This is a genomic window from Pseudomonas sp. NFIX10, assembly GCF_900111955.1.
In the GTDB taxonomy this organism is placed as follows: Bacteria; Pseudomonadota; Gammaproteobacteria; order Pseudomonadales; family Pseudomonadaceae; genus Aquipseudomonas; species Aquipseudomonas fluorescens_AA.
This window is the reverse complement of record NZ_FOKH01000022.1, coordinates 56,511-111,678: the sequence shown is the minus strand read 5'-3', so window position 1 is coordinate 111,678 and position 55,168 is coordinate 56,511. Positions and strand designations below refer to the sequence as shown.

Here is a 55,168-nt window from a genome sequence, read left to right as displayed (position 1 = left end):
GCGTGTAGTCGCGCTGACTACGCCTTTTTGCTGATTTCATTACGCCCTCCTGAAAACGGATCAGAAGGTGTAAACCTTATTCAGGACGGGACACATCTATCTAATAGGGGAAAGACTTAAGTCTGGAGATCGTTCAGGTGATTTAGTAGACGCGATCACGAAACTTGTAACTCCTAGCCTAACCATAGAAAAACGCAGCTCAAACCAAAAAATTAGCAGCACGCGACACAGCCGTCCAACTCTCGAAAACTTAATATATACCAAACTTTCAAGCACCTCACTTGCGGACCCTAGCATTTTACGAATTGACACAATCACCGATACTGATTTTTTAATTAGCCTTATAAATAGTTTGAATGCAGCCGTACAAAGAGGGATGGACATTGCCAGACGCATTGGATGGAATGGTGAAAAAAACCTTTGGAAGTTAGGCGCACTTCATCGTGTGGAATATAGCGTTAGGAAATCCGGTGAGCATGATAGAGATGAAGACGAATTCCATGAAGGCATAGCCCCTTCGGTGAAACTACTTCACGCCACGGTAAAACAACTATCTACGTTGGACACCCTCAAAACCTCTAATTTCGTTCAGCAATGGAAATTAGCAAGCAACCCTATACACATGAGACTTTGGGCCTCTCTCTCCCAAGATGACAAAATTATTCCCAGCCGCGATATCGAGGAAGTTCTTCTTACGCTTAGAGAAGAATATTTTTGGGATTTACACAATTATCCAGAAATAGCTAAGCTTCGCGCCGTGCGATTTAACGAACTATCAAATGAAGCACAAAAATTAATTATACGAAGAATAAAAAAAGGACCTCCAGCAAGCAAATGGGGAACAAGCACCTCGATCGACGAGATGAAGCTCATCCGAAAATATTGGTCTGCTCGTGAATTACGGCGAATTGAACTTGCAGGTGGTAGATTACCGGCAAATACACAAAACTGGCTTAATGATACCCTAGAAAATTTTCAAGACCTCAAGGAAATGAATAATATTGATGAAGGATTTTTGGGTTCATCAGAAGCATACTGGGTCAAACCTAACCCAGACAACAAATTCGATTTAATGGACGGGGATAACCGTCTACAGGAGCTCGAAAAAGCACTGTCATCTTCGTATGGAGGATGGAACGATGATCCGGCAGGACGTGCGCTTGATTGGATCCGCGCAGAACAAAATGTATTGAAATTACTTCACGATCTGAGCTCAACAAACGAACGTATTAATGAGTTTCCGCTAGTTCTGACTCGTTTTAGCTGGACACACGGCTCAGACTCAATGCACGAGGTTGATAAACCTTCTACAAATTTAAAGAAACAGGGAAATCAAGTCTTAACAATTTTTCTTAAACTGACTGAAAACACCTCCTTCCAAGCAATAGAAAGTATATCGCACTGGCTCTCCACCTGGCGAAAAATAGTCGTCAAATCACCAAATTTTATGCTAATTTGGCGTAAGTTTTTCCCTATTGCTATTAGCGTAACAAATTCTGCGAATGGGGAGACGGATGAAATCCAGCTTAACTTGACAGCTCAATCAAATACGGATCAAGAACCTAAAGATCTCGACACTTTAAATACTGCAGCCGGAAGGTTTGTTAGTGTGTTTCTTGAGGCTTGCCCCAAAATCACGAAAACCTCTAAGACCCCCTTCAAAAGCAATAAGATATTAAGCGAACTACAAGAAAGCTTAATTACTGCAACTGGCAGATCTGGATTAATAATAAAACATCGACTTATTGAGAATTTGGGTTATTTTCTTAGAGCAGAGGAAGATTGGACCCGCAAGCATTTAGTATCCGCTCTAGAAAGCAACGACTCCAGCACTATTACGTTATGGCGGGCTATTGCTCGTCGAACTCAATCGCATGATGTTCTTAAAATAATAGGACCACAAATTCTCAGTAGAATAATCGACCAACGTCTTGGTCGAAAGTCTAGACAGTCTCTTTTATCAAGCATCATTCTTGAAACCTTATGGTCGTTTCTCAAAGCACGTAAAGCAGCCGTTTCACACCCAACAACTCAGCAGCTTATACGCTCTGTTGAAGATGAGGTTAGGGTTAGCGCGGCGCAAATAGTGCGAAGATTTTTGGTGGAAATCGGAAAGTCCTCTTCGGCGCAGGAATCGTTTACCCCGGACTCTACATTCCGAGATGCTGTTTCTCCCTTCCTATCCAAAGTTTGGCCTCAAGAACGTACACTAACCACTCCAGGAATAAGCTCGGCGTTTGCCCAACTACCATCCTCAGCTGGCGCTGCATTTTCTGAAGCGGTTGATGCCGTCGAGAGATTTCTAGTCCCGTTTAACTGCTGGTCGCTATTAGATTTTGGATTTAGAGACAGACCGGATGGATATCCGCAATTGCATTTAGATAGAAGTCGAATTAAAGCATCAGCAGCATTAAGACTTTTCGATGCAACTATAGGAAATACTGAAGGATCCGTCATTCCCGCAGAGCTGTCCGAAGCATTAGAACAGATACGTCATGCGGCACCTGAATTACACAACTCACAGGCCTTTCGTCGTCTCGCCACCTTAGCCAGAAGGCGCTAACATGCACTGCCGCTTGATACTTGTATTCTTCTTCACGTTTTTAAGCTGGGGACATTTGTGTTACCTATTCACTGCGAATGCTATCACCTACATCTGTCATCTTAAGTTATCGGAAAATCCTGAGGAATAAGCCCCCGCCTTTACTTACAGGTCACAACCCACAGTTGATCCAGCCTCGTTGTACGGCGTCCACTTCAGGTATAGATTGAGGGCACGTTAGGATGCCCTGCGCACAACCGACTGATACCTAAAAAGGCTCAGGCTTTAGCCCCAAGCATGCATATAAAGGCTCCAGCTTCAAGAAAGTAAAGCATGGGTGAAGCCGGCCACGCCAAACTATAATCTAGGACAAAATTCTTCTTGATAACGTCGCACAAGCGTTGGTTCCACTCCAATTTTTTTAAGCACATAGCCTATAATAGTCAATTCCATATATTGCGACAGCAATATTAGATCTTCCATCGACATCTTCTTTATTAATACTTTTGGCCGGCCAACATGTGCAATCTCGTTACGCAAATCCGATATAGCCCCTCCAACGTCGGACCGTCCAAATTTGCTAAATATTGTTTTAACTCCCACCATGATGTTATGAGAACCATACTCACCCAAAGGATACTCATATTTCTCTTTCACCTTATCATCATAGCTAATCGCTTCAAACTGAGTTGCGTAAAGAACCAGCTCCCCATGCAATGAGTGGACGTACCTGAATCCTGTCTCTGTCTGAATGCCGGATACAATCGTCGAAAAACGATCAGGAAATTCCAACCAGTTCCCGATCAATAATTCCAGATCCACTTTTTTATCTGTAATAGGCAGATGAAAATGAGAGGCCTGTTGCGAGCTAAGCATCAGAGTTTTAGCGCTTATGGTACTAGATGGAAAAAAATCGAGACTTCGGTTTTTTTCGTCCACGCCTAGTCTATCGACACTAATACTTTCCGGATGGACGGGACTATAGATCAGTATCGCAAACAAATCCGCCAAAGCAGCGATATACTCAAATATCTTATTATAATCAGCACCACCACTGACATGCACCGAGAGCCGATATTCAATATCCTTCTTTAGCATAAATATCGCACTTGGATTTTCCAGCTTCACTTTAGCAAAAGCAGCTTTAAGATCTTCAAGCGCTTTCTTATCCCAACTATAAATCTGCTTAGTTATATCATTATGCAGAGAACCAAAACTGGCGCTATTGGTAACCCTAACTTCGCCAAATGCGGTTTTTATAATCTTCAATGGCGCTTCTGAATATTTAACAAGATCTTTAAAACCTTTTGGAAAAAAGAACTCCTGTAAATTCGTCAGCGAAAAATCAAAGCTATAAAAAAGCTCGACTTCACTGACAAAATCATTAAGGAACAAACATGCAAACCCGATCTTTCCTGTTCGCATGGTTAACCCTCCCTTAAAACTTATTGAAGACTGCGCTACAGAGAACTCACCAATTAGGCTGCATTTCTCACCAGTTTCAAGGATGCCATGTACTACATTAGAGTCTGCCGGAAGCTCCTTTGACGCGATCCAAAACTCAAGCACTACACCATCTTCAGGACTATAAAATACCTTACCGCTAAATCTATTATCAAAGTTATTATCAGTAAAAAATTCACCAATCCACTGCTTTGCCTCAAACAATTTACGCATACAAATTCCTTTTTTTACCACATTAGGTTAGCAAATCGGCATGCCGTTTGCGCAGTGAGGCAGTTAATATTGTCCCCCAGCCTCATAATGTTTAAATCGCAAAACCTCCTCTCCAATCCATTGATTCAACTGCGTCATTCGTGTCTGAACTGGCCCCAGCTCGTTGGCCGCATAGATCTGCGCCGCCTCCCTGATCGATCCAAACCCACCTGCGTTCTGCGGCACAATCCCCATCAACTGTGGCGGAATGCGCAGGCTCGCCAGCACATCATCGCGGGTCTGATTCTTGATCGAATTGAATTCATCCTTCGCCGCCACCTCACTGACCGAAATCAACTGAATCCCGTCCTTTTTCCCCGTCGGCGAATACACAAACAAATTGCGAAAATTCCCCGGCCCCTTGGACTCCTTTAGCGCCTTACGCAGAGCGTCGATGTCCGCCTCAGTCTGCGCCGCGTCGGTCATATACAAAATGAACCCCGCATGACTCCCGTTCTCGTAATACTTGCGCCGGAACAGCGTCGCTGACTCGTTCAACAACGCCGACTGCAACGCACTGATCCACTCCGGCAGTCCATAAATCTCCTGATGCAAATCCGCCTCGCGCAAATGAAAAATACTCCCTGGCTCAAACGCGTGCTCGTTTTTCCAACCTTGCACTTGGTAGAACTGGCCCTCCGGCCCTACCCGCATGTACTTCGCCAGCGACGGTACCAGTTGCCTAGTGCTGCCCAACACCGAACGGCGCTTCTCCAGGTACCCATTCCCCAGGCACAGAAAATCCAGAGCGAACTGCTCAAAAGCCGCCCGGGACAACATCGGATGCGGGATAAAGGTCTTGCTCAACAGGTTGCGCTTGAACATCAACCCCGAATGCAGATGCACGCTCGCCCCCACCGACCGTGCAAGGCCGTTGAGCGACAGCGGCGGCTCATACCACCGCCCGTTGAACCAACACTCCAGGTAATCGAACACCTCTCGCCCACCCAGCACCGGCGTCGGCTCTCCGAAGCTAAACACTTGGGTACCCGCACTGGCGGCATCGAGGGCGGCGGGCAAAAGTTCCTGGCTGGCAAATTGTTCGGTCATCAGTAAATCTCCATCCGCCCGGTATTGGCAGCGGTCTGCCCTTCGAGCGGTTCGTTCTGCAATGCGTGGAAGAGCGCCCAGGCCAGGTCGGCATGGCCGGTGTTGTCGTTGCGGCCGGCGGTGTAGGTGAACTGGCGACCGCCTGCGGTGATGGTTTTGCGAATCGCCATGAGCGACTGGGCCATGTCGGTCCAGCCGGCGTCGAACTCCAGTCGCCCCTTGTGGATCACGTCGTAGGCCTTGAGCACCAGGCGGGTTTTCACCTCGGGCGAGTAGCTGAAGGTGGTCACCGCCGGGAAGAACTGGCGTACCAGCTGGGCCACGCCACTGCCGAGGCCGGTGACGTCGATGCCGATGTAGGTCACCCAGTAGCGGTCGCACACGCCCTTGATGGCAGCAGCCTGGGCGGCGAAGTCCATGCCGCGAAACTGGTGGCGCTCGAGCACGCGGAATTTGCCTCCCGGCACCAGTGGCGGCGCGGCCACCACCAGGCCGGAACAATCGCCCGTCTCGGCCGGGTCATAGCCGACCCACACCTGACGGTCGCCGAACGGGCGCATGGCAAACGGCTTGTAGTCCTCGGCCCATTCCACCCAGCTATCGACCATGCAGGACTGCAATACCGACAGCGGGAAGATGCTCGCGCCGTCATCGACGAACTCGCACATCAGCAGGTTGGCGAACGCCTCGGGGCTGTACTCCCGACGCAGCTCTTCGATGTCGAATAGATCGCAGCCGCCCCGCTCCGCGTCGAGGATGGTGACGATCTGGCGCCACAGCCGGTCCTCACAGAACCGCCCCTGCTGGAGCGCGCCGTGGGTCACATCAACCTTGGTGTGCTGCGCGGCCGGCTTGCCCTTGTTGAAGCGCTCACCCGTCCAGAAGGTGTACGCCTCGTGGGCCATACTCGAAGGGGTCGAGAAATAGGTTTTGCGCCACTTCTTGTGCATCGCCATGCCCGAGGCGACCTTGTTCAACTCCTCGAACTTGAACGTCCAGAAGAATTCGTCGAAGTAGAAATTGCCGTGGTAGCCCTGGGCGGTACGGGCGTTGGTCCCTAGGAAAAACAGCTCGGCGCCGTTGGGCAATACAATCGGGTCACCGGTCAGCTCGACGCCGATGACTTCCCGGGCGAAGGCCTGGATGTAGCCACGGAACAGGTAGGCCTGGTTCTTCGAAGCCGACAGAAAAATCTGGTTGCGGCCGGTGTCCAGGGCGTCGATGAACGCCTCGCGGGCAAAGTAGTACGTGGCGCCGATCTGGCGGCTCTTGAGGATGACGCGGGTGCGTTGGTTGCCGGCCCGGTACCAGTCTTTCTGGTAGTCGAAACAGCCGTCGATGAACGCCTCGCGCAGCAGCTCGATCTGGTCTTCGCTGATGTCGTTCTTCGGGGCTTTTTTCTTCGGTCCCTCGTTGCGCTTGGCGAGGTTCGGGTTGAGGTCGGTTTCGGTACCACCTTCCTGGTAACGCTGAATGCGGGCCTGGCGTTCAAGCTGGCGGTGCAGCAGGTCGATCTCCTTGAAATCGCCGCCGGTCTTGTTGTCCTTGAGGATCAACTGCACCAGACGTGCTTCCAGGGCTCCGCCAATACGTTCGACGTTGTCTGCCCGGTCCCACTTGTCGCGGGCCTTCCAGCTGTGTAGCGTTTTCTCCTTCTCGCCCGTCGCCTCGGCGATCTCACAGACGCGCCAGCCCATCCAGTACAGAAACTTGGATTGGCGTCGGGGATCGATGGGCAGCAAGGCGGTCGTCATGCCGAGATGCTGCCGCCCGCAGCGACGACTCAATAGAGCCGCCCCTTGTACCCTCCCCGCCTACAGGCCCGCCCCGTTGCCGCCGCTCGCGCCCATGCCGACCATGCCCCTCATTGCAACGCACTGAGAATCCCCGGCATGAAGAAGTACCGCAGCAACTGGTTCCGTGTCGCTATCGAAGGCGCCACCTCGGACAAGCGCACCATCAAACGCAGTTGGCTGGAACAGGCCGCCAAGAACTTCAACCCGTCCACCTACGGTGCCCGTATCTGGCTGGAGCATTTCCGTAGCTTGCTACCTGACAGCCCCTTCAAGGCCTACGGCGACGTACTGGCGGTTAAAGCCGAAGAGGTGGACGTCAACGGTCAAAAGAAATTGGCGCTGTTCGCGAAGGTAGAACCTACCAACGACCTGATTGCCATGAACAAGGCCAAGCAGAAGATCTACACCTCCGTCGAGATCGACGAGAGCTTTGCCGACACGGGCGAGGCCTACATCGTCGGCCTCGCCGTGACCGACTCACCCGCCAGCCTGGGCACCGACGTCCTGGCGTTCTCAGCGCAGAAACCCGAATCCAGCCCCTTCCAGGATCGTCACTATTCGGAAACTTCTATGTTCACCGAAGCGGTCGAAACCGAGCTGAAATTTGAAGAATTCGAAGAGAAGCCGAGCATCGGCGCCCAGCTCTTCACTAAGGTGCAAACCCTCTTGACCGGTAAACAGGCCAAAGATGACAGGGAGTTCATCCAGATCGGTGAAGCGGTCGAAGCCATCGCCGAACACGTCAAGGATTTGCCCGACCAACTGGCCGCCGAGAAGCAATTCTCCAAGGGGCTACAAACCCGACTCGATCAAGTCAGCACCGAACTGACCGAGCTGAAAAACCAGCTCTCCACCACCCAGGATCCCAACCAGAAAATGCGCCCCCAGGTATCCGGCGGCGGTAACCAGGTCATGACCGACTGCTGACTCATCAAGGACGATCAACATGCGTAACGACACCCGAGTACTGTTCAACGCCTACCTGCAGCAACTGGCGCAACTGCATGGAGTGGCTGACGTCACCACCAAATTCACCGCAGACCCCAGCGTTGCGCAAACACTGGAAACCCGCATCCAGGAGTCCAGCGCCTTTCTCAGCGCCATCAACATTTACGGCGTATCGGAACAGTCAGGGGAGAAGATCGGGATCAGCATCGACGGCACCATTGCCAGCACCACCGACACCACTGTCAAAGACCGTGAACCACGCGATCCGAGCGGCCTGGACGACCGCGGGTACAACTGCACCCAAACCAACTTCGACACCGGTATTCGCTACCAGAAGCTGGACCAGTGGGCCAAGTTCAAAGACTTCCAAGCGCGCATTCGCGACGCCATCATCAAGGCCCAGGCCCTCAACCGAATCATGATCGGTTGGAACGGCATCAGCCGCGCCGCGACATCCGATCCAACCATCAACAAACTTCTGCAAGACGTGAACATCGGCTGGCTGCAAAAGATGCGCGAGGAAAACCCTGCCCGGGTCATGACCGAAGTGAAAGATGGCAGCGGTAAAATCGAAATCGGTGCCAACAAGGACTTCGCAAACATCGACGCCTTGGTCGTCAGCATGGTCAACGAGTTCATCGAACCCTGGTATCAGGAAGATACCGAGCTGGTGGTGATTTGTGGTCGCCAACTGCTGGCCGACAAATACTTCCCCATCATCAACACCGTGCAGGCACCGACTGAAGTGTTGGCCGCCGACATCGTCACCAGTCAAAAGCGCCTCGGCAACCTGCCGGCCGTGCGCGTGCCGCACTTCCCGGCCAGCGGCCTGATGGTCACCCGCCTCGACAATCTATCGCTGTACTGGCAGGAAGGCACCCGCCGCCGCACCGTCGTCGACAACGCCAAGCGCGACCGCATCGAAAACTTCGAGTCGGTCAACGAAAGCTACGTCATCGAAGACCTGGGCTGCGCCGCCCTGGCCGAAAACATAACCCTGAGCTGAGGCGGCCATCATGACCAACCCCTGCCGTCACCACTTTGAACGTGTAACGGCTGCCGTCGAAGCGGCGGCTACAGACCCCACCCAGACTATGGCCGGCGCCACGGCCTACGAGCACCAGCTCAACCAACTGCTGCAAGACCGCCTGCGCCTGAAACAGGTCCAGTCCAACCAGGGCAAGGCCGAACTCAAACGCCAGCTACTGCCAAGCTACGAATCCTACGTGCAAGGTGTGCTGGAAGGTGGCAAAGGCGCCCAGGACGAAGTGATGACCACCGTCATGGTCTGGCGCTTCGATGCCAGCGACTTCACCGGTGGCCTCGACATTGCGACCTACGTGCTGAAGCACAGAATGGTCATGCCCGACCGCTTCGCCCGCACCTTGGGTTGCCTGGTCGCTGAAGAGGTCGCCACAGCGGCCTTCAAGGCTCAGAAAATCGGCGAACCGTTCGACCTGGCCATCCTGCATCGCACCGCCGAACTCACCGACGCCGAAGACATGCCCGACCAGGCCCGCGCCAAGCTGTTTCTCGCCATGGGCCGCGCCACGCTGGAAGGCATCACCGAAGAGGCCCCAGGCCAACCCGGCCAGCTCCAGGCCGGATTGGATCTGCTGAAAAAAGCCATCGCCCTGCATGACGCCTGCGGTGGCAAGAAAGATTTGGAGCGGGCCGAACGCCTGCTCAACAAACGTGCCGGCCCTGCCGGCTAACCGAGCGTCCCCACGCACCCCGCCGGCTCGGGGCAGATCGGCCAGACAGCTCCTCCTGAACGTGAAGCCCTGACCACCGGCGACCTATCTTTGAGTGCTGTTCCATGAGCGGATTCATAGCCGGCGGCACCGTCGCCAGCGGCCATATCAACACCGATGCCTTCTGGCCCGCGATCGACTTGGATCAGTTGCGTGCCACGCTGCGGATCGAAGCAAGCGTCACCGCGCCGCGCCTGGAAACCGCCGCGGTTGTAGCCGCCATCAGCGTCAACCGCGAGCTAAGCGAATGGCGAGCCACCCAACAAGCTGCCGGCTATACGAAACTTGTCGACATGCCCGGCGAGCGAATCAACGACATATTGGTGCTGGTACACCTCTACCGCCGCGCCATCGAGGCTGCTACAGGCGCTGAAGTTTGCGAACGCTACCGCTCCTATGACTCTACAAATAGCGGCCACCAGAACGCAGAAGAACTTACGCCAAACATCGACGACTACCGCCGCGACTTGCGTTGGGCAGTGCGTGACTTTCTCGGCGTCAATCGCACCACCGTAGAGTTGATCTAATGAGCATCACCGTCCGCACCCACCAAAACGACACCGTCGATGCCCTTTGCTGGCGTTACTACGGCCGCACAGCTGGCGTGACCGAGGCGGTACTCCAAGCTAACCCCGGCCTGGCCGACTACGGGCCGATGCTGCCCCAAGGCCTTGCCGTGCAAATGCCCGAAGCCCAGACGGCCGCACCACTGCGGCAGATGGTGAATCTATGGGACTAATGCCCTCTACAAGACCTAGACCTCATGAACAAACCTGAAAGCCTGCGCACTCACCTGCTCGCCACCATTGGCGAACTCAAGCACAACCCCGACCGACTGCTGATTTTCATCGACAACGGCAAGGTCCGCTGCACCGCGGCTGCCAGCCTGTCCTTCGAGTACAGCTTTGACCTACAGGTGATCCTCACCGACTTCGCCGGCCATCCCGACAGTGTGATGTTGCCGGTGCTGTGCTGGTTGAAAGTGAATCAAGCGGATCTGCTTGAAAACTTGAATAAGTCCGCCGAAGGCATCCAGTTCGAAGCCGACATTCTGGACAACAGCAAGGTGGACCTCAGCCTGACCTTGCCTCTGACCGAGCGAGTGATTGTGGGGAAGGACGCCGACGGCAAGACCGCTATCCGCCACCTCGGTGAACCTCAGCCCACTGCCGCGTTTCTCGACCCTGTGTGGATACCCGGTGCTCAGAGTTCCGGCAATGAATGGGTTGTATCAAAGTGAGCGCTAATCTGGAAACGCTGGAAGATTGGGCCGCAGGTCTGCTGGGTCAGCTCGAGCCAGCAGCACGCAACAAACTTGCCCGCAGCATCGGCCAGATGCTACGACGCAGCCAACAGCAGCGAATCATCGCCCAGCGAAACCCAGACGAAAGCAAGTATGCGCCCCGTAAGCAACGCAACCTACGTGGAAAACAAGGACGAGTAAGACGGAAGGTGCTGATGTTTCAGAAGCTGCGCACGACAAGCTTCCTGAAATCACAGAGCGACAGCAATGTTATCAGTGTTGGGTTTATGGGACACATAGCTTGGATTGCCAAGGTGCATCAATATGGGCTGAAGGACCGAGCGGAACACGACGCGCCGGTCATAAAATATGAAACACGGGGGTTGCTAGGGTTTACTCGAACGGAGCTGGATCTGATCCGTGATAGCTTGCTAGTACATTTCAATTCTTGAAGTTGTCGCGTACTACCTTAGATAGCGCGCCAGCTTGCCCGACCGACCGACCGTAGCTAAGCTAGTACTCTTCAAGGCCAGGTGCGCAAAAGACTACAGCCATTCGTTTAAACATGGCAAACTCCGCTTATCAAAATAAGCAATCTCGACTGAGCATTTAAAATGAACGTATGGACAGATCATAAAACTTGGAAGACGGAGTGGGAACTAGTTGAGAAAATTGACTCTGGCGGTCAAGGCTCCGTGAGTAAGGTACGAAGAAAAAGCTCAGAAGAAATAGCTTGTTTAAAAGTACTCAACAAACCAAAGGACATGGAAAGAAGAGCGCGATTCTCTCGTGAGGCGACGGCATATGATACATGCTTGCACCCTCTTACGCCGCGTCTTTTACAAAGTAACGCACACGAGCATAAAAACTTAGAATACACACTATATATAATTACAGAGTTCATCCCTGGGCCAACCATGACGGACTGGATAGAGAGCACAGGCCCGAAAACACTAGAAGAATCCGCAATAATTTTGTCAAATCTAATTGATACGGCAGAACATTTCCATACGCAAGGCTGGGTGCATCGAGACATAAAACCTGACAATATCATTCTACGCAACTCCAAAATCTCCGAGCCTTTCATACTTGACTTCGGACTAGCCTACAAAGATGAAACCTTACAAAACTTTGAAACTGAGCATGGACAAGAACTCGGCAACCGTTTTCTTCGACTCCCTGAACTATCTGTAGGAAGTCCAACAAAACAAGACACACGAACCGATCTAGCTTTTCTAGGAGGAATTTTCTTTTATTTATTGACAGCGCAACATCCAGCTACATTACTCAACACGGACTTTCAAATGCCGCATCAACGCCCCGGAGTGGCTGAGATACTTAAAAAAACTGCCGGGAATGCAGCCATGAGACTACTAACTTTTTTCGATCATACTTTTGCTCAGATGATTAGTGATCGCTTCGCATCTGCGGGCGACATGCGAAACTCACTAAGTCGCCTAATGGAGAAAAGAGCGGACCTCAATACCCCTGACGATGACTGGGAAGCCATAGAGGAAATACTCGGGAGGCAGGCTAATAAGGACAAACTGCGAGATAAAAGGCTTTACGACCAGGCTATTAGCCAAATCCGCAACATTCACACAAGCCTACTCGAAAAGTTAACCCCTCATTATAAAATCTGGTATACAGGCCATGTCAACTTCGAACATGGAATGCGCTTACAATTAGGCTTCTGCGATATCACCACCCAAGAAAAAAGATTTGCCCCAGTTTTTTTAGTTAAAGTCGTTGGCGAAGAACTAGTAATATACGTAAACAATGAATCCTTCTACCGCACCAGCGTAACATCACCTGCATACTCCAATGAGTTCCTAGATAGAATCCGCACCTTATTTATACGAGGCGTTCGATCTCTAGCTGAAGGCACCGCTCTGCCTGGGGTAGCACAAGAACTATTTAAGCACCAACCACACAATTCTCTATCTAGCGCAACAAGTGCTGCGAAAACCGAAAAAAAACTCATATTCATCGTTATATACGACAACAAAAACATCACTCTCAGCAACTTAGATTACGCACTCGGAGCATATCTGAGACTGGAGGAAACAAAAGATTTAATAGCCGAGCACTTCATCTCCGCACTTCTCCCAATATCTCAAGACGATGCAAAAGGCCTTATTGAACAAGATAATCGTCTTGAAGATGCTTGGCTCAAAATTCTTTCCCCTTCAGGCACTATACTTGCTAATGAAAAAGTATACGCCAATGCAAACGAGGGCCTTAAACAAATAAAAAATATAATCGCCAATCAAAAAAACCAAACACATAACTCGACGAGCTAGTTTGTAAGGCACCGGCTTACACCTCATCAAAGCTGCGACCTCGTAAACTTGGCGCCACCATTGGCGCCATGAACGATCTAGCCACCCTCACCCGCCTAATCGAAAACCTCATCCGCTACGGCACCATAGCCGCCGTCCAGATGAAGCCCCCACGCGTGCGAGTAAAAACTGGAAGCCTCACCACTACCTGGCTACCTTGGATCGCCCTACGAGCCGGCGCCGACCGCGAGTGGAACCCTCCGACAGAAAACGAACAGATCCTGCTCTTCAGCCCCTCCGGTCAACTCGCCAACGGCGTCGTCCTAACCGGCCTATTCAGCGACCACCTCCCAGCCAACGGCGACCGCGAAGGCCTGCACCGTTACACCTACCGCGACGGCACGGTGATTGAGTACGACAGCATCGCCCACCACCTCAACGCCACCCTCACCGATGGCGGCAGCACCACTCTGATCAGCCCCGGCGGCATCAACCTGATCGGCGACATCACGCACAAGGGCAATTACACCCAAACCGGCAACCAGAAAGTCACCGGAAAGATCACAGTCTCGAAGGACGTGATTGCAGCCGGCATCAGCCTGGTAAACCACCCGCACAGCGGCGTCACGCCTGGCAGTGGCATGACGGGGAAGCCCGTATGAACCGATACACCGGCGCGCCCCTCACCGCTGAAGAAAACATCGCTCAATCAATAAGCGACATCCTCAGCACCCGCCTCGGCACCCGTGTGATGCGCCGCGAATACGGCAGCCTCCTACCCGACCTGGTGGACCATCCATTCAACGACACCACCCGCTTGCAGGTATACGCCGCCACGGTTATCGCACTGATGCGCTGGGAGCCGCGCATCAGCCTCAGCCGCGTGCAGTTTCTAGGCACCACGTTGCAAGGCCAGGCGTCACTGGACATCGAAGGCAGTATTGTCGATAGCAATCAGCCGCTGAGTTTGAGCGTGCCCCTGCACTTAGGGGGTAGCGCATGAGTTCGTTTGTTGCCATCGACCTGAGCCAGCTTCCGGCGCCGCAGGTGGTCGAACAGGTCGATTACGAGCAGATCCTCGCCGAGCGCAAGGCCTATGCCATCAGCCTATGGCCCGTCGAAGAGCGCGCCGAGATTGCTGCGCGCCTCAACCTGGAATCGGAGCCGTTGACCAAACTGCTCCAGGAGAATGCCTACCGCGAAATGGTCTGGCGTCAACGGGTCAATGAAGCCTCTACGGCAAATATGCTCGCCCTCGCCAGAGGCACCGACCTGGACAACCTGGCCGCCAACTACAACGTCAGGCGCTTGGTCATTCAGGCCGCCAAGCCGTCTGCCATACCACCGATTCCGTTGCAGATGGAGAGTGACGACAGCCTGCGGGAACGGGCGCAGATGGCGTGGGAAGGATTAAGCACCGCGGGCCCGCGCAACAGCTACATCTTTCATGCCCGGTCGGCTCACGGGCAGGTCGCTGATGCCACTGCCGAGAGCCCATTGCCGGCTGAGGCGGTGGTGACGGTGCAATCGATACTTGGCGATGGCAGCGCCCCACCTGCCCTGCTCGCCGCCGTCAAAACCTACCTTAGTGACGACGACCGACGCCCTGTAGGCGACCGATTGACCGTGCAAAGCGCCAAGATCATCCAGTACCAGGTCAAGGCCAGACTGTTCCCATCATCCTTCGGACCTGAAAACGAGCTGAGTATGACGGCAGCAAACGCGAAGCTATTCAGCTTCGTGCACCAGCGACGTCGCTTGGGCCTGGAAGTGTCTGAATCGGTCATTCACGCCTCGCTGCATGTCGAGGGCGTGCGCAAAGTCGTGCTGCAGGATTGGGTCGATATCGTCGCAACGCCCTACGAGGCGCCGTATTGCACGAGCATTGAGCTGGCATGGGGTGTTGAATGATGGCCGACACGCCGCTGCTCCCGAGCAATTCGACATCGCTGGAGAGGCAAGCAGCGCAGGCACTGGCCCAGATCCAGCGCGTCCCTAATCCACTGCGCGCCCTGTACAACCCCGACCTGTGCCCATTGCCGCTACTGCCCTATCTGGCCTGGGCCTTCTCAGTCGACCGCTGGGACAGTCAGTGGAGCGAAGCGGCCAAACGTGCCGCCATCCGTAGCGCGTACTACATCCACTCGCGCAAAGGCACCCTCGGCTCGCTGCGCCGTGTCGTCGAGCCGTTGGGGTATTTGATCGACATCGTCGAGTGGTGGCAGACCGAACCGGAAGGCCCTCGGGCAACCTTCACGCTGAAAATAGGCGTGCTCGAAAGCGGTATCACCGAAGCAATGTACCAAGAGCTGGTATGGCTCATCGATGACGCCAAGCCTCTGACCCGGCACCTGATCGGCCTCGACATCATTCTGCAAACCCAACTGGACGCCTTCGTCGGCGTCGCCCTTTACGACGGCGATGAGATTGACGTGTATCCCTGGAGCAATCCCGACATCAACGTGGACATCCAGGCCTACAGCAACTTGAGCATTTACACCCTCGATGAATTGGACGTGTATCCCAATGGTGAATGAGAAAACGCTTTTCGGCGGTATGTTGACCGAGCTTGGCGCGGCCAAGAAAACCAATTGCGAAGCCCTTGGAATTCCTTGGGAGCCAAAGTACATGCTGATCGGTGATGCCAATGGCACCGACCCGGTGCCGAGCCCGACGCAAACACAATTGATCAACCAGGTCTATCGCGCCCAACTTAATCAACTGCGTGTTTCCCCAACGGACCCAAACATTTTGATCGCTGAGGTGGTGCTGCCGCCTGATGTCGGCGGCTGGTGGGTGCGCGAGTTGGCGCTTGAAGACAAAGACGGCGTGTTTTGCGCCGTTGGAAATGCAGCGCCCAGCTATAAACCTCTGCTGACACAAGGCACCGGTCGTAACCAGGTGGTGCGGATGCACATCATCACCACTGGGACCGCGAATATTCAGTTGAAGATCGATCCCTCGGTAGTGCTTGCGACTCGCGAGTATGTGGATAACAAGATCCAAGAAGAGCTACACAAGCTCGATCATAAGCAGTCAGCTCGCCTAGCCACCACGACCAATATCAAGCTGACGGGCCTTCAAAAAGTTGATGGTGTGACAGTGATTGCAGGCGACCGCGTGTTGGTAAAAGACCAAAAGTCGGCCAAGGAAAACGGCCTCTACATAGCCTCTACAGGGGCTTGGCGACGAGCCCCGGATGCCGACAGCGGCGCCAAGGTCACCTCGTCACTCGTTGTGTCCATCGAGCAAGGCACTGTCCAAGCCAACACGATCTGGCAGTTGATTACAGACGACGTCATTGAGTTGAACACCACACCACTGACATTTCGGCAAGTGACGCAAAACGATGCGCCCAGACGATTGGCTACCCAGTCAGAAGTAGATGCCGGGAAGCTTGATACCGTTGCGGTATCGCCGAAAACGATGCGATGGGGTTTTGACGCAGCATTTCATAGAAACGGCTACATCATTTTCCCTTCTTGGCTCGGCAGACTCATCATTCAATGGACCAACGGCGTCATCACAGAGGGAGTACCTAACCTTCCTGTAACCTTGCCAATAGCCTTTCCTGAAACATTCTATGGGGCCTCAGTAATAACTTCCTCGAAGGTTGGGGTCATCGTTAATCACCACAATAACTCTCTCAAGGGTTTGGACTTACAGGCACGCTCCATTAGCAGCTCGGGCGTTGCTGCACCGGATGTGAAGGTTGGGTTTGAATTAATCTGCATCGGAAGATGAACATGCGCAAATACAGTAAAAGTACTGGAACCAGCTACATCGTCGGCCTTCACTCAGACATCCCATCGGACGCAGTGGAGATCTCAGACGAATGCTATGAGCGGGTGATCGGTAATCCCACCCCAGGCAAAGTGCGTAGCCATGACGCCACAGGTTTGCCGATTCTCATCGATCCACCTCCGTTGACGCAGGAGCATTTGGCAGTCATTGAGCGTCTTTGGCGAGACTCTCAATTCAACAGCCTGCGCTGGCTGCGCGAACGCCACCGTGACGAGGTGGATTCTGCCAGGCCAACAACCCTCACCGACGAGCAATCAACAGAGCTGCTGAACTACGTCCAGGCCTTGCGAGACTGGCCCGTAGCACCCGGTTTTCCCAGCTCGGAACATCGCCCTTCGCCACCGACATGGGTGGCTGCGCAGAGCCAATAAACATCAATCTGTTTTATGTTCACACGATGATAGGTATCGAGCCCTACAGCTACATACTCGGAAACACCACATCCCCGTCCCAAGGCTACGTTACCTTGCGCCTTTGCCTACAACTAAGACAGAATCCGCCCGCTTGTGTGCCCTGGTCCGTACCGGTAGCTTGGTTTCCGTCACTGCTCATCAGTGATCGGGTTTAGCGACCCGAATCGGTACGGTTGCATCAGCGCTCCTGATCTCATTGCAGATATTCCAATCTGCGATTGTTGAAATGGTGGCTGTGCGCGGGAGACCTTTGGGTCTGCCGGGCTCCTGTGCCCCCGGTTCGCTAACCTGCGTACAGCCGCCACCCTAACTTGCTTAGCGACAAGTCATGGTGGCCCAATCAGGTCAGGAGATTCACCATGTTCAAGGTCACACCCAATCCCCCGGAATCAGATCCCACCTCTTCCTACTCAAGCCTCGATCCGGAAAAATTCCACGAAGCCACTGAGCGGGCGCTTAATTATTATTTGAAGCCGGAACAGGCCAAACCCAAGAAAGAACCAGCAGCGGATCAGCTCTTCACTGTCGTCGAAAGCATCGATACTGAAAGCCTACTCGCCAACCTCAGCGAAAACCTGGCGTCAGCCAATGCCATGATCAGCGATCTGGCATTCGATCTTGAAGGTTCTCGCCGACATGTTGCGATGGGTATCCAGCAAGTCATCGAGGTGAGTGAACTGCTGGCCAATCGTGCGCTGGATATCGTCGATCCGCGTTAGCAATGGGGTCGTGACCGAAAGGGCTAGCCGAGGCTTGTAGTCCCCCTGCCTACAAGGCCATTGGCTCGCCCAATCGGTGCAAGCGCGGCAGCCTGTGCAGTGTCATTTCAAACACTGCACAGGCACCCCATGACCGATTATCTCCATGGCGTGCGGGTCATCGAACTCAACGACGGCACCCGCCCCATTCGCTCCATCCCCACCGCGGTCATCGGCATGGTCTGCACGGCCGACGACGCCGATGCAGGCGTCTTCCCCTTCGACACGCCGGTCCTGCTAACCAACGTTCAAACCGCCATCGGCAAAGCCGGTACCACGGGCACCCTGGCGTCTAGCCTACAGGCCATCGCCGACCAGACCAGGCCCTACACCATTGTCGTGCGCGTGAAGGAAGGCGCCACCGAGGAAGAGACCACCAGCGCCCTGATCGGCACCACCACCGCCGAAGGCAAATACACCGGCCTGAAAGCCCTGCTCACCACCAAGGCCCGCGTCGGCATGGTGCCGCGCATCCTGGGTGTGCCAGGCCTGGACAGCCTGCCGGTGGCCACCGCCCTGGTGTCTATCGCTCAGCAGGTACGCGGCTTCGCCTACGTCAGCGCCTGGGGCTGCAAAACCAAGGAAGAGGTGGTCGCTTACCGGGCCAATTTCGGCGCCCGTGAAGCGATGGTCATCTGGCCCGAATTCCAGAATTGGAACACCGTCAACAACGCCACGGTGACCGCCTCGGCCGTGGCCCGCGCTTTGGGTTTGCGTGCCAAGATCGATCAGGAAGTGGGTTGGCACAAGACCCTGTCCAACGTTGCCGTCAACGGCGTGACCGGCATCAGCGCCGACGTGTTCTGGGATCTGCAAAACCCGGCCACCGACGCCAACTACCTCAACAGCCATGAAGTCACCACGCTCATCAACGAGGGCGGCTTTCGCTTTTGGGGCAGCCGCACCACCAGCAATGACCCTCTGTTCGCCTTCGAGAACTACACCCGCACGGCACAGATCCTCGCCGACACCATGGCCGAGGCGCACATGTGGGCGGTTGATAAGCCGCTGCATGCGTCCCTGGTGCGCGACCTCATCGAAGAGGTCAATGCCAAGTTCCGCGAGCTGATCGGCACGGGCTATTTGATCGGTGGCAAGTGCTGGTTTCCAGACGACGCCAACGGCAAGAACACCCTCAAGGCCGGCCAGCTGTTCCTCGATTATGACTACACCCCTGTCCCACCGCTGGAAGACCTCACGCTGCGCCAGCGCATCACCGACCGCTATCTGATGGACTTCGCCAACAAGATCAATAGCTGAACCGCGCAACGGAGAGCCCTGCCATGGCCATGCCCCGCAAACTCAAGAACCTCAATCTGTTCAACGACGCCAACAGCTACTTGGGCGTGGTCAAGACCGTCACCCTGCCCCCGCTCGGCCGCAAGATGGAAGGCTATCGCGGCGGCGGTATGAACGGCCCGGTCAAGTCTGATCTCGGCTTCTCGGACGACGGTATTCAGTTCGAATGGAAGACCGGCGGCCTGGATCTGATCGCCCTCAAACAATTCGGTGCCGTCAACGCTTCGGGCATTGCCTTGCGCTTCAGCGGCGCTTTTCAGCAGGACGACACCGAGGCCGTCAGCGCCGTGGAGATCGTGATGCGCGGCCGCCATGAGTCGATTGAGATGGGTGAAGCGCAACCCGGTGAAGACACCGAACACAGCATCACCACCACCTGCAGCTATTACAAGTTGATCGTCGACAACGAAGAGATCATCGAAATCGACCTGCTCAATTTCATAGAAATCGTGGACGGCGTCGACCTGTTGGAAAAACAGCGCCGAGCCCTCGGCATCTGACCTGCCCCTAAACCTTGGAGACTTGCATGAAGACTGAAGAAACGCTCACAGCCTTGCCGCCAGAGGATGACAACAGCGTCACCCTGGATACACCGATCATCCGGGGAAAGACCCTGATCGACAGCATCACCTTGCGTAAACCACAGGCCGGTGAGCTGCGCGGTGTGCACCTGGTCGAGTTGTTGAACATGGACGTGGCGACCTTGATCAAGATCCTGCCGCGTATCAGCAACCCAAGCATCACCGCGCCGGAAGCCGCTGGCATGGACCCCGCCGACCTGCTCGTCTGTGGCAGCAAGATCTCTGGTTTTTTGTTGCAGAAGTCGGTGAAGGCGGATGCCTCCCTCGCTGCGTAGAAGATGCCATGGCCGACTTGGCCGTGGTTTTCCACTGGGCACCGACGGACATGGACCCGTTGGGCCTGCAAGAACTGATGGCGTGGCGCGAGCGCGCCCGGGCGCGGAGTATCACCGATGGGCAATGACTTAAAACTGCGCGTGCTGCTGGGCGCTATCGACAAAGCCAGCGGCCCCTTGAAGGTGATCGACAAACGCAGCACCGCCACCGCTCGCGCATTGAAAGAAACCCGTGACCGCCTCAAGGCGCTCAATGCCCAACAGCAAGACATCAGCGCCTGGCGTGCTCAGCGTTCGGCGTCACTGCGCACCGAAGAGGCGCTTAACGCGGCACGGGAAAAGGTCCGCGCCCTCAACCAACAGTTCGCAGCGACCGGAGCGCCGACGCGAGCCATGACTAAGCACTTTCAGGCCGCCGTCAGGGCCGCCCAGGCGCTTAAGCAACAACATCGCAAGCAAGGTGAACAGCTCCAGGCGCTGCGTGCTCGACTGGCCGGCGCGGGTATCAGCACCCGACACCTGGCCCGCGACGAACGCCAGCTACGCCAACAGATCGGAGCCACCAATGCCAGCCTAAGCACACAATACAAACGACTGGCCGCATTGAATGAACAACAACGGCGCCTGAGCACTGCGCGGGCTTCATTGGATGCTTCACGACGCAGCGCCGGCGAGCTGACCGCCAAAGGTGCTGTCGCAACTGCCGGTGGCGGTTCGGTGTTGTACGCAGGGGCACGGATGTTATCGCCGGGCGTGGACTTCGACGCCAGCATGAGCCAGGTGCAGGCGATTGCTCGTCTGGATGAGCATGCCGATGCGCTCAAGGCTTTGCGCACTCAAGCTCGCGAGCTGGGCGGCGCCACCCAATTCACCGCAGGACAGGCTGCCGATGCCCAAGGCTACCTAGGGATGGCAGGCTTCGAACCCAACGCCATCCGGGCCGCGATGCCTGGCATGCTCAACCTAGCGGCGGCAGGTGGTACTGAGTTGGCTCAGACCGCTGACATCGCGTCGAACATCCTGTCGGGGCTGGGCCTGACAGCCGATGAAATGGATCGCCTCGGCGATGTGCTGGTGGGAACGTTCACCCGCTCCAATACCACTCTGCAAATGCTGGGCGACACCATGAAGTACGCCGCGCCCATGGCGAAAACGTATGGCGTTGAATTGGAAGTGGCCGCCGCGATGGCCGGCAAACTCGGCGATGCAGGCCTACAGGGCAGCATGGGCGGCACCGCACTCAGCTCGATCATGAACCGCTTGGCCGCCCCACCCAAAGGCGCGGAAAAAGCCTTGCAGCAACTGAGCATCACCACAGCCGATGCTGCCGGAAACCTGCGCCCCCTGCCCGACCTTTTGAAGGAGATTTACAGCAAAACCCATCGCCTGGGCACCGCCGAGAAAGGTGGGCTGTTCAAAGCGATTGCCGGGGAAGAAGCGGTCAAGGGCATGGCCCAACTGGTCGAACAGGCAGGCACTGGACAGCTGCAGGTGCTCATCGCCAACCTGCGCCAAAGCCAGGGCGAAGCGGCGCGCACGGCGAAGGTTATGGCAGATAACCTCAAGGGTGATCTGACCAGCCTCAGCAGCGCCTGGCAGGACCTAGGTATTGAATTGCAGGATCAGCAGAACGAACCGCTTAGAGAGCTGGTTCAGTCCATCACCGCGCTTGTCAGGAGCATCAAATCCTGGGCTCGGGAGAATCCCAAACTCGCGGCTGGGCTCGTTAAAACCGTTGCGATTATCGCCGCGCTGGCCGTCGCTGTCGGCGGGCTGCTACTGGCGTTAGCGAGCGTTCTGTTACCGTTCGCAGCGCTGCGTTTCGTCCTGGTTCAGTTGGGTTTTCGTCTGCCGGGTTTGATTGGCTTGCTGTCGACTTTGGGCCGTACCGTGCTGCCATTCGTGGCGAGGGCGTTGCTCATTGTCGGGCGTGCCTTGATGCTTAATCCAATTGGGCTGGCAATCACCGCCATCGCCGGCGCGGCGTATCTGCTGTATGAACACTGGGACGCGGTGACGGGGTATTTAGCCAGCGCTTGGCGCGAAATCCAGACCGGTTTCGACAATGGGCTGGGCGGCATTTTGAAAGTGCTTGCGGATTTCAGCCCGGTCGGCTTGATCTACCAAGCGTTCGCCGCTGTCATGAAGTACCTGGGCACCGACTTGCCCAACCGCTTTACCGCCTTCGGCGGGTTGATGGTCGACGGCCTGGTCAACGGACTGACCGCGGGCATGAGCCGCCTGAAAGAGGTGGTTGACCGCCTCGGCACCCGAACCATCGACGCCTTCAAAGAAACCCTGGGCATCCATAGTCCCTCACGGGTATTTGCCGAGTTGGGCGGGTTCACGGTGGAGGGGCTTGTCCAAGGCTTAACGTTGCACGCCGATGGGCCCCTAGGCGCTATAACCTCCCTGGGCGAACAGCTCATCGCTGCCGGAGGACGGTTGTCGTCGATTGATTCACTGACGGTCGATACTCGCGCTCCGATCAGCCCACGACCTTCCCAACACATTGATAGCCACGACACCTATGCCATTCACATCCACACCACCCCAGGCATGGACGCCAACGCAATCGCCCGCACTGTACGTGCCGAAATAGCACGGCATCAAAACGAGAAGGCCGCTCGACGCCGCAGCCGCCTTTCGGACCTGGAGTAGCCGACCATGATGCTTGCCTTGGGCATGTTCGTCTTCAGCCTCTCCACTGCCGCCTACCAGGAACTGCAACGCCAAACCGAATGGCGCCACGTGAGCAACCCACGCATCGGCGCCGCCCCGGCGAGGCAATTTGTCGGGCGCGGTGAGGACATTATCACCCTGCCTGGCATCATCCTGCCGGAACTGGCCGGCAGTGCCTTGAGCCTCGACGCCCTGCGCCTGATGGCGAATACCGGGAAGGCCTGGCCGATGGTCGAGGGCAGCGGACGGATCTATGGGTTGTGGATTATCGACAGCCTGAGCGAAACCAAAACGCTGTTCTTTCGCGACGGCACACCACGTCGGATTGAGTTCAGCCTCAGCCTCAAGCGCATCGATGACGACCGCATCGACCTGCTCGGCGCGGCGACCAGTGTCGGCGTGAGCATCATGAGGGCGTTGCTGTGATCGATACTGCTCTCGCCCATGTCACCGGATATCTGAATCGCCAAGATACCGCCCATCCAGTGCCGGCGTTCCGCATCACGGTCGATGGCAAGGACATCGCCCAGTTGATCAGTCCGAGGCTAATGCACCTGGAACTGATCGACAATCGCGGCATCGAGGCCGACCAGTTGAGCATCACCCTCAGCGACCACGACGGACTGTTAACCATCCCGCCTAAAGGCGCGGTCATCCGGCTGTGGCTGGGTTGGAGTGACACCGGCCTGGTGGACAAAGGCAGCTACACCGTCGATGAAACCGAGCACAGCGGCGCACCGGACGTACTTAATATTCGCGCTCGCTCGGCGGATCTTCGCAAGGGTTTGAAAACCAAACGCGAGCGCAGCTGGAGCAACACGACACTTGGCGAGGTCCTGGGCGACATCGCTTTGGGCAACGGCCTCACCGTCACTGTTGCCGGTGCCTTGGCCGAGTTGCCCATCCTGCAGCTGGACCAGGCGAGCGAATCGGATGCCAACCTAATCAGCCGCCTTGGGGAAGAGTTCGACGCCGTGGTCACCGTCAAAGCCGGACACCTGTTGTGCCTGCCGGCCGGCGGTGGCAAGACCGCCAGCGGCGCAGATTTGCCCCACATCACTCTCAACCGGGCCGATGGCGACCAACACCGTTATCTACAAGCTGACCGTGACAGTTACGACGGGGTACGTGCGTATTTCTATGAGGTAAACAGCGCGAAGAAACAGGAAGCCATTGCCGGTGGTGGCGACATTCTTAAAGACCTTCGCCACACCTACAGCGACCGCCAGTCTGCCTTGCGCGCCGCTCGCTCTGAATTCAACCGGTTGCAGCGCGGTAGCGCGACCCTCAGCTACACCTTGGCCCGGGGACGTCCTGACCTGATTCCAGAACTGACCTACACGCTCCAGGGCGTGAAGCCAGAGATAGACGCCATCATTTGGTACGGCGGCAACGTGCTGCATAGCCTGAGTGCGGACAATGGCTACACCGTCAGTTTGGAGTTGGAGAGCAAGCTGCCCGAGGACACCGTTGAGGCTCTGGTTGAAGAGACCAGAGGTGACTTCACCGGCGTCATTGCCTACTACCGCGATAGGAAGTCTGGGAAGGAAAAGGCCGTGACGGTTGGAAACCAGAGCCAGCCCAAGCGGCTGCACTGGTTGTACGCCACGGAGCAATCGGCGAAGCGGGCTATTGATCGGGAGTGGAAGCGAATGAAGACAGAACGGCAATAACCCATATTGCGAAGACGTTAAGGACAATGCTCAAGGACGACCTCATGCAAGACATACGTTGCGGCCACTGCTGCCGCAAACTCGCCGCTGCCAGCGGCTTCCAGGAATTACAGATCAAGTGCCCGCGTTGCCGGACACTCAACCACCTGAAGGCCCAGAGCCTCCCCCAAGCGTGCCGCGAGCATCCAGAACAACGAGTTCATGAATGCAGCAACCCACCCTTGGCAGCCTGTTCGCAGGCATAGGAGGCTTTGATGTCGGATTTGAAAACGCGGGATACCGCAGCGCCTGGCAAGTTGAACTCAACCCCATCAACCGGGCTGTGCTTGCCGATCGATTTCCCCATGCACGCCAGTTCGAAGACGTGCGCCAGTGCGGCGCCCATAACCTCTCCCCTGTCGACGTCCTCACCGCTGGCTTTCCCTGCCAGGACATCAGCATCGCCGGATGTCGGGAGAGCAACCAAGACACCCGAGGCCTGCGCGGCGAACGCAGCGGCCTGTTCTGGGAAGTCATACGTATCCTCAAAGAGATACAACCTGGCTGGGTGGTCCTTGAGAACGTCGTTAACCTGCTCGCTGTCAACGATAGCCATGACTTTGAGACAGTCATCCGGGCCCTTGCGGACTGCGGGTATGTGGGATTTTGGCGAGTGCTTAATGCTCAATATTTCGGAGTCCCCCAGCAACGTCGTCGAATATTCCTGGTCGCAGGTTATCGACGCATGCCCCCCTTCGAGTTCCTGGCTGACGCCGCGCCAGTGGACGCAATACCTCCAGCGTCTCGCTCGATCCGCTGGCCACGCCCCGCGGATGCCTGGGCTGCCAATACTCTATTGGCAAACAAGGCCGGATCCCAAATCGCTTTGGGCTGTACCACTTTCGTCGCTCACGCGAACGGATGGGATCAGATGGCTGAGCGGCAGCGAGCGGCTGAAGATGATGGGTTTTGCCTCGGACTGGATGCGGCCAACCTTGCGGAGGCTTTCAGTGCCGGAAATGCCGTTGTTACGCAGGTGGCGGAGTGGGTTGGACGGGGGTTGTTAGGGAGACAGAGCGTATAGCCAATCGATACACACGTGTAGACAATAGCTATACAACGGTGTAGCATTCATTTGGAGCCGAATCACGGCTTCAATTTGAATGTTAGATCTTTCGAACGAGAGATCATATTAAGCGCAGTACTGAGACGTATCCAAGGCGGAAATCACATGTCCGTAAATATTGAAAGTGTTGAAAGGTCAAAACCCGTTCCCATCAACATGAGAGCGGACGAAAAAAAACGGAACCTGATCGATCTGGCAGCTGCTATGTCCGGTCGTGATCGAACCAGCTTTATCCTGGAAGCTGCTTGTCAGAAAGCAGAGGAAGTCATTCTGGATAAGCGTCTGTTCCTTCTCGACGACGTTGCATTTGACGCATTTGAACAGGCAATGGAAGCCAACCCGATTCGAGGTAACGAGTGCCTACATCAACTTCTCGAAAGGCCCAAACGGTGGAGCTGAGAGCTCCCGAAAAGCTGAACGACGAACACATCCTGGATGAATTCGATTCTGGCGTGGCGTCGATCAACGATTACCTTCAAAGGCAAGCCCGCAAAGCTCAGGCGGCAAAACAGGCCGTGGTCTATGTGGTCTGCCGCAAGGATACGCCTGTCGTGATGGGGTACTACACCCTATCCAGCGGATCGATCGCCCGGGAAAACGTTGTCCCAAAGAGCCATCAACGCAATTCGCCAAGCGTGCATCCCGTAACACTGTTGGGTCGGATGGGGATTACGTTAGCGGCTCAAGGCCAAGGCTTTGCGATTGACCTGCTGCAGGATGCGATCGAGCGGGCGATCACGGCGTCCGCCACCATTGGTTCTACCGCCATGATCGTGCATCCGCTTAATGAGCGGCTATCAGACTTCTATGCCAAATATGCTGGGTTTATACCGTGCCCTGGGCTTTCGCCTATCACGTTAATGCTGCCGCTCCGGTAATACGTTGCTCCCACACTGATGAACTTCATGGATACCTAAGACTAGGGTGTGGTCATTGCGACCACAGCCCCCTTTGCAGGCTCTACCTGAAACTTCTTAACTCTTTGCACAGCTTAACCGGCGGCCGCCTCATGGCAGCCAGGACGAGTGCTGCTGGTGCTTTGATACTGGGTCGTCACTCCGACGATTGGGGCATTTACTCTAGCCTCTAAGCCATAAATGCCAGCACGGGAATAATTTCCTGTACACGGCCCGTCAGCACGAGGAAGCGCCGCCAACCCCCATAGGACGGCGCCTTGCTGCCATCTTTGAAAGCCCTCACCCGACGATCCGATGACAGCCCCAACAGCGTCGCCAACTTGGCATCGGTGTTATAGGCCAAAAAAAGTGCCTGAAAATGCCGGAAATATGCGCCGATCAGATCCCGGTACGGTGGCTCCCACCCCTCCTGCTCGGTCAGCAGATGGGTACTCGAGTACTGGCTTTCGTGCACCTCGGTTTGCCCTAGCAGTCTCGGTGCCTTCAGGTTGGCTTGGAGCTGCGCCACGCCCCCCTTCGTTGCCGCCTCGAACACGAAAGCCTGCTGTCCGGTAATGCTCGGTAGATCAATGTTCATAAAACCAATTCTTTAAGCGCCTGTGAAGCGCCAGGGCCCTTGCGGCTCCCTTGCTTACCGTGGCGACAGCTCGATACGTCGAACGTCTGAAACACGGGTATTGACCAAACTCAACGTACCGGTGGCTACCCTACTGAGACCTACATAACGGTGTTAAAACACGGTGATTCCGCTATTTCCGTCCAGTAACCGTCCAAAAATCCTTCGTCAATAAGAAACCAGAGATTCCTCGAAATACTCAAAAAAACGCTTATGTAGGCTGGGCTTTTCGTTTTTTGCAGCTAGAGTAGGAATGGCGAAAGGCCACTGCTTTCGCACCGCCAAAACTCAGGGATGCGAGGTACATGTGAAAGAACTCAATTTTAAAATTTCGTACAGTGGCGCGAGCGCCGATCAAGGACTGCTCGATATTTATGACGCCAGCGTTTCAACCCTCGGACTAGCACGTGCCCTCTCTGTGACTACCCATGCCTTTTTAAATGAAGGACAAATTCGAAAAAGAGCGGAACGGGTAAAAGGCGCCAAAGTTTTTTTACACCCTCCAAAGAACGGGAGCTTTGAAGAGCTGGTTACGATTGTCTTCACTGACCCGGTGGTACAGTTCATTGGTGCCAGTGTGATTGTCCCAGCTTTTTGGGACTTCCTAAAATGGACATGGGCTGAAGCTATAGGTGGAGAATACGAACCAGAGACACCGTTTGTGAAACGTCTAGAGGACCGTGTCGAACCACTCATAGGGGAGATAGGAGTTGCTTTGGAATCCCCAATGGCCTCTTTACACCGCCCGATTCAGAATGCTGTTGACATGGAAATATCGATCTCACGCCCTAGAGTTGGAGAAATTATCAGATTAGACCACACTACTATGGCCTACGTTTCTATACGTGATGAGGGTGAGGCTGAAGAAGGAATTGTGGGCAACGTTACCAAATACAATATATTAAGCGGTTACGGCCGGATATTCGTAGACGACCTAAATAGAACTATTCCATTCGACCTAGATGATGATGTCAGCCCTGTGGAAAAAGAATTTCTTACTAAATCCAGCCATGACCGAAATAGAGGGCTGGATGGAAAAATCTCATTAAATGCCTCTAGAATTCTGACAGGGAGAGGAGAGCTGAAACGCTTCAAAGTCTATGGAGTCGAATGGATAGGTAACGTATAGTTATATCGCGCTGGTCAACGACGGCCAGCGCTCTTTCTTGGAGCTTTCATGAACAAGCTAAACGCCCCTCCGGCGCCGGGCAACCTCCTAGAAGGGCTGAGCAAATTTGGTAGTTCCATTGTCGGTCTTTCTGCATTCGCCTATATAGCTGGCTTCGTTAAGCTGATTGCCATGTATGATGCCATCAATGCTACTTGGGTCATTGACTTTTTGGTGACGCAAGACATTATACGTGCTGGACTGGAACCAATGGCAATGGTCGGCGTGGCCGCAGCAGCCAGCGCTTATATCTTCTCCTCTAGAACGATGGTAGCCATCAAACTAATTACATTCATACTAATAATCACAAGCTTAGTTTATTTTAAATTCATCCCTCAAGATGGCTGGAATGAACACTGGTACAACAGCTATAGATTTTCGAAATTTCTTTCATACATCCTCTATCTGGCTTCCGGGATTTTAATAGCGCACGCCGCCTTCGAAATCACAATAAACAAAAAAATCAGCAAAGCAGCTCTTGTCGGTTTTTTAATCGGAGCCACGTGCGCCTTATATATCACACCAACCTACCTAGGAAAACTTTGGGCGACCTCAATATCAAAAACCGAAATAAGATTCCCCAAAGCGATAGGAGAGCAATACAAAAATGAACCTTGCTACTTACTAGGAAATGTTAATTCCAAGTATGTAATCGGGTGCATAAAGGAGTTGAAAGTTGGAAAAATTCAATTGATTGAGATTTCAAAGGACGTTGCATTTATTCGAGAATGACGTACCCCAACCCTTTGTGGATGGCTTTGAGCTGATGGTTACAACCCGTCAAAAACGTCCACACTTGACGTAAACACAGGTCAAATCTCTCCCAAATACTCCTTTAAAAAGAGGCTAGTGCGATAAGGTCCAATGGGTTTTAGACCTGTAGTTGGGCTCATAATCCTTTGGTCCACGCTTCGAGTCCGTGTGGGCCCACCATCTTGAAAGCCGCGCATTGCGCGGCTTTTTCGTGAGACGGCCAAAACTGCCTCTACAGAGAAAACCCTATGGGCAGAAAAAACAAGATGTTGAACAACCGAGGATGACCAATGGCCATGTAGCAATTGGAATTCAGTACGATATGGCACTGGCTTTCGTGAAGGCCAATCCTGATCTATCTACCGAGCAGATCATTCAACTGGCAGCAGTAGGCTCCATGATCCAGTTCGATGCAGTGATTGATCAACACTACCCGGGGAAAAGCGCACCTGAAATAACGTCAAAGCTCCGTAACGTCCGTCTTGGAGAAGCACGGTGATTTTTGAGCGGCACTAGGATGCCGCATAGCCGTAGGTAGAGGGTCTCTGCCCAGCCGAGATCCTCTACCTTGCCAGCTTCAACTACAACAAACTCATCAGCTAAATTACAACCTTTCTCAGGCCCCTGCGATATTTGAGATCATGGAGCGCACGCAAGCGTCCTTGCAACGTGCCTTATATAACCCCGATCTGTATCAGACAACTCCCTGTACCATGTAAGAAGATTCCACTCATCTCGTGTCAGCTCAGAATTTTCGCGGTCGCTCTTCTCCACGCCAATGTTCTTTTTCTCATCCTGATCCAACATGCCCACTACTCCATTAAGTGCATTGCGTGCGCAACGTTACTTAGCCGTGTGGGAAATCAAAACCGAAATCCATCGTAACTAATCGTTTAAATACGACTAGTTATTTCTCGGGACGGGAAAGGCCGGGAGCTACAGCCATCGCACTGATGATGCGATGCACAGCTTTTTGGTCATAGTCAGACAGCGTTCTGAACTGGTGCAGCAGCACTTCTTCGGCCTCGTTCAAGCCTTCGAGCGCAGGTTGCGTCCGCCTTCCAGTTAAGACGTACTGCACATCGACGCCGGCCTTGAGTACCGCCGTAAGGTAGACGGAATCAGGGTTTCGCTCGCCTTTTTCATAGCTGCCCTGGGTATTGCGGGTGATGCCACCCAGTTGCGCGAAGGCCTCCTGGTTGAGCCCCAGCCGCGTCCGTTCTTCACGCAAGCGTTCACCCACGCCAACGTCCATGTCATTTTCAGATGCACAACTTTTCAAACTTTCACCCTTCACAGGCACAAATCTTTGGGCATAATTGCACCAAATCAACACGGATGCCCACGAATGGACACTATGCCCGCCCCTCTCACACCCGAGCAAGCCCGAGCGGTGCTTGATCGAAAAGGTATCAGCATCGCGGAGTTCTCTCGTCAGAACTCGCTGAACAGCAACCTGGTCAGCGACCTGCTGAATGGTCGGAAGAAAGGACGCCGCGGCGAAGCCCATCGGGCTGCGGTGTTATTGGGTATCAAGTTCGGCATTGTGCCGACAATCATCACTTCATCAGCCCCCGCGCAAGGACGCCGCCGTGAGCACTTACAAATTGGTCTGCCCCCATTGCCAATCACGGATGCGCATCCGCACCAGTGAGGGCACACATATTTTTCTTCGCATTGCTTACTTGCAATGCACTAACGAGGCTTGCGGTTGGTCTGTTCGCGCCGAGTTTGAAATGACACACGAGATGAGCCCCAGCGGGATGGCCAACCCGTCGGTCAAGTTGCCTTTGGCAGATGTTGCGCTACGTCGTGAGGCGATGACAACGAACGTCGCTCAACTCGAACTATTACCCCCACTCAAGGATGGAGCGGACTGAATGAACGATACCCAGCCTATTTCGCTTGATTACCGCAGCAGCATGCAACAGGCCGCCCTTGCCTATCTGGCTCGCCACCAAGCAGAACATCTTACCGATGGAGATCAGTTGTTCAAAAACTGTATCCGCCATCTGATCGTTGCACTTGAGGTGCCGTCCGGCATTGCGATGAAACTGGTGCAGTTAGCCTGGACTGAGCATCACGCGGCGTCCGGCCTCGACCACCCTACTTCGCTCTAAACCTTAATCATTGACTCAACCCTACTCGACCGTAGGGCTGGGTTTGTATTGCCCATCAGTTGGTGCGACATGGAACAGTCAGAAACGCTACGGGCTGAAGTGCTTCAACGGCTCAAGGACGATTATGGATTCAAGGCGCGGCACAGCGACGTCTATTGGCGCGGCGGCAAGTGCCCAGCTTGTGGACAAAAAGAGCTTTATACCCAGGTTTCAAAACCGTGGCTGATCATTTGCGGACGCGAAAGCAAATGTGCGAAGCGCTGGCACGTTAAGGAATTGTATGAGGATCTGTTCGATGACTGGAGCCGGCGAGCGCCCTCTTGCGATCAATATCCCACCGCCACAGCTCGAGCCTATCTGGAGTTTGCCCGTGGGTTTCGGCTTGAGCTGATTCAGGGCTGGTTTAGCCAAGAGTCCTACTATTGCCGAGAGCTGAACGAAGGCAGCACTACGGTCCGCTTCGCTCTGGATAAAGGGGGGTATTGGGAACGGTTGATCGATCGCCCGCATCGCTTCGGCAAGATGAAAGCTCGGTTCAAGCCTGGCGATAGTCCTCGCGGCGTTTGGTGGTGTCCGCCTTGCGTCGAGTTGCTGGACGTCGCCGAGCTGTGGATTGTCGAGGGGATCTTCGACGCTGTCGCTCTGGTGCATAACGGCATTGCAGCGGTGTCGTCTATGTCGTCCAACGCGTTTCCCGAAGAATCGTTGAGAGAGCTGGCACGACTGCGCGGCGGCAAGTTGCCCAAGTTGGTCTGGGCCCTGGACAACGAGCCAGGTGCACATAAATACACCAGACAATGGGTACGACAGGCCCGCGCCCTGGGCTATGAATGTGAAGCAGCGCAAATCCCTCAGCCTGACAGCCGCAAGGTCGATTGGAATGACCTGCATCAACGCTGGGCCTTTATAGATGACGAGCCCCAGCGCACCGAGCAAATTAAAAGAGACTTGGCTACCGCCCGCTATCACGGCTCGCTTCTGATCGCCGAAAGCGCGACCGAGAAAGGCGTGCTGATGTACGAATGGCGCGAGCGCTATGAGTTTCACTTCGAGTTCGAGAGCCGGCTGTACTGGTTCAAGATGGACCTGGAGAAGTTCAACAAGGCCATGCAGGCGTTGGAGTCTTCGGAGCGCCACGAAGACCAGTTGCTTAACGATAAGCAACGTCGTGACAAGGCACTGCGCCAATGTGGTGGTGTTGTCGAAATCGCCAACTGCTACCCTCAGGCGCTGTACTTCCAGCGCAACGAAGTAACTGACGAGTCCTGGTACTACTTCCGCGTGGACTTTCCGCACGACGGCGGCAGCGTAAAAAACACCTTCACGGGCGGTCAGGTCGCCGCCGCCAGCGAATTCAAGAAGCGCCTGCTCAGCATGGCTGCCGGCGCGGTGTTCACGGGCAGCGGGCAGCAACTCGACAAGATCATGAAGGACCAGCTCTATGGGCTGAAAACTGTAGCGACCATCGATTATGTGGGCTACAGCAAGGAGCATGGGGCCTATGTGTTCGGCGACATTGCCGTGCGCAATGGCATCGTCAGCCAGGTCAACAAAGAAGACTTTTTTGAGTTCGACAAGCTGCGACTCAAGACGCTGCAGAAGTCGATTGCGATGCATATCCAGCGTGACGCCAAGCAGTACCGCAACGACTGGTTGCCCATGCTTTGGACATGTTTCGGCGCCAAGGGAATCGTTGCACTGGCGTTCTGGTTTGGCTCGTTGTTCGCCGAACAGATTCGCGCACAGTACAAGTCGTTTCCCTTTCTGGAAGTGACGGGCGAGGCCGGTGCCGGCAAGACAACGCTGCTGACTTTTCTCTGGAAGCTCCTGGGCCGAGAACACGAAGGTTTCGACCCTTCGAAATCAACACGTGCAGGCCGCCAGCGGGCCATGGGCCAAGTTTCCAACATGCCGGTGGTGTTGATCGAGGGCGACCGCAACGAGCCGGACAAGGCGCATGCCAAGGGCTTTGACTGGGACGAGCTGAAAGACTTCTTTGGCGGCGGCACCCTCGGCACTCGGGGGATGAAAACCAGTGGTAACGAAACCTACGAGCCACCGTTTCGAGGTGTCGTCGCCATCAGCCAGAACGCCGACGTCAGCGCGTCGGAGGCGATCTTGACCCGGATTATCAAAACTCACTTTGCTCGCCCTGCGGTGACCACCGAGAGCCGTGCCGCCGCGGATAACCTGAACTTGATCCCGGTGGAACAGCTCAGCCACTTCCTGCTGATGGCTGTGCGGGCCGAAGCCCAGGTCATGGCGAAGTTTGCCGGGCGCGTGGCGGTACATGAACAGCGTCTGCGCCAACTGAAGGAGATCCGTGTGGAGCGGATCATCAAGAACCATAGCCAGATCATGGCGCTGGTGGACTGCCTTTGTTTGATTTGTCCGCTGGATGAAAACCAGCGTGTCACTACCCATCAAGCCCTCACCAGCATGGCCCTGGAACGTCAGGCGGCGATCAGCGCTGACCATCCTTTGGTTGCCGAATTTTGGGACGTTTACGAGTACCTGGAAAGCCTCGGCGAAGGGCCGCAGGTCAATCACAGCGTCGACCCTAAACTCATCGCCATCAACCTCAACGACTTCGCCGAAAAAGCCAGCGATCACCGACAGAACCTCGCGGATCTCAAGACCCTGCGCACGCTGTTGGTCAATAGCCGCAGCCGCAAGCTGCTTGAGGTGAACAAGGCCACTTACAGCGCCGTCCGAGCGGCCCAGGCAGCCAATAACACGATGGCTAGGAAATCCACCACCGTGCGTTGCTGGACCTTCCAGAACGCCTAAGCAACACCGCTTGTAACCACCACCAGGCGGGCAACGCCTGGACAACATCAAAGGAGCAACGCCATGTCACCAGATCGAGTCATAGAAGCGTTTGACGAAATTTTTCGATACGAGAGAGCTCTTCCTGCTATTCGCCTGGCAGGTATTAAGGCGCTACACCGATTGATGCCTGTCGCTCAAGGTCACTCGGGACAGAGTGGCGTCATAGGCCGATTCTTGCTCGGGCTTTACAACGGCCAGGACTACCCCTTCGACATGACCGAACTGCGTCGGCTCGATGCGGCTCTTTTCGATGACTGCATCACCGTCTTGCGGCTCGATAACACGACCGAACGAGAGGTGCATCGGTACTTCGAGAATGGCGATGCGATTTGGGAGGAGTTGCGGAATCGATGGGCATGAAGACTGGAACGAAGTCGTAGCGATCATCACGCAATACCAGGCCAAGGCCTGAAAGATGGTGTCGAGGAGAGCCAACTCCCCGACACCGACCACCACTAAGGAGCAGCACCATGCAAGCACGGAACCTAAGCAGCAGCGCCGGGGAGACTAGCACGAACGCGCTGAAACCCGATGATGACCTTTCCTACGTCGCCCGAACCACGGCAGGCGGTATCGCTGTATTTCATGACTCCCGAAGCGTCGGTTTCAAGGAGTTGGCGCGATGAACAATGGCAAATCCTTTCCTTGGAATCTCGACCTGACGGGGTTCTGCGACCAATGCGGGAAATACCGCGCCCACGGCAACCACTACAAGTGCAGTAAGACCCGACAGGCCATTAACGAGCGACGTCGGGCCGAAGAAGCTCTGTCAGGAAAAGCTTCGAGGCCCAAAAGAGGTGCCAGCTTGTTCTGGTTACTCCGTCAGGACTGATCGAAAGCGCTCAGTTGAAAAACAACGCAGCACAGAAGGCCAGGGACGGCCTTCCCTCCCACCGGGTTCTAGTGGGGGTTATTCATACATTGCATGGAGACGCACATGGCAAATGGCGTAGAGGCCCGCGGAAATTCGGTACGGGTCTATTTTCGTTTTAATGGCGAGTTGTGCCGGGAGCTTGTGCCCGGCGGCAATACGGCGGCAAACCGGGAGCATGCGGCGCGCCTGGTAAACATCATCGAATACGAGATACAGGCCGGCACCTTCAACTACAGCCGGCACTTTCCCAACTCGTCCAAACTGGTCGAAAACACGTTCGGCCATTACTTGGATCTTTGGCTGAAAATCAAGAGCAATAGCGTTGCGGCCACGTCGTACCGGGGATATGCCAACAAGGCAGAGGTGCATGTCCGGCCGCGTTGGGGCAAGGTACAGATCGACCAGATCGATCATCTGGATTTGCAAGAATGGGTGCAGGACACGCTATCGAAGAGACTTAAAAACAAGACCATCCGCGACATCATTAGCAATGTTCGCCAGGTCTTCAGGCTGTATCGCACCCGCAAGAAGGTCGCTCACGATCCGACTGAAGGGCTGTTCGTCCGCCTGCCCGATCCTGAAGCCCCGGACCCGTTCACCAGGGCGGAAATCAAACAGATCCTCGAAACGCCGACCAAGCGCATACAAGAGCTGCTGATGGTGCAATTCATGATATGGGCGGGGCCACGAGTGTCTGAAACAATTGCCCTGGCCTGGGAAGATGTCGATCTTGACCAAGGGACAGTGACCTTCCGCCGATCCAAGGTACGGGGAGCGTACCGGGTGACGAAAACCCGGCGCTCGACGCGAAAGGTACGGCTACTGGAGCCGGCATGGGATGCACTGCGCAAGATTGACGCGATCAACCAGGACAAGAAAGCGGAGATGGTCGATATCGTTGAGCGGGATAACAAGACAGTGCGGCAACACAAACTGCACTTCGTCTTCCTGAATAGCAAAAGCGGCCTGCCACACGTCAGTGACTTCGTGGTGCGGGATCGGTTTTTTAAGGCTCACTTGAACGCAGCCGCGGTTCGATATCGCGGGCCGGGGCAATGTCGGCATACCTACGCTAGCCAGTTGCTGACCACGGGCGTGGCCTCCATCGACTGGATAGCCGAGCAGATGGGGCATACCAATGGGAACATGATCCGCCAGCATTACGGGACCTGGATCAACGAGGACGGCCCGGACGTCATCGGGATGCTGCAACATGCGCTGAATCTATAGCCTATCACTCAGGGAGTTTGGGGCCGAAATCCTGAGCGACGTGAGCGATGAAATTTGCTACTCAACCCGTAGCGGATGTCTAAAGCATCATGACAGCGACCGGACACACAAAGACTCGGCTCAAAGCGATCAAAACTTAGGCATAGAAATCGTCACTGAAGGAATAACTCTACTGATCGCCTTACCGGCTTTAACAAGGTCATTGTTTTCTCCAAGACCGTTTCGCATATCCCCAAGTGCAGTATTAAACGCCTTCACCATTTCATGGTTAGGCCCTGGCATTAATACGTTGTCCTTGTATAGCTTGAAGGCTTTGTATACCTCACTATTCTCACCAAGCGCTGTCCTCATCGTTCCATCAATATTATCGACGAATTTGCGAATGTCATTGTTCGGGCCAAAACATCCGTCTGCAGTTGCTATACCGTACTCCCAGCACTTATCTACCTCTCTGGCTAGTAGTTGCCCACCCGCACAGATTAGGAATAGTTTTGGGACACCCCCCGTTTTAACAGCACAGGACACTGCAATCTGCTGTTCCGGCGTGAGGTCCTTAGCCAAACCGCAGGCCGCAGCAGCTCCAAAATCGGTTTTATTTTTTTTCAAGCACTTTGCGTAATAGAGCTCATTTTTGCCTAAAAACTCCTTGCCGGCACATAACGCTATGTCGTCCTTAGTGTCATATTGCTTACTGCACTCCTGTATTTTTTTCATTTTTTTGTATGCGGCTTCTAGGTCAGGTTTTCCGATACTGCAAACTGTTGCAGCCCCAGAATCGTCCTGGTGTAGATCCATACACTCTGCCGTCGTACGGTAAGCACGGGGCAAAGCTCGGTTCACTAGACACTGGTACATTTCGTCTTCATCTGCGGCTTCATTACGGCACTCTTCGGCAACCTCCAAGTTCGGAATAGGAGGTCTTGCCATGGCGATTGTTGCGTCAAACTGTCCACTAGCCCCGCTTGACACTGGTAACGCAATTTGCACGTTTGGCTTCCAGCCGAAACCGTTAATCTCCCCCCGTGGCAATCGTACAGATATTGGCGGTGCGGGTATCGGCCCCGACAGAGGTGAGCACGCCAACGTGGTCGGACCTCCGCAGCGTTGTGGGAATGCGCATGCTGGGAATGACGGCGCCCCACAACCTAGTGCTACGAAGAATGGCGCAGGAGGATAACCAGGCGGTGGAGGACAAGGAATTGTATTGGGGAACCCGCATGGACTAGGCAGAGGGCAAAACGGCAAACCCATCGTGCCGCAGAATGGAGCTCCAAGCGGGAGCGTTGGAGATAGAGAAGGCATCGCCCGGATACCCGGCTCATCAAAACAATCGCCTCCGGTCATGCATGACTCGAACACTGCCGTGGGCACAAATAACCCACTGCACTGTTGCATCAACCATTGATTGACCGCTCCAGCTCCCCAGCAACCAGCAATAACCTGCCGCTTTCCAGCGACAGATTCACTTGCAGGTAAGCCCAAAATGCTCACGAGAAAAATGGCGATGATTGCTCGTTTCATGGTGAAGCCATCCCTTCCAGAGATGCGTGGTAGTGATGGGTATAGACGGCATAAAAGCACTTAGCAAATAAGAGCAGTCCGCAGTGTTACACGACTGAAACAGTTACCTGAGAGCACACCGCTTTACAACTTCAAACTTGCTCAATCTTCTGATGGATTGCGATCAGATCAGGTATGTGGCCAAGACAGTGGTCTGTGAAAAATTCACGAGCCTTGTTGATGCGATACCTATCAAATAGGCAGTGCATGGATGATTCTGCGACTTAACAATGAGAGAGACGAATGGTCTAGAAGAGACCCATCGAGAAAGCTCGCAAGGTCAACGGAGCTCCCCGCATTCCCATATCATTCCCATATCGCCCTTTTCCAGACGCCAAAAACCACAAACCCCCGACTTTCTCTAGGAAAATCAGGGGCTTGTGTTTGCAGAATGTGGCGGTGAAGGAGAGATTCGAACTCTCGATACAGTTTCCTGTATACACACTTTCCAGGCGTGCTCCTTAAGCCACTCGGACACTTCACCGTATCTCGGCAAAACTGTTCAGTCTGTCGAGGCGCGCTAATGTAGTCGAAAGCTTTTCCGATGGCAAAGGTTTTTTTCAGAATTTTCATGCGGTTAAGCTTGGTTGAGCATTTCAAACGCGTCTGGGCAGGGCAAACCGGCCAATCTTCGGGGCTGTACAGGCAAGGCTCTATAGATGGAGGCTTGGCGGGATGGGCGGGCCGGGCTGTTTATGGGGCCTGGGGCTGACCGGTGAGTCAGTCACGGTGCTTTACCTGGCCTGCGGCGGTGGGTAACGTCTGCGACACTTCTCTTACAAGGAATAGCGTCATGAGCGACTTGATTGCTTACCATCTCGAAGACGGTATCGCGACCCTGACCTTGAACAACGGCAAGGTCAATGCCATCTCGCCGGATGTGATTGCCGCGTTCAACGCTGCGCTGGACCAGGCGACGGCGGATCGGGCGGTGGTGATCATTACCGGGCAACCGGGAATTCTGTCGGGTGGCTACGATTTGAAAGTGATGACCGCCGGTCCCAAGGAAGCGGTAAGCCTGGTCACGGCCGGCTCGACGCTGGCCCGTCGCCTGTTGTCGCACCCCTTCCCTGTCGTTGTCGCTTGCCCGGGGCATGCGGTGGCCAAAGGTGCGTTCCTGCTGTTGTCGGCGGATTACCGCATTGGTGTGGAGGGGCCGTTCAGCATTGGCCTGAACGAAGTGCAGATCGGCATGACCATGCACCACGCCGGTATCGAGCTGGCGCGTGATCGCCTGCGCAAGTCGGCGTTTCACCGCTCGGTGATCAATGCCGAGATGTTCAATCCCCAGAGCGCTGTGGATGCGGGTTTCCTCGACAAGGTGGTTTCGGCCGAGGAACTGCAAGGCGCAGCCCTGGAAGCAGCGCGTCAGTTGAAGAAAATCAACATGTCCGCCCACAAGAACACCAAGCTGAAAGTTCGCAAGGCCCTGCTGGAGACGCTGGACACTGCGATTTTGCTGGATCAGGAGCATATGGGCTGACGCTTGTAGGCGCTGTCGAGCGGAGCGAGTCAGCGCCTACGAGCCCGGCGGGAGCAAGCGCCCTCGTCACAGATGTCCCCCTCCCCTAGAGCGGGGCTTTTTCCTACGCGCGCCGTTTAAAAGTCCGCAACCGCTCTAGGCCGCTTCCGTCACGCAATGTGGAAACATGCGCTTAAACATCGTCCATTTCCTACCTCTATAGGGGCAATTGCCGAAAACAGTGCACATCCGTACACTGCGCCACCTTTTGTCCCGATGGGGCCTGTAGATGCTGTTTGTATTGCGTATGTTGTTGATGGGCCTGCACTTTGTCCTGGCGGGTGTGCTCGGAGTGATTCTGGGCCTGTGCAGACCGTTCAATCCGGACAACAGCCGTTTATGCGCAAGGCTGTACGCTTTGCCGGCCATGTGCATCTTGCGCCTGCGGGTCCGGGCGCAGGTCGACACCCTAGTGGATAAGCCCAACGGCTGCGTGATCATCGCCAACCATCAATCCAACTATGACTTGTTCATGTTCGGCAACGTAGTGCCGCGCCGCACTGTGTGCATCGGCAAGAAGAGCCTGAAATGGGTGCCGCTGTTCGGGCAGTTGTTCTGGCTGGCGGGCAATGTGTTGATCGACCGTAGCAACGCGATCAAGGCACGACGGTCGATGCTAACCACCACCCATACGCTGCAACACGAGGACACCTCGATCTGGGTCTTTCCGGAAGGCACACGGAATCTGGGCGAGGATCTGCTGCCTTTCAAGAAAGGCGCATTCCAGATGGCAATCGCCGCCGGCGTCCCGATTATTCCGGTGTGCGCCAGCAGCTACATCAAGCACATGCGCCTCGATCGCTGGCGCAGTGGTGACATCCTCATACGCTCGTTGCCGGCGATTCCTACGGCCGGATTGAGCATGGATGACATGCCCCGGCTCATCGCCCAATGCCGTGAGCAGATGCGCGAATGCATCGCGGCAATGGACCGGCAGTTGCAAACTGCTTAATGGAAAGCCCGCCCCTCGGCGGGTTTTCTTTTGCCGCCGAACTCCGCAGATTTTGCTGACTCTCAGGCTACAGGGCGCGCTAAGCTGAGCGTTGCCTGCCACTGCCATTTTCCAATAAGAAGTGAACCACCATTATGGGTAGAGTCGTTGCTGCTGCGGTTTACAGCGCCGGTAAGAAAGTCACCAATATCACCCTCGACGAAGGCAGTGCCTGGGCTGCCAAACCTGGTCATTTTGTGTGGATCGGTCTCGAAGAGCCCAGCGCCCTGGAGCTGACCAACCTGCAGCGTCAATTCAACCTGCACGAATTGGCCATCGAAGACGCCATGGAGAAACACAGCCGGCCCAAGCTGGAGACCTTTGGCGATGCGCTGTTCATCGTCACGTATTCGCCGATACGCAAGGACGGCAAGCTGCAGTTTATCGAAACCCATATCTTTGCCGGCAAGGGCTACATCATCACCGCTCGCAACGGTCATTCAGCCTCCTACGCCCACGTCCGACAGCGCTGTGAGGCTCGTCCTATTCTGCTGGAGCATGGCGAAGATTTCGTGCTCTACGCGATCCTCGATTTCGTGATCGAAAACTACCTACCGGTGGGTGAAGCCATTCACGCCGAGATCGATGAGCTGGAGCGCAACGTGCTGTGCAGCGCTCTGAATGAGCGAGACATCCAGAACCTGCACAGCTTGCGCCGCGATGTATTGCGCTTGCGTCGTTACGCGGCGCCCATGGTGGAGATTAGCGAGGAGCTGCAGCGGCTGGACTTCCCCTTTATCGACAAGAACATGGGGCCGTACTTCCGCGACGTGCAGATCCACGTCACGCGGCAAATGGAAGACTTGGCCACCCTGGCGGACATTGCCAGCCAGACCATTGAAGTCGGGGTGCTGCTGGAAGCCTCACGCCAGAGCGTGGTGCAGCGAAAATTTGCAGCGTGGGCGGCGATTCTGGCATTCCCCACCGCGGTGGCCGGGATCTACGGGATGAACTTCGAGAACATGCCGGAGTTGACCTGGCACTATGGCTACTTCCTGGTGCTCGGATTCATCGGGATTGGATGTACGGCTTTGTGGGCGAGTTTCAAGCGGTCGGGTTGGCTGTAGGCCTGTTCTCCTGGGGGAGCTGCGCGGCCTGCATCGCGAGCAGGTTCGCTCCCCACCGCTCATCCCCTGTGGGAGCGAGCTTGCTCGCGATGACAGCGGCACATCCGCCATCAATGCCAAACTGATCCACCGCTATCGCGAGCAGGCTCGCTCCCACATTGGAGAGGGGTGATCGTTAGCCTTGGGTGGTTTCGGCCTGCGGCTTGTGTGCGACGAAACGCATCATCCACTCCGCCACCGTGGTGCCGTGATGCTCGTGGGCCAGGCTCGCCATGCCCTGGCTGTAGATCTGCTCGCCGAGGTGTTGCTGACGAATCTCCAGCAAGGCCCGGGAATAATCGTGGATGAACTCCGGGTGGCCCTGGAAGCACAGTACCTGGTCGTTGATGTGATAGGCAGCGAACGGGCAGAAATCGCTGGAGGCGATGACCGTCGCGCTTTCGGGCAGTTGGGTGACCTGGTCCTGATGGCTGATCAGCAAGGTCAGCTCTTCCATCACCGGACTCATCCACGGCGCCTTGGCGGCGAGTTTGTAGCGATGGGTGCCGACGCCCCAGCCTTGGGTGGCGCGTTCGGTCTTGCCGCCCAGCAACAACGCCAACAGCTGATGGCCAAAGCACACACCGAGCAATTTATCGCCCCGCTGGTAGCGCTCCAGCAGGTAGGTCTTGAGGGTTTGAATCCAAGGGTCGGTGCCGAAGGAGTCAGCCTTGCTGCCCGTCACCAGATAAGCGTCGAACTGCTCATCATCGCTGGGGTAATACCCCTCCATCACGTTGTACACGATGAATTCGGCCGCGATGGGCTGCTGTGAAAACAGGCGCTGGAACATCTGCCCGTAACCCTGATATTGGTCGACCAGTTCCGGACGCAGGATATCGGTTTCCAGAATGCAGATGCGTAGCGACATAAAAAATACCTGACACGATGATGGGAATATTGCACACCCCAGAGCCTGCCCTGAAACACGGTTCCAAGGCAAGCCCCTTCCCCCCGGTCTGTGTCTGTCAGAACAGTTCGTGCCGGGCGGCTTTCTCCAGCAACAAGGCCGGCGGTGAGAAACGCTCGCCGTATTGCTCGGCCAGGTACTGGGCGCGACCGACAAAGTCCTGCAGGCCATATTGGTTGATGAACTGCAACGCACCGCCGGTCCAGGCCGCGAAACCAATGCCAAAGATCGAGCCGATGTTGGCATCGGCCGTCGACGTCAGCACCCCCTCCTCCACGCAGCGCACGGTCTCCAAGGCCTGGATGAACAGCAGGCGATCACGGATATCCTGGGGCGAAATCTGCCCATCGGCTTGCTCGAAGCGGCTCTTCAGCTGCGGCCACAGGTACTTCTGCCCGTTGGCCGGGTATTCATAAAAACCGGCGCCGGCGGCCTTGCCCGGTCGCTTGTATTCGTTGAGCAGCAAGTCAATCACGGCGAATGCCGGGTGCTCAATCGGCGTTTTCCCTTCTGCGTGCAGGTCCTTGGCGGTTTGCGCGCGGATATGGCTCATCAGGCTGAGGGAAACTTCGTCAGAGATCGCCAGAGGCCCGACCGGCATCCCGGCCTTGCGCGCTTCGGTCTCGATCATCGGTGCATTCACGCCCTCGCCGAGCATGGCGATGCCCTCATTGGTAAAGGTACCGAACACCCGCGACGTGAAGAAACCGCGACTGTCGTTGACCACAATCGGCGTCTTGTTGATCTGCAGGACAAAATCGAAACCCCGAGCCAGGGTGGCGTCACTGGTACGCGCGCCCTTGATGATCTCCACCAAGGGCATTTTTTCCACCGGGCTGAAGAAGTGCAGGCCGATGAACTTCGTCGGGTCCGGCACGGCCATGGCCAGGCCGGTGATGGGCAAGGTCGAGGTGTTGGAAGCGATCACCGCGTCGTCGCCCGCCACCGCCTGGGCCGCAGTCGACACGCTGGCTTTCAGAGCGCGATCTTCAAACACCGCTTCGATGATCAAGTCGCAACCGGCCAGGTCAGCATTGCTGTCGGTGGCTTGAATCCGCGCCAGCGTGGCGTCGCGCTGCTCGGCCGTGAGTTGACCACGGCCGACCTTTTTATCCAGCAACGCCGCCGAGCGGGCCTTGCCCTTCTCGGCTGCCGCCAGGTCGACGTCCTTGAGGACCACGGCAATGCCGGCCACGGCGCTGACATAGGCGATTCCCGCCCCCATCATGCCTGCACCGAGCACACCGACTTTTTTTGTCAGATAAGGCGCCACACCTTGTGGGCGAGAGCCACCGGCCTTGATCTCGTTGAGCTGGAACCAGAGGGTGCCGATCAGGTTCTTCGCCACTTGGCCGGTGGTCAGTTCGGTAAAGTAGCGGGTTTCGATCAGGTGCGCGGTGTCGAAATCCACCTGGGCGCCCTCCACCGCCGCGCAGAGGATTTTCTCCGGTGCCGGCAGGCAGCCCTGGGTCTTGTTGCGCAGGATCGAGGGGGCGATTGCCAGCATTTGCGCGACTTTCGGGTCGGACGGCGTGCCGCCCGGGAGCCGATAGCCCTTTGCGTCCCAGGGTTGCACGACGTTGGGGTTGGCCAGAATCCAGGCCCGGGACTTGGCCAGCAGTTCCTCACGATCCTTGGCCAGCTCGTCGATCAATCCGGCCTGCAGCGCTTGTTGTGCATTGACCTTCTTACCTTCGAGCAGATACGGCAGGGCCTTTTCCAAACCGAGCAGGCGCACCATCCGCACCACCCCACCGCCCCCCGGCAGCAGCCCGAGAGTGACCTCCGGCAAGCCAAGCTGCACCGATGGCTGCTCCAGCGCCACGCGATGATGACAAGCCAGGCAGATCTCCCAACCACCGCCGAGGGCCGCACCATTGATGGCTGCCACCACGGGCTTGCCCAGGGTCTCCAAGGCCCGCAGTTGCGCTTTAAGCAGCAGGACCATGTCGTAGAATGCCTTGGCCTCGGGCTTGCCGACCTTGACCAGTTCATTGAGATCACCACCGGCGAAGAACGTCTGCTTGGCCGAAGTGATGATCACACCGGCAATCGAGTCCTTTTCAGCCTTCAAACGGGTAACGCAAGCGGCCATGGCCTCGCGGTAGCGTGCATTCATGGTGTTGGCGCTCTGGCCCGGCATGTCCAGGGTCAGGACGACGATCCGGTCCTGGCCGGTTTCGTAACGGATGGCAGCGGTCATGAAAAATGTTCCTTGAAGGGGCTCAGAGGCGTTCGATGACGGTGGCAATGCCCATGCCGCCGCCGACACAGAGGGTCGCCAGGCCATAGCGCAGGCGACGCGCCTCCAACTCGTCGAGCAACGTGCCAAGGATTGCGCAGCCGGTGGCCCCCAAGGGATGCCCCAGGGCGATGGAGCCACCGTTGACGTTGACCTTGGCGGGATCGATGGCCATGTCCCGGATGAACTTGAGTACCACCGAGGCGAAGGCTTCGTTGACTTCGAACAGGTCGATGTCCTCCACCCGCAGCCCGGCCTTGGCCAGGGCCTTGCGGGTGGCCGGCGCCGGGCCGGTGAGCATGATGGTCGGGTCGGTACTGGTGACGGCCGTGGCGACGATCCGGGCTCGGGGTTGCAGGCCCATGGCGCGCCCCTTGGCTTCGGAACCGATCAACATCAGCGCCGCGCCATCGACGATGCCGGAACTGTTGCCCGGCGTGTGCACATGATGGATGCGTTCGACATGGCTGTAGACCCGTAGCGCCGTGCCGTCGAACCCCATCTGCCCCATGGCTTCGAAACTCGGCTTGAGCTTGCCCAGGCCTTCGAGGGTGGAGTCGGCGCGGATGAATTCGTCGTGGTCCAGCAACACAATGCCATTCTGGTCCCGCACGGCGACCAGGGATTTATCGAACGAACCGTCGGCCCGGGCGCGTGCCGCTTTTTGCTGGGAGTGCAGTGCGTAGCGGTCGACGTCCTCGCGGCTGAAGCCTTCCAGGGTGGCGATCAGGTCGGCGCCGATACCCTGGGGAATGAAGTGGCCCTGCAGGTTGGATTGCGGGTCCAGCGCCCATGCACCGCCATCGCTGCCCATGGGCACCCGGGACATGGATTCGACGCCGCCGGCCACCACCAGGTCTTCGAAACCGGAACGCACCTTCATCGCCGCCAGGTTCACCGCTTCCAGGCCCGAGGCGCAAAAACGATTGAGTTGCACCCCCGCCACGCTGACATCCCAATTGGCCACCAACGCTGCGGTCTTGGCGATATCGGCACCTTGCTCGCCCACTGGTGTCACACAACCGAGCACGATGTCGTCGACCTGGCTGGTGTCCAAATCCATGCGCTGGCGCAAGGCACTGAGCAGGCCGCCCACCAGGTTCACCGGCTTGACGCTGTGCAGGGCGCCATCAGCCTTGCCTTTACCACGAGGCGTGCGTAATGCGTCGAAAATCAAAGCTTGGGTCATGACATCCTCGAAACCACGGGGGTAATGCGACGCCTCCAACCATAAGCCCAGCGGCGCCGGATTCAATGACCACAGCGCTCAATGGCGTTGACGGGCACGCTCAGACGAACGGTAGCGAGCTATCGGGTTAACCGATTCAGGAAGGCAAGCTGTCTAGCAAAAGGGCCAGCAGGAAGGTGGCACTAGGCCTCATACCGTTTTAATAGCGATATGTGCCAAGCTGATACGAATTGGATCTAAGCCAAGGCGGTCGTGGCCCCTAATGTAATCCTTGTACAAGTCAGTCGTCGGGTTTTGCCGAGGCACTTGTCGGAACAGGAAGTGCAACGCCAGCTGTCATGGATATGCAGGCTGGTTTTCAGGACATAACAAAAAAGGCGGATCAGCCATGTTCAAACATTCGAAAGTTCGTCAAGCCGGACTCATTCTCTTTGCCACGACGCTGCTGTTGATTTTGCCGAATATCACCAAGGTGATTGGCTGAATCCTGCGCGGGGGCACCTGTTTCATCCAATACGTTGTATCGCCAAAAAATGTGATGGGTTCACTGTTCGAGCTGCGATGGCTGTGCCAACCTTTGCGGCCTCCCCCTCGACATGGAAGGCGATCGACTTGAAAGCTCTCATTGTGTTCGGGGCGTTGCTGCTCAGCACGCCCCTTTATGCCGCGCAACTGGTGCTGGAGTTGGGCGCGAGCACGCGCACCTGGCAAACCGAAGAACTGCTCAAGCATCCGGACGCTCAAACGGTCGAGATTGCTGAGGACGTTTCCTACAAGAAACCCATGAGTTATCGAGCCGTGCCGATGACGTCACTGTTGACGGGCATCCAGCCGGACGACCACCTGCAGGCCGTTGCCCTGGACGGCTTCGCCGCCGAGATGCCCGCGGCGCCGTTACTCAACAAGAGCGGGGCCCGGGCCTGGCTGGCGATCGAAGACCCGGCCAAGCCGTGGCCGTCGCTGGGGGAAGGCAAGTCCAGTGCCGGGCCTTTCTATCTGGTCTGGACCGACCCGCAGGCTGGCCGCATCAGCCCGGAACAATGGCCCTATGCGGTGGCGAACATCAAGCGCCTGTCGGCGGTGGCTGAACGCTTCCCGGCCCTGCTACCAGCGCCCAACCTGGCCAAGGACGACCCGATCAATAAAGGTTTCGAACTGTTCCAGAAGAACTGCCTGGCGTGTCATCGGCTCAATGGCGCTGGCGACGCACAGTTCGGCCCTGACCTGAACATTCCTTTCAATCCCACCGAATACTTCTCCGGGGATTTCCTCAAGCGCTACATTCGCGACCCCCAAGGCCTGCGACACTGGCCCCAGGGCAAGATGCCTGGGTTCTCGGCAGCGGTGTTGCCGGATTCGGACCTGGAGTTGCTGGTGGGTTACTTGAAGCATATGGCGGGACGCAAGCAGCCGCTGGCTCCATGAGATCGCTTTTGTGGCGAAGGAGATCCCGCAGCCTGCGATGAGGCTGCGGGATCTCCCTCGCCACAAAGGCTCGTTCGCCAGGTGGTTACTGGATTTGCACAGTGATCGCTGGGACGCCGGGGGTCTCGATCATCCTGGCATGCATCTGCTCGCCACCACCGCCGCGGCGCATGCCACGCACTGGGCAGGCGTCCAGGTAATCCAGGCCCACGGCCAGTTTCAGGTGGCGCTCCGGGCGAGCCAGTTGGTTGGTCACGTCGAAGCTGTACCAGGCGTCGTCCAGCCAGGCTTCTGCCCAGGCATGGCTCGCCAGGTGCTCGCTCTCTTCGCTGAACAGATAACCCGACACATACCGCGCCGGCACACCCAGGCTACGAGCGCAGGCCAGGAAGGCATGGGTATGGTCCTGGCACACCCCGCTACGACCGGCGAACGCCTGGGCTGCGCTGGTCTCGACTGCCGTGGTGCCAGGGGTGTAGATCATGTGCTGGTTCAACCCATGCATCAGGTCAATCAACGCGGTGCGGTCGCGACGCTGCTGGCATTGCTGCGCGGCGAAGTTTCGGAGGGCCTCGTCCGCCTCGGTCAGCCGGGTGAAGCGCAGGAATGGCAGCGCCGACTGGCTCTCGTGTTCGGCTTCGCGCAACGGATCGATATCCACCTGTCCGCGGGCGCCGATGATGACCGTTTCGTGGGGTTCATCCAGGGTCAGCACGTGCAGGATGTTGCCAAACGGATCCAGTTGCGCCCGCACCGGTCGTGGCAAATCAAGCTGCCAGCTCAGCACATGCTGGCGTTCGCTGTCGTGGGGCGTCAGGCGCAGGTACTGGATGCTGGCGCGAACCTGATCGTCATAGTGGTAGGCCGTTTCGTGGCTGATCGAGAGTCTCATATGACCTCCAGGTAGGAACTGTGAATGGTATTGCCCAGTTCACGGACCAGTGGGATGAATTCGGTGAGCCAGGCATGCAGGCCCCCGTCGAGGATTTCGTTGATGCCGGTGTAGCGCAGGCGTGCGTCCATTTCCGCCGCCAGCCGTTGTGCCTGCCGACCGTTGGTGCCCGGCAGGCTCGCGAGGATCTGGTCGATTTCTTCGGTACAGGCACGCAGCGAGCGCGGCACGTCGGCGCGCAACAGCAGCAACTCAGCCACATGACGAGCGCCCGGGGCCTCACGGTAGATCTCGGTATAGGCCTCGAAGGACGACAAGGCTCGCAACAAGGCGCTCCATTGGTAGTAGGCGTGGGCCGTGCCGTCGCTGACCGCGTCGGCCTGGTCACCGGCCATTTCGTAGCGGGCATCGAGCAAGCGCAGGGTGTTGTCGGCCCTTTCGATAAAGGTCCCCAGGCGAATGAACCGGAACGCGTCGTTACGCATGATGGTGCCGTAGGTCGCGCCACGAAACAGGTGCGAGCGCTCCTTGATCCACTCGCAGAAACGGCTCATGCCGTAGCGATTCAAGCCTTGCTGGCCGATACCACGAATTTCCAGCCAGGTGGCGTTGATGTTTTCCCACATGTCGGCGGTGATTCGGCCACGTACCGCATGGGCACTGGCTCGCGCGGAACCGAGACAGCTGTAGATGCTGGCCGGGTTGGCCGCTTCCAGGGCAAAGAAATGCAGCAAGCGCTCGGCGTGCAGATCGCCGTGTCGCTCCCGGTAATCGTCCAGCGTGCCAGTGATCAGCAATGGCATGGCCAGTTCGTGCAGGCCGTCGCCACGCCCGTCCTGGGGCATCAGTGACAACGAATAGCTGACGTCGAGCATCCGCGCGAGGTTTTCCGCCCGCTCCAGGTAGCGCGACATCCAGTACAGGTCCGAGGCGGTTCTACTCAGCATGGCAGCTCCTCAATCCTCGACCACCCAAGTGTCCTTGGTACCGCCGCCCTGGGATGAATTCACCACCAGGGAGCCTTCGCGCAGCGCCACCCGTGTCAGCCCGCCAGGGACCACACGGGTCTCGCGGCCGGCCAGCACAAACGGGCGCAAGTCGATGTGACGCGGGGCGATGCCGTTCTCGACAAAGGTCGGGCACGTCGAGAGCGACAGCGTCGGCTGGGCGATGTAGGCGTGCGGCTTGGCCTTGATCCGCTCGCCAAAGGCATCGATTTGCGCGGCCGTCGCGGCCGGCCCCACCAGCATTCCATACCCGCCGGAGCCCTGGGTTTCCTTGACCACCAGGTCGGGAAGATTCGCCAGTACATGGGAAAGCTCTGCAGGATTACGGCACTGCCAGGTGGGAACGTTCTTCAGGATCGGCTCTTCGTCCAGGTAAAAACGGATCATGTCGGTGACGAACGGGTACACCGACTTGTCATCCGCCACCCCCGTGCCGATGGCATTGGCCAGCACCACGTTGCCGGAACGGTAGGAGGACAACAGCCCCGGTACGCCGAGCATCGAATCCGGATTGAAGGCCAGTGGATCTAGGAACGCGTCGTCGAGGCGACGGTAGATCACATCCACTGCCTTCGGCCCGTCGGTGGTGCGCATGAACACTTTGTCATCCCGTACGAACAGGTCAGCGCCTTCCACCAACTCCACGCCCATCTCCCGGGCCAGGAAGGCGTGCTCGAAAAATGCACTGTTGAAACGCCCCGGCGTCAGCACCACGACGCTGGGGTCATCCAGTGGACTGGAGCTTTTCAGGGTGTCGAGCAGCAGGTTCGGATAATGATCGATGGGGGCGATGCGCTGGGCGGCGAACAGTTCGGGAAACAGGCGCATCATCATCTTGCGGTCTTCGAGCATGTAGCTGACGCCGCTGGGCGTACGCAGGTTGTCTTCGAGCACGTAGTAGGTGCCGTCACCGTCGCGTACCAGGTCGACACCGCAAATGTGCGCGTAGATGTCACGGTGCAGATCGAGCCCTTGCATCGCCAGTTGGTACTGTTCGTTGGCCAGCACCTGTTCGGCGGGGATGATGCCGGCCCGGATGATCCGTTGTTCGTGGTAGAGGTCGGCCAGGAACATGTTCAGCGCCTTGACCCGTTGGATGCAGCCACGTTCGACCACCCGCCATTCGCTGGCCGGGATGCTGCGCGGGATCGTGTCGAACGGGATCAGGCGCTCGGTCCCCTGCTCGTCCCCGTAGAGCGTGAAGGTGATGCCGGCCCGGTGAAACAACAGATCGGCTTCGCGCCTGCGTTGCGCCAGCAGTTCGTCAGGCGTGTCGGCCAGCCAGCGGGCAAATGCCTGGTAGTGCGGGCGGACCCGGCCGTCGGCATCGTACATTTCATCAAAACCGCTGCGGATCATGCCGTGCTCCTTGTCACCCTGGCAGCAAGGCTTCGCAAGCCCCGTGCCATCGGCATAAACGCTTTATGATCAACGGGTTGGAATCTCCACCGAGAGGCGGCGCACCTTTATGGTGCGACAAATACCCCCAACCCGCAGCCCCCCGCTTCATTGCGACGCAGGGGCGTCGCTCTCCTGAGCATAGCCATGGAAAAACGAAGCGGCTTGGTCTGGATACAGTTAGGTACAAAACCTGGGGAAGTGATTGTGGTGTGTCAGCGGGCAAGATGTTGATCGTGCAGCCGCCATCGCGAGCAAGCTCGGCTCCCACAGGGACTCTCGGTTAGCTCACAGACATGAAAACGGCCGACACAAAGGTCAGCCGTTGCTGTGGTTGCGGTGAGTGACTGTCAGGCCTGCAGGCGCCGGATCTCTTGCTTGACGCCCCACCCCTCGATAACACCCCCCAAGGGTTCGACAACGGCCTCGAAGTCTTGCTCGAAGTCGCCAATATCATCGTAAGTGGCGTACATCACCCGGCTCAGTTCCAATGACCAAGCCCCGTCGTCCCGTGCACTGATCTGCGCGTTCAACGATTCGCCCCGAAAGTGACCTGCCGCCCTGCGCGCCCGCTCCTCGTCCGGGAAAATGGCGTAGAACTCAATGGGATGGAATCGGGAAAAATCGAAACCGCCTTCTTTCATGCGGCGCAATACGCTGGTGCTGATGTCTTCTTGATAGGCTGTGCTCATGAAACGTCCTCCTAAAACCGATGGATAGACTTTCCGTCTTCCCGTGCGTGAAGCCTTCAGGCTGCAAGCGATACGGCATCAAATGACCGTCGGGACACAAGCATGTAGCTGACAAGACCGGACCTTGGCGATCCTTTCGCTGATCTCAATTGCAGAGTAGCCGCAAGTGGTGGCCACTGCCAAGCGAGACCAGCCACCGTTTCATGAAATCGGTGTAATGCTGAGGATTTCGATACTGTTTTGGGACTTGAGGTTCTTGACTGTCGGGTCTTCGGTGCGGTCCACCAGGTCGTTGAGGTCCAATTGGCTGAGCACGGGTAGCAACCTTTCGCGGATCAGTTGGGCAGCCTGCTCCATGGTGGGCTTGTGGTCATAGTCGAACTGCTCGACGGTGGTTTCACCGTGATCGTCAATGAAAGTGATTTCCCACTTTTGCATCAGTGTCTCCTTGATCAATTCAGGGCAGGGCTTACCTTCATCTCGACATTGAGCGGCGGACAATCGTTCCGCTGGGTGCTTGGACGGCACACATGAAAAGACCGCCTCGGGGGCGGTCTCCTTTGTGCAGCCTTGGCCGATCACTTTTCGGCGCGTTCCTTCAGGGCCTTGAGGGTGTTGAACGGCGCATCCACCACGAACTTGTTCGCCAGCCAAGACGGCACGTCACCACCCGGTTCGGTGTGGACTTGATAAACGACTTCAATCTGGTCCGCGCCCTTTGGCGTGAACTTCCAGAAGCCGTCGACCTGGGCCACCCGTACGAAACCTTGCTCCTCAGGCAGGTATGTCGGTACGCCCTTGAGCTTGCGGGTCAGGCTGCCGTCGGCCCCCTCCTCGGTGGTGACTTCCAGCACCGAGTCCCGGGGCGTCACCGGCCATGGCGTGTTGAATTGGGTATAAGTCCAGCTCTTGTCGCCTTCGTGCTTGAGCAGTTTCTGACTCTTGCACTCGTGAATCCAGGCGCAGGCGCCGGGAACGTCTTCCTGTAGGGCCCGCAGCTTGGCCATGGTGGTTTTCATCACCGTCACGCCGCGATAGGCCTTGTACTTGGAGCCCCCCATTTCACTGAGGGAAACCTTGATACCTTCCTTCTCCTTGGCAACCTGCCAGTCCTCTGCCTGGGCGGTGGCCGTCGCCAGCAACACGGTCAACCCACACAACACAGCCATACGATGCAGCGAACCCATAGTTTTTTCCTTATTGTCCAAGTTCGTTCATTTCGGATCTGTTCATTGACCCATTACGCGGCCGTGACTTGCTCCCACCAACCGATCAAGCGGATGGCCTCTTCACGGCTGCCGCCGCACACCTCGATGTCGGCTTCGAACGCCGAGCACACCGCCGGACGCTCCGGCTGGCCGAAAATCCGGCACAGGTTATCGACCGACAGTTGCACACAACGTTCTCCCGCCGGTTTGCCTTGGGGCATGCCAGGGATAGGTGAGCTGATGGAAGGGGCGATGCAACAGGCGCCACAGCCTTCACGGCACTTCATGACGACAACATCCTCGCGGCGGGTAATGATGAGTAACAGAAGACAGAGTAACGGCTAAAACACTCGTTTTAAATTACCGTCTGCGTGTTTTTTTACCGTTGGCCAAATGACCGAACGGTCAGCGACGAGCTGCATGTCCTGTGCAAGGCTTACTGCTTGAATTCGAAATCCAGTGCTGCACCTTCCACCTCGTTACGCTCCTGATTGCGCAGCGGCAGTTGCATTTCATTGCTCAACAACCGGCCATTGAGCTGGAACGGTCCGGGTTTATCTCCGAACATGGACGGCAAGAGCGGTTCGCGCTTGAGCGGCGCAACCTTACCCGGTGGCTCCAACTGCTCGACCATGTCATGGGGCAGGCTCAGGTCCAGCTTGGCCGGCGGCAATGGAGTCTTGGCGACCTCATGGGCGGATTTGCTCTTGGAAGCAATGGGCGCACGCTTTTTTTTCTTCGTCGCAGTCGCCTTTTTAGCGGGAGGCTTCTTGGCCACTGCGGTTTTTTTCGGCGCATTCTTCGTGGCACTGACGGCCGGTTTTTCCTGCGCCGGAGCCGCCACGACGACGCCTCCCATTTGGAAGACACTGAACAGGCCGATCAAAATCCAGGCAACAGGAACATTGGCTTTCATAGACACAACGGTACTGACGGCAGAAAACCCCATGCTCGCCTGATAATGAGGCGCTGACAAGCACATCAAGCTAAGCCGCTGATTTCTATAGGAGCCCGTTGGCCGTTTCCTGGCACAATTGAGTCGCCAACAACCCCAGCGTCATCAAGGCCCGCTCTGCCTCACGGTTCCAGGGGGTACCGCAGTTCAAGCGGATACAGTGGTTGAACTGCTCGGTGTTACTGAAAATCAGCCCTGGCGCGATACTGATGCCTTGTTGCAGCGCCCGCACGTGCAATTCCTGGGTATTGACCCGTCCCGGCAGGCTGACCCACAGGATGAAACCGCCGTTGGGGCGGCTCATTTGCGTGCCTTCGGGGAAGTGCTGTTGCACCGCCAGCTGAAAGGCGCTGAGGTTCTTGCGGTACTCCTGGCGGATATAGCGCAGGTGCCGGTCATAGCCGCCGTTTTCCAGGTAGGCGGCAATGCCCATCTGCGTGACGCTGCACGCCGAGTGAGTACTGAAGGTCTGGAGCCGCTGGATTTCCTGCTGGAATTTCCCTGCGATCATCCAACCGATGCGCACACCCGGCGACAACGTCTTGGAAAAACTCGAACAGTAGATGACCCGGTCCAACCGATCATAGGCCTTGAGGGCCTTGGTGCGGCCCTGCTCGAACATCAGCTCGCCATAGATATCGTCCTCGACGACCTGGATGTCGAAGTCCGACGCCAGGCGCAGCAGTTGTTTTTGCCGCTCTTCAGGCATGGTGCCGCCGAGGGGATTGCTCAGGCGCGTGGTCAGCACCAGCGCCTTGATCGACCACTGGTTGGCCGCCAATTGCAAGGCCTCCAGGCTCATGCCGGTGACCGGATCGCTGGGGATCTCGATGACCTTGAGGCCCAACAGATCCGCCAGTTGCAGCAAGCCGTAATAGGTCGGCGACTCGGCGGCGATCAAGTCCCCCGGCCGCGTCAGCACCCGCAAGGACATCTGCAGCGCATCGACGCAGCCGTGGGTGATCACCACCTCGGAAGGGTCCACCACGACACCGGCATCGCGCATGCGAATCGCCACTTGGCGCCGCAACGGCTCGAAGCCCGGGCTGAACATGTAGCTGAACGCCCGTGGGCTGTGGAAACGCGTGACCTTGGCCAACTGCTGATGCAAGGCCCGGACAGGCAGGTACTCGACACTCGGCACCGCCGCGCCCAGGGGGAACACCCCTTCACGGCGCGACTCGACCAATACCTGCTGGATGATGCTGCTGCGCGTCACCAGCCCCGGGCGCTCTACCCGGGCAATGTCCGGCGTCGGTGCCGTCAGGGCCGGTGTCTGGTGCACGTAGTAGCCCGATTGCGGCCGTGCACGAATCAGCCCCTGATCTTCAAGGTTCGCGTAGGCCTGCAACACTGTGGCGTGGCTGACATTGAGCTGCGAGCTCATCTTGCGCACCGAAGGCACGCGTTCACCGGGCTGATACACACCGCGCCGGATGTCTTCAGCCAGCTGTTGAGCAATACGTTGATAGAGCAGGAGGTTGGTCATGACGCAGCACTCGATTTCACGGGCATTTTATTCTTGTCGGAAACGATACCGGAACAGTTTAGAAGTGTACTGGGACAGTTGCCAGATTACTCGACAGTACAGTGGAGTGACAGCTCTAACTGTACTCATAGCGCGTCGATTGCAGGGCCAA

The 55,168-nt window shown here is 56.4% G+C and carries 57 protein-coding genes, 1 tRNA gene and 1 pseudogene; 40 read left to right on the top strand and 19 right to left on the bottom strand.

The genetic code is table 11. From position 1 onward, the window contains the following. Nucleotides 1-376: 376 nt before the first annotated feature. Complete coding sequence (locus BM321_RS30070; protein WP_139230518.1) at nucleotides 377-2,563, top strand: hypothetical protein; 2,187 nt, start codon at nucleotides 377-379, stop codon at nucleotides 2,561-2,563. Between the two features lie 336 nt (nucleotides 2,564-2,899). Here the strand turns inward: BM321_RS30070 and BM321_RS20040 are convergent, their stop codons facing one another. The 3 genes from BM321_RS20040 to BM321_RS20030 form a co-directional block, all read right to left on the bottom strand. Then, nucleotides 2,900-4,219 carry an ApeA N-terminal domain 1-containing protein gene (locus tag BM321_RS20040; RefSeq protein WP_092444227.1) on the bottom strand — a complete coding sequence of 440 codons (1,320 nt, stop codon included), beginning with the start codon at nucleotides 4,217-4,219 and terminating at the stop codon, nucleotides 2,900-2,902. Between the two features lie 63 nt (nucleotides 4,220-4,282). Continuing rightward, a complete protein-coding gene (locus BM321_RS20035) occupies nucleotides 4,283-5,308 on the bottom strand; it encodes a phage portal protein (protein WP_092444225.1) in 1,026 nt (341 codons plus the stop codon). Continuing rightward, complete coding sequence (locus BM321_RS20030) at nucleotides 5,308-7,062, bottom strand: terminase ATPase subunit family protein (RefSeq protein WP_092444223.1); 1,755 nt, start codon at nucleotides 7,060-7,062, stop codon at nucleotides 5,308-5,310. Before BM321_RS20030 ends, BM321_RS20035 begins: the two co-directional genes overlap by 1 nt. Nucleotides 7,063-7,200: 138 nt before the next feature. On the opposite strand from BM321_RS20030, the gene BM321_RS20025 reads away from it, so the two are divergent. From BM321_RS20025 to BM321_RS19900, 26 genes are all read left to right on the top strand, one after another. Beyond that, nucleotides 7,201-8,031, top strand: coding sequence for a GPO family capsid scaffolding protein (locus tag BM321_RS20025; protein WP_092444221.1), 831 nt, complete (start codon nucleotides 7,201-7,203; stop codon nucleotides 8,029-8,031). Nucleotides 8,032-8,050: 19 nt separating this feature from the next. After that, complete coding sequence (locus BM321_RS20020; RefSeq protein ID WP_092444219.1) at nucleotides 8,051-9,058, top strand: phage major capsid protein, P2 family; 1,008 nt, start codon at nucleotides 8,051-8,053, stop codon at nucleotides 9,056-9,058. A 10-nt stretch (nucleotides 9,059-9,068) separates the two neighbouring features. Then, entirely contained in the window at nucleotides 9,069-9,767 is a 699-nt protein-coding gene (locus BM321_RS20015) for a phage terminase small subunit (RefSeq protein WP_092444217.1), read from the top strand. 104 nt (nucleotides 9,768-9,871) lie between these two features. After that, nucleotides 9,872-10,333, top strand: a complete 462-nt coding sequence (locus BM321_RS20010) for a head completion/stabilization protein (protein WP_092444215.1) — start codon at nucleotides 9,872-9,874, stop codon at nucleotides 10,331-10,333. Beyond that, nucleotides 10,333-10,545, top strand: coding sequence for a tail protein X (locus BM321_RS20005; protein ID WP_092444213.1), 213 nt, complete (start codon nucleotides 10,333-10,335; stop codon nucleotides 10,543-10,545). Before BM321_RS20010 ends, BM321_RS20005 begins: the two co-directional genes overlap by 1 nt. Before the next feature lie 24 nt (nucleotides 10,546-10,569). Then, on the top strand, nucleotides 10,570-11,046 hold the full coding sequence (locus BM321_RS20000; protein ID WP_092444211.1) for a phage tail protein: 477 nt from the start codon (nucleotides 10,570-10,572) through the stop codon (nucleotides 11,044-11,046). Continuing rightward, the gene (locus tag BM321_RS19995) at nucleotides 11,043-11,501 is read left to right on the top strand and encodes a phage virion morphogenesis protein (RefSeq protein ID WP_092444209.1); all 459 of its coding nucleotides are present in this window, start codon (nucleotides 11,043-11,045) and stop codon (nucleotides 11,499-11,501) included. The genes BM321_RS20000 and BM321_RS19995 overlap by 4 nt, the downstream gene beginning before the upstream one ends. A gap of 162 nt (nucleotides 11,502-11,663) precedes the next feature. Further along, nucleotides 11,664-13,352 (top strand): serine/threonine protein kinase, encoded by a 1,689-nt coding sequence (locus tag BM321_RS19990; RefSeq protein ID WP_092444207.1) that lies wholly within the window; start codon nucleotides 11,664-11,666, stop codon nucleotides 13,350-13,352. A 68-nt stretch (nucleotides 13,353-13,420) separates the two neighbouring features. Continuing rightward, nucleotides 13,421-13,993: a phage baseplate assembly protein V gene (locus tag BM321_RS19985; RefSeq protein WP_092444205.1), complete on the top strand. Its 573-nt coding sequence runs from the start codon at nucleotides 13,421-13,423 to the stop codon at nucleotides 13,991-13,993. Then, a complete protein-coding gene (locus tag BM321_RS19980; RefSeq protein WP_092444203.1) occupies nucleotides 13,990-14,334 on the top strand; it encodes a GPW/gp25 family protein in 345 nt (114 codons plus the stop codon). The genes BM321_RS19985 and BM321_RS19980 overlap by 4 nt, the downstream gene beginning before the upstream one ends. Then, complete coding sequence (locus tag BM321_RS19975) at nucleotides 14,331-15,242, top strand: baseplate J/gp47 family protein (protein WP_092444201.1); 912 nt, start codon at nucleotides 14,331-14,333, stop codon at nucleotides 15,240-15,242. Before BM321_RS19980 ends, BM321_RS19975 begins: the two co-directional genes overlap by 4 nt. Next, nucleotides 15,242-15,868, top strand: a complete 627-nt coding sequence (locus BM321_RS19970) for a phage tail protein I (RefSeq protein WP_371856641.1) — start codon at nucleotides 15,242-15,244, stop codon at nucleotides 15,866-15,868. Before BM321_RS19975 ends, BM321_RS19970 begins: the two co-directional genes overlap by 1 nt. Further along, the gene (locus tag BM321_RS31035; RefSeq protein WP_092444197.1) at nucleotides 15,858-17,075 is read left to right on the top strand and encodes a phage tail protein; all 1,218 of its coding nucleotides are present in this window, start codon (nucleotides 15,858-15,860) and stop codon (nucleotides 17,073-17,075) included. Before BM321_RS19970 ends, BM321_RS31035 begins: the two co-directional genes overlap by 11 nt. 2 nt (nucleotides 17,076-17,077) lie before the next feature. Continuing rightward, nucleotides 17,078-17,506 (top strand): tail fiber assembly protein, encoded by a 429-nt coding sequence (locus BM321_RS19960; RefSeq protein WP_092444195.1) that lies wholly within the window; start codon nucleotides 17,078-17,080, stop codon nucleotides 17,504-17,506. A 401-nt stretch (nucleotides 17,507-17,907) separates the two neighbouring features. Then, nucleotides 17,908-18,267: a DUF6124 family protein gene (locus tag BM321_RS19955; protein ID WP_060741294.1), complete on the top strand. Its 360-nt coding sequence runs from the start codon at nucleotides 17,908-17,910 to the stop codon at nucleotides 18,265-18,267. 129 nt (nucleotides 18,268-18,396) lie between these two features. Beyond that, the gene (locus BM321_RS19950) at nucleotides 18,397-19,566 is read left to right on the top strand and encodes a phage tail sheath protein (RefSeq protein ID WP_092444193.1); all 1,170 of its coding nucleotides are present in this window, start codon (nucleotides 18,397-18,399) and stop codon (nucleotides 19,564-19,566) included. 23 nt (nucleotides 19,567-19,589) lie between these two features. Next, the gene (locus BM321_RS19945) at nucleotides 19,590-20,105 is read left to right on the top strand and encodes a phage major tail tube protein (RefSeq protein WP_092444191.1); all 516 of its coding nucleotides are present in this window, start codon (nucleotides 19,590-19,592) and stop codon (nucleotides 20,103-20,105) included. Nucleotides 20,106-20,131: 26 nt separating this feature from the next. Then, nucleotides 20,132-20,461 (top strand): phage tail assembly protein, encoded by a 330-nt coding sequence (locus BM321_RS19940; protein ID WP_092444188.1) that lies wholly within the window; start codon nucleotides 20,132-20,134, stop codon nucleotides 20,459-20,461. Between the two features lie 8 nt (nucleotides 20,462-20,469). Next, a complete protein-coding gene (locus tag BM321_RS19935; protein ID WP_092444186.1) occupies nucleotides 20,470-20,589 on the top strand; it encodes a GpE family phage tail protein in 120 nt (39 codons plus the stop codon). Beyond that, complete coding sequence (locus BM321_RS19930; protein ID WP_092444184.1) at nucleotides 20,579-23,122, top strand: phage tail tape measure protein; 2,544 nt, start codon at nucleotides 20,579-20,581, stop codon at nucleotides 23,120-23,122. The genes BM321_RS19935 and BM321_RS19930 overlap by 11 nt, the downstream gene beginning before the upstream one ends. Before the next feature lie 6 nt (nucleotides 23,123-23,128). Continuing rightward, the gene (locus BM321_RS19925; RefSeq protein ID WP_092444182.1) at nucleotides 23,129-23,569 is read left to right on the top strand and encodes a phage tail protein; all 441 of its coding nucleotides are present in this window, start codon (nucleotides 23,129-23,131) and stop codon (nucleotides 23,567-23,569) included. Continuing rightward, on the top strand, nucleotides 23,566-24,816 hold the full coding sequence (locus tag BM321_RS19920) for a phage late control D family protein (RefSeq protein WP_092444180.1): 1,251 nt from the start codon (nucleotides 23,566-23,568) through the stop codon (nucleotides 24,814-24,816). The genes BM321_RS19925 and BM321_RS19920 overlap by 4 nt, the downstream gene beginning before the upstream one ends. Nucleotides 24,817-24,842: 26 nt before the next feature. Next, on the top strand, nucleotides 24,843-25,061 hold the full coding sequence (locus BM321_RS19915) for a Com family DNA-binding transcriptional regulator (protein WP_310650581.1): 219 nt from the start codon (nucleotides 24,843-24,845) through the stop codon (nucleotides 25,059-25,061). Continuing rightward, the gene (locus tag BM321_RS19910) at nucleotides 25,022-25,879 is read left to right on the top strand and encodes a DNA cytosine methyltransferase (RefSeq protein ID WP_092444178.1); all 858 of its coding nucleotides are present in this window, start codon (nucleotides 25,022-25,024) and stop codon (nucleotides 25,877-25,879) included. The genes BM321_RS19915 and BM321_RS19910 overlap by 40 nt, the downstream gene beginning before the upstream one ends. A 147-nt stretch (nucleotides 25,880-26,026) precedes the next feature. Beyond that, nucleotides 26,027-26,320: a type II toxin-antitoxin system TacA family antitoxin gene (locus BM321_RS19905; RefSeq protein ID WP_092444176.1), complete on the top strand. Its 294-nt coding sequence runs from the start codon at nucleotides 26,027-26,029 to the stop codon at nucleotides 26,318-26,320. Further along, the gene (locus BM321_RS19900; RefSeq protein ID WP_092444174.1) at nucleotides 26,311-26,799 is read left to right on the top strand and encodes a hypothetical protein; all 489 of its coding nucleotides are present in this window, start codon (nucleotides 26,311-26,313) and stop codon (nucleotides 26,797-26,799) included. The genes BM321_RS19905 and BM321_RS19900 overlap by 10 nt, the downstream gene beginning before the upstream one ends. 208 nt (nucleotides 26,800-27,007) lie before the next feature. Here BM321_RS19900 and BM321_RS19895 read toward each other — a convergent pair whose 3' ends face one another. Then, on the bottom strand, nucleotides 27,008-27,415 hold the full coding sequence (locus BM321_RS19895) for a hypothetical protein (RefSeq protein ID WP_092444172.1): 408 nt from the start codon (nucleotides 27,413-27,415) through the stop codon (nucleotides 27,008-27,010). Between the two features lie 346 nt (nucleotides 27,416-27,761). Here BM321_RS19895 and BM321_RS19890 point away from each other — a divergent pair, with 346 nt between their 5' ends. From BM321_RS19890 to BM321_RS30570, 3 genes are all read left to right on the top strand, one after another. Then, nucleotides 27,762-28,583, top strand: coding sequence for a DUF7946 domain-containing protein (locus BM321_RS19890; protein WP_139230517.1), 822 nt, complete (start codon nucleotides 27,762-27,764; stop codon nucleotides 28,581-28,583). A 48-nt stretch (nucleotides 28,584-28,631) separates the two neighbouring features. Next, a complete protein-coding gene (locus tag BM321_RS19885; protein WP_092444168.1) occupies nucleotides 28,632-29,354 on the top strand; it encodes a hypothetical protein in 723 nt (240 codons plus the stop codon). A gap of 187 nt (nucleotides 29,355-29,541) precedes the next feature. Continuing rightward, nucleotides 29,542-29,874, top strand: a complete 333-nt coding sequence (locus BM321_RS30570; protein WP_175534949.1) for a hypothetical protein — start codon at nucleotides 29,542-29,544, stop codon at nucleotides 29,872-29,874. A 408-nt stretch (nucleotides 29,875-30,282) separates the two neighbouring features. Here BM321_RS30570 and BM321_RS19875 read toward each other — a convergent pair whose 3' ends face one another. Then, nucleotides 30,283-30,618, bottom strand: a complete 336-nt coding sequence (locus BM321_RS19875; protein WP_256575017.1) for a helix-turn-helix domain-containing protein — start codon at nucleotides 30,616-30,618, stop codon at nucleotides 30,283-30,285. Between the two features lie 114 nt (nucleotides 30,619-30,732). Here BM321_RS19875 and BM321_RS31030 point away from each other — a divergent pair. The 6 genes and pseudogenes from BM321_RS31030 to BM321_RS19840 form a co-directional block, all read left to right on the top strand. Then, a pseudogene (locus BM321_RS31030) lies at nucleotides 30,733-30,924 on the top strand (DNA-binding protein); the annotation flags it as partial. A gap of 43 nt (nucleotides 30,925-30,967) precedes the next feature. Further along, the gene (locus BM321_RS19865) at nucleotides 30,968-31,255 is read left to right on the top strand and encodes an Ogr/Delta-like zinc finger protein (RefSeq protein WP_092147229.1); all 288 of its coding nucleotides are present in this window, start codon (nucleotides 30,968-30,970) and stop codon (nucleotides 31,253-31,255) included. Beyond that, nucleotides 31,256-31,495 (top strand): hypothetical protein, encoded by a 240-nt coding sequence (locus BM321_RS19860; protein WP_092444162.1) that lies wholly within the window; start codon nucleotides 31,256-31,258, stop codon nucleotides 31,493-31,495. Between the two features lie 69 nt (nucleotides 31,496-31,564). Next, nucleotides 31,565-34,285: a toprim domain-containing protein gene (locus BM321_RS19855; RefSeq protein WP_175534948.1), complete on the top strand. Its 2,721-nt coding sequence runs from the start codon at nucleotides 31,565-31,567 to the stop codon at nucleotides 34,283-34,285. A gap of 63 nt (nucleotides 34,286-34,348) precedes the next feature. Beyond that, nucleotides 34,349-34,687, top strand: coding sequence for a DUF7673 family protein (locus BM321_RS19850; RefSeq protein ID WP_092444160.1), 339 nt, complete (start codon nucleotides 34,349-34,351; stop codon nucleotides 34,685-34,687). A gap of 577 nt (nucleotides 34,688-35,264) precedes the next feature. After that, nucleotides 35,265-36,431 (top strand): Arm DNA-binding domain-containing protein, encoded by a 1,167-nt coding sequence (locus BM321_RS19840; protein WP_092444158.1) that lies wholly within the window; start codon nucleotides 35,265-35,267, stop codon nucleotides 36,429-36,431. 129 nt (nucleotides 36,432-36,560) lie between these two features. Here BM321_RS19840 and BM321_RS19835 read toward each other — a convergent pair whose 3' ends face one another. Together BM321_RS19835 and BM321_RS19830 are read right to left on the bottom strand one after the other, a co-directional pair. Then, entirely contained in the window at nucleotides 36,561-37,226 is a 666-nt protein-coding gene (locus BM321_RS19835; protein ID WP_139230516.1) for a hypothetical protein, read from the bottom strand. A gap of 1,159 nt (nucleotides 37,227-38,385) precedes the next feature. After that, nucleotides 38,386-38,475, bottom strand: a tRNA-Ser gene (locus tag BM321_RS19830). 309 nt (nucleotides 38,476-38,784) lie between these two features. Between BM321_RS19830 and BM321_RS19825 the strand changes: the two genes are divergently transcribed. From BM321_RS19825 to BM321_RS19815, 3 genes are all read left to right on the top strand, one after another. Further along, the gene (locus tag BM321_RS19825) at nucleotides 38,785-39,474 is read left to right on the top strand and encodes a crotonase/enoyl-CoA hydratase family protein (RefSeq protein ID WP_060741273.1); all 690 of its coding nucleotides are present in this window, start codon (nucleotides 38,785-38,787) and stop codon (nucleotides 39,472-39,474) included. Between the two features lie 268 nt (nucleotides 39,475-39,742). Continuing rightward, the gene (locus BM321_RS19820; protein ID WP_092444155.1) at nucleotides 39,743-40,465 is read left to right on the top strand and encodes a 1-acylglycerol-3-phosphate O-acyltransferase; all 723 of its coding nucleotides are present in this window, start codon (nucleotides 39,743-39,745) and stop codon (nucleotides 40,463-40,465) included. Nucleotides 40,466-40,599: 134 nt separating this feature from the next. After that, complete coding sequence (locus tag BM321_RS19815; protein WP_092332423.1) at nucleotides 40,600-41,571, top strand: magnesium and cobalt transport protein CorA; 972 nt, start codon at nucleotides 40,600-40,602, stop codon at nucleotides 41,569-41,571. 175 nt (nucleotides 41,572-41,746) lie between these two features. On the opposite strand, the gene BM321_RS19805 is transcribed toward BM321_RS19815, so the two are convergent. From BM321_RS19805 to BM321_RS19795, 3 genes are all read right to left on the bottom strand, one after another. After that, a complete protein-coding gene (locus tag BM321_RS19805; RefSeq protein ID WP_092332421.1) occupies nucleotides 41,747-42,481 on the bottom strand; it encodes an amidotransferase in 735 nt (244 codons plus the stop codon). A 97-nt stretch (nucleotides 42,482-42,578) separates the two neighbouring features. Then, the gene (locus BM321_RS19800; RefSeq protein ID WP_092444152.1) at nucleotides 42,579-44,723 is read right to left on the bottom strand and encodes a 3-hydroxyacyl-CoA dehydrogenase NAD-binding domain-containing protein; all 2,145 of its coding nucleotides are present in this window, start codon (nucleotides 44,721-44,723) and stop codon (nucleotides 42,579-42,581) included. A gap of 22 nt (nucleotides 44,724-44,745) precedes the next feature. After that, a complete protein-coding gene (locus tag BM321_RS19795) occupies nucleotides 44,746-45,951 on the bottom strand; it encodes an acetyl-CoA C-acetyltransferase (RefSeq protein WP_092332525.1) in 1,206 nt (401 codons plus the stop codon). A gap of 612 nt (nucleotides 45,952-46,563) precedes the next feature. On the opposite strand from BM321_RS19795, the gene BM321_RS19790 reads away from it, so the two are divergent. Beyond that, nucleotides 46,564-47,376 (top strand): c-type cytochrome, encoded by an 813-nt coding sequence (locus BM321_RS19790; protein WP_092444150.1) that lies wholly within the window; start codon nucleotides 46,564-46,566, stop codon nucleotides 47,374-47,376. 85 nt (nucleotides 47,377-47,461) lie between these two features. Here BM321_RS19790 and BM321_RS19785 read toward each other — a convergent pair whose 3' ends face one another. The 9 genes from BM321_RS19785 to BM321_RS19745 all read right to left on the bottom strand — a co-directional run bounded on the left by BM321_RS19785 (nucleotide 47,462) and on the right by BM321_RS19745 (nucleotide 55,017). Further along, on the bottom strand, nucleotides 47,462-48,268 hold the full coding sequence (locus BM321_RS19785; RefSeq protein ID WP_092444149.1) for a transglutaminase family protein: 807 nt from the start codon (nucleotides 48,266-48,268) through the stop codon (nucleotides 47,462-47,464). Then, the gene (locus tag BM321_RS19780; RefSeq protein ID WP_092204677.1) at nucleotides 48,265-49,215 is read right to left on the bottom strand and encodes an alpha-E domain-containing protein; all 951 of its coding nucleotides are present in this window, start codon (nucleotides 49,213-49,215) and stop codon (nucleotides 48,265-48,267) included. The genes BM321_RS19785 and BM321_RS19780 overlap by 4 nt, the downstream gene beginning before the upstream one ends. 9 nt (nucleotides 49,216-49,224) lie before the next feature. Beyond that, entirely contained in the window at nucleotides 49,225-50,634 is a 1,410-nt protein-coding gene (locus tag BM321_RS19775; protein ID WP_092444147.1) for a circularly permuted type 2 ATP-grasp protein, read from the bottom strand. Nucleotides 50,635-51,023: 389 nt separating this feature from the next. Continuing rightward, entirely contained in the window at nucleotides 51,024-51,365 is a 342-nt protein-coding gene (locus BM321_RS19770) for a ribonuclease E inhibitor RraB (protein ID WP_003179463.1), read from the bottom strand. Nucleotides 51,366-51,566: 201 nt separating this feature from the next. Then, nucleotides 51,567-51,803 carry a hypothetical protein gene (locus tag BM321_RS19765; RefSeq protein WP_072406264.1) on the bottom strand — a complete coding sequence of 79 codons (237 nt, stop codon included), beginning with the start codon at nucleotides 51,801-51,803 and terminating at the stop codon, nucleotides 51,567-51,569. 140 nt (nucleotides 51,804-51,943) lie between these two features. Continuing rightward, nucleotides 51,944-52,552 carry an START domain-containing protein gene (locus BM321_RS19760; protein WP_092444145.1) on the bottom strand — a complete coding sequence of 203 codons (609 nt, stop codon included), beginning with the start codon at nucleotides 52,550-52,552 and terminating at the stop codon, nucleotides 51,944-51,946. Nucleotides 52,553-52,605: 53 nt separating this feature from the next. Beyond that, entirely contained in the window at nucleotides 52,606-52,860 is a 255-nt protein-coding gene (locus BM321_RS19755) for a YkgJ family cysteine cluster protein (RefSeq protein WP_060741261.1), read from the bottom strand. 149 nt (nucleotides 52,861-53,009) lie between these two features. Continuing rightward, on the bottom strand, nucleotides 53,010-53,489 hold the full coding sequence (locus BM321_RS19750) for a translation initiation factor 2 (RefSeq protein WP_092444143.1): 480 nt from the start codon (nucleotides 53,487-53,489) through the stop codon (nucleotides 53,010-53,012). Nucleotides 53,490-53,574: 85 nt separating this feature from the next. Further along, entirely contained in the window at nucleotides 53,575-55,017 is a 1,443-nt protein-coding gene (locus tag BM321_RS19745; RefSeq protein WP_092444141.1) for an aminotransferase-like domain-containing protein, read from the bottom strand. Nucleotides 55,018-55,168 lie beyond the last annotated feature (151 nt).

Coding starts and splice junctions, on each gene's coding strand:
- BM321_RS30070 (WP_139230518.1), top strand. CDS start 377: ATGGACATTGCCAGACGCATTGGATGGAATGGTGAAAAAAACCTTTGG.
- BM321_RS20040 (WP_092444227.1), bottom strand. CDS start 4,219: ATGCGTAAATTGTTTGAGGCAAAGCAGTGGATTGGTGAATTTTTTACT.
- BM321_RS20035 (WP_092444225.1), bottom strand. CDS start 5,308: ATGACCGAACAATTTGCCAGCCAGGAACTTTTGCCCGCCGCCCTCGAT.
- BM321_RS20030 (WP_092444223.1), bottom strand. CDS start 7,062: ATGACGACCGCCTTGCTGCCCATCGATCCCCGACGCCAATCCAAGTTT.
- BM321_RS20025 (WP_092444221.1), top strand. CDS start 7,201: ATGAAGAAGTACCGCAGCAACTGGTTCCGTGTCGCTATCGAAGGCGCC.
- BM321_RS20020 (WP_092444219.1), top strand. CDS start 8,051: ATGCGTAACGACACCCGAGTACTGTTCAACGCCTACCTGCAGCAACTG.
- BM321_RS20015 (WP_092444217.1), top strand. CDS start 9,069: ATGACCAACCCCTGCCGTCACCACTTTGAACGTGTAACGGCTGCCGTC.
- BM321_RS20010 (WP_092444215.1), top strand. CDS start 9,872: ATGAGCGGATTCATAGCCGGCGGCACCGTCGCCAGCGGCCATATCAAC.
- BM321_RS20005 (WP_092444213.1), top strand. CDS start 10,333: ATGAGCATCACCGTCCGCACCCACCAAAACGACACCGTCGATGCCCTT.
- BM321_RS20000 (WP_092444211.1), top strand. CDS start 10,570: ATGAACAAACCTGAAAGCCTGCGCACTCACCTGCTCGCCACCATTGGC.
- BM321_RS19990 (WP_092444207.1), top strand. CDS start 11,664: ATGAACGTATGGACAGATCATAAAACTTGGAAGACGGAGTGGGAACTA.
- BM321_RS19985 (WP_092444205.1), top strand. CDS start 13,421: ATGAACGATCTAGCCACCCTCACCCGCCTAATCGAAAACCTCATCCGC.
- BM321_RS19980 (WP_092444203.1), top strand. CDS start 13,990: ATGAACCGATACACCGGCGCGCCCCTCACCGCTGAAGAAAACATCGCT.
- BM321_RS19975 (WP_092444201.1), top strand. CDS start 14,331: ATGAGTTCGTTTGTTGCCATCGACCTGAGCCAGCTTCCGGCGCCGCAG.
- BM321_RS19970 (WP_371856641.1), top strand. CDS start 15,242: ATGGCCGACACGCCGCTGCTCCCGAGCAATTCGACATCGCTGGAGAGG.
- BM321_RS31035 (WP_092444197.1), top strand. CDS start 15,858: ATGGTGAATGAGAAAACGCTTTTCGGCGGTATGTTGACCGAGCTTGGC.
- BM321_RS19960 (WP_092444195.1), top strand. CDS start 17,078: ATGCGCAAATACAGTAAAAGTACTGGAACCAGCTACATCGTCGGCCTT.
- BM321_RS19955 (WP_060741294.1), top strand. CDS start 17,908: ATGTTCAAGGTCACACCCAATCCCCCGGAATCAGATCCCACCTCTTCC.
- BM321_RS19950 (WP_092444193.1), top strand. CDS start 18,397: ATGACCGATTATCTCCATGGCGTGCGGGTCATCGAACTCAACGACGGC.
- BM321_RS19945 (WP_092444191.1), top strand. CDS start 19,590: ATGGCCATGCCCCGCAAACTCAAGAACCTCAATCTGTTCAACGACGCC.
- BM321_RS19940 (WP_092444188.1), top strand. CDS start 20,132: ATGAAGACTGAAGAAACGCTCACAGCCTTGCCGCCAGAGGATGACAAC.
- BM321_RS19935 (WP_092444186.1), top strand. CDS start 20,470: ATGGCCGACTTGGCCGTGGTTTTCCACTGGGCACCGACGGACATGGAC.
- BM321_RS19930 (WP_092444184.1), top strand. CDS start 20,579: ATGGGCAATGACTTAAAACTGCGCGTGCTGCTGGGCGCTATCGACAAA.
- BM321_RS19925 (WP_092444182.1), top strand. CDS start 23,129: ATGATGCTTGCCTTGGGCATGTTCGTCTTCAGCCTCTCCACTGCCGCC.
- BM321_RS19915 (WP_310650581.1), top strand. CDS start 24,843: ATGCTCAAGGACGACCTCATGCAAGACATACGTTGCGGCCACTGCTGC.
- BM321_RS19910 (WP_092444178.1), top strand. CDS start 25,022: ATGCAGCAACCCACCCTTGGCAGCCTGTTCGCAGGCATAGGAGGCTTT.
- BM321_RS19905 (WP_092444176.1), top strand. CDS start 26,027: ATGTCCGTAAATATTGAAAGTGTTGAAAGGTCAAAACCCGTTCCCATC.
- BM321_RS19895 (WP_092444172.1), bottom strand. CDS start 27,415: ATGAACATTGATCTACCGAGCATTACCGGACAGCAGGCTTTCGTGTTC.
- BM321_RS19885 (WP_092444168.1), top strand. CDS start 28,632: ATGAACAAGCTAAACGCCCCTCCGGCGCCGGGCAACCTCCTAGAAGGG.
- BM321_RS19860 (WP_092444162.1), top strand. CDS start 31,256: ATGAACGATACCCAGCCTATTTCGCTTGATTACCGCAGCAGCATGCAA.
- BM321_RS19855 (WP_175534948.1), top strand. CDS start 31,565: ATGGAACAGTCAGAAACGCTACGGGCTGAAGTGCTTCAACGGCTCAAG.
- BM321_RS19850 (WP_092444160.1), top strand. CDS start 34,349: ATGTCACCAGATCGAGTCATAGAAGCGTTTGACGAAATTTTTCGATAC.
- BM321_RS19840 (WP_092444158.1), top strand. CDS start 35,265: ATGGCAAATGGCGTAGAGGCCCGCGGAAATTCGGTACGGGTCTATTTT.
- BM321_RS19835 (WP_139230516.1), bottom strand. CDS start 37,226: ATGGATCTACACCAGGACGATTCTGGGGCTGCAACAGTTTGCAGTATC.
- BM321_RS19825 (WP_060741273.1), top strand. CDS start 38,785: ATGAGCGACTTGATTGCTTACCATCTCGAAGACGGTATCGCGACCCTG.
- BM321_RS19820 (WP_092444155.1), top strand. CDS start 39,743: ATGCTGTTTGTATTGCGTATGTTGTTGATGGGCCTGCACTTTGTCCTG.
- BM321_RS19815 (WP_092332423.1), top strand. CDS start 40,600: ATGGGTAGAGTCGTTGCTGCTGCGGTTTACAGCGCCGGTAAGAAAGTC.
- BM321_RS19805 (WP_092332421.1), bottom strand. CDS start 42,481: ATGTCGCTACGCATCTGCATTCTGGAAACCGATATCCTGCGTCCGGAA.
- BM321_RS19800 (WP_092444152.1), bottom strand. CDS start 44,723: ATGACCGCTGCCATCCGTTACGAAACCGGCCAGGACCGGATCGTCGTC.
- BM321_RS19795 (WP_092332525.1), bottom strand. CDS start 45,951: ATGACCCAAGCTTTGATTTTCGACGCATTACGCACGCCTCGTGGTAAA.
- BM321_RS19785 (WP_092444149.1), bottom strand. CDS start 48,268: ATGAGACTCTCGATCAGCCACGAAACGGCCTACCACTATGACGATCAG.
- BM321_RS19780 (WP_092204677.1), bottom strand. CDS start 49,215: ATGCTGAGTAGAACCGCCTCGGACCTGTACTGGATGTCGCGCTACCTG.
- BM321_RS19775 (WP_092444147.1), bottom strand. CDS start 50,634: ATGATCCGCAGCGGTTTTGATGAAATGTACGATGCCGACGGCCGGGTC.
- BM321_RS19770 (WP_003179463.1), bottom strand. CDS start 51,365: ATGAGCACAGCCTATCAAGAAGACATCAGCACCAGCGTATTGCGCCGC.
- BM321_RS19765 (WP_072406264.1), bottom strand. CDS start 51,803: ATGCAAAAGTGGGAAATCACTTTCATTGACGATCACGGTGAAACCACC.
- BM321_RS19760 (WP_092444145.1), bottom strand. CDS start 52,552: ATGGGTTCGCTGCATCGTATGGCTGTGTTGTGTGGGTTGACCGTGTTG.
- BM321_RS19755 (WP_060741261.1), bottom strand. CDS start 52,860: ATGAAGTGCCGTGAAGGCTGTGGCGCCTGTTGCATCGCCCCTTCCATC.
- BM321_RS19750 (WP_092444143.1), bottom strand. CDS start 53,489: ATGAAAGCCAATGTTCCTGTTGCCTGGATTTTGATCGGCCTGTTCAGT.
- BM321_RS19745 (WP_092444141.1), bottom strand. CDS start 55,017: ATGACCAACCTCCTGCTCTATCAACGTATTGCTCAACAGCTGGCTGAA.